This is a genomic window from Citrobacter sp. XY323 (assembly GCF_025106035.1).
Taxonomy (GTDB): domain Bacteria; phylum Pseudomonadota; class Gammaproteobacteria; order Enterobacterales; family Enterobacteriaceae; genus Citrobacter; species Citrobacter braakii.
The window spans coordinates 1-56,889 of sequence record NZ_JANYUK010000004.1 but is presented as its reverse complement, the minus strand read 5'-3'; the positions used below and the strand labels follow the sequence as shown (position 1 = coordinate 56,889).

At 50.2% G+C, this 56,889-nt stretch carries 59 protein-coding genes and 1 pseudogene (1 of these 60 only partly in view); 28 read left to right on the top strand and 32 right to left on the bottom strand.

Annotated elements, in window-relative coordinates; translation table 11 throughout:
- The 5 genes from N0B36_RS06665 to rnd form a co-directional block, all read left to right on the top strand.
- Nucleotides 1–250, top strand: the end of a protein-coding gene (locus tag N0B36_RS06665; RefSeq protein WP_047500616.1) for an ATP-dependent DNA helicase. The gene continues 1,661 nt to the left of window position 1, outside the view; the window shows 250 of its 1,911 coding nt (coding positions 1,662–1,911); the start codon falls outside the window, past its left edge; its stop codon occupies nt 248–250.
- 58 nt (nt 251–308) lie between these two features.
- A complete protein-coding gene (gene tsaB, locus N0B36_RS06660) occupies nt 309–1,004 on the top strand; it encodes a tRNA (adenosine(37)-N6)-threonylcarbamoyltransferase complex dimerization subunit type 1 TsaB (protein WP_259686217.1) in 696 nt (231 codons plus the stop codon).
- Nucleotides 1,005–1,098: 94 nt separating this feature from the next.
- Nucleotides 1,099–1,683, top strand: coding sequence for a Slp family lipoprotein (locus N0B36_RS06655; RefSeq protein WP_259686216.1), 585 nt, complete (start codon nt 1,099–1,101; stop codon nt 1,681–1,683).
- A 204-nt stretch (nt 1,684–1,887) separates the two neighbouring features.
- Nucleotides 1,888–3,573 carry a long-chain-fatty-acid--CoA ligase FadD gene (fadD, locus tag N0B36_RS06650; RefSeq protein ID WP_141875278.1) on the top strand — a complete coding sequence of 562 codons (1,686 nt, stop codon included), beginning with the start codon at nt 1,888–1,890 and terminating at the stop codon, nt 3,571–3,573.
- A gap of 84 nt (nt 3,574–3,657) precedes the next feature.
- On the top strand, nt 3,658–4,773 hold the full coding sequence (gene rnd, locus N0B36_RS06645; RefSeq protein ID WP_259687138.1) for a ribonuclease D: 1,116 nt from the start codon (nt 3,658–3,660) through the stop codon (nt 4,771–4,773).
- Between the two features lie 49 nt (nt 4,774–4,822).
- Here the strand turns inward: rnd and N0B36_RS06640 are convergent, their stop codons facing one another.
- The 4 genes from N0B36_RS06640 to N0B36_RS06625 form a co-directional block, all read right to left on the bottom strand.
- On the bottom strand, nt 4,823–5,788 hold the full coding sequence (locus N0B36_RS06640; protein ID WP_200047021.1) for a PDR/VanB family oxidoreductase: 966 nt from the start codon (nt 5,786–5,788) through the stop codon (nt 4,823–4,825).
- A 70-nt stretch (nt 5,789–5,858) separates the two neighbouring features.
- Complete coding sequence (yeaW, locus tag N0B36_RS06635; RefSeq protein ID WP_259686215.1) at nt 5,859–6,983, bottom strand: carnitine monooxygenase, oxygenase subunit YeaW; 1,125 nt, start codon at nt 6,981–6,983, stop codon at nt 5,859–5,861.
- Nucleotides 6,984–7,028: 45 nt separating this feature from the next.
- Nucleotides 7,029–8,630 (bottom strand): BCCT family transporter, encoded by a 1,602-nt coding sequence (locus N0B36_RS06630; RefSeq protein ID WP_016153380.1) that lies wholly within the window; start codon nt 8,628–8,630, stop codon nt 7,029–7,031.
- A 255-nt stretch (nt 8,631–8,885) separates the two neighbouring features.
- Nucleotides 8,886–9,968 (bottom strand): tartrate dehydrogenase, encoded by a 1,083-nt coding sequence (locus N0B36_RS06625; protein WP_065554710.1) that lies wholly within the window; start codon nt 9,966–9,968, stop codon nt 8,886–8,888.
- A 103-nt stretch (nt 9,969–10,071) separates the two neighbouring features.
- Here N0B36_RS06625 and N0B36_RS06620 point away from each other — a divergent pair, with 103 nt between their 5' ends.
- A complete protein-coding gene (locus N0B36_RS06620; RefSeq protein WP_049282150.1) occupies nt 10,072–10,989 on the top strand; it encodes a LysR family transcriptional regulator in 918 nt (305 codons plus the stop codon).
- 85 nt (nt 10,990–11,074) lie between these two features.
- On the opposite strand, the gene minE is transcribed toward N0B36_RS06620, so the two are convergent.
- Genes minE through minC form a run of 3 tightly spaced genes read right to left on the bottom strand, consistent with a single transcriptional unit; the run spans nt 11,075 to nt 12,888 of the window.
- On the bottom strand, nt 11,075–11,341 hold the full coding sequence (gene minE / locus N0B36_RS06615) for a cell division topological specificity factor MinE (protein WP_001185666.1): 267 nt from the start codon (nt 11,339–11,341) through the stop codon (nt 11,075–11,077).
- Nucleotides 11,342–11,344: 3 nt separating this feature from the next.
- Nucleotides 11,345–12,157, bottom strand: coding sequence for a septum site-determining protein MinD (gene minD, locus N0B36_RS06610; protein WP_003020956.1), 813 nt, complete (start codon nt 12,155–12,157; stop codon nt 11,345–11,347).
- A 23-nt stretch (nt 12,158–12,180) separates the two neighbouring features.
- Nucleotides 12,181–12,888, bottom strand: coding sequence for a septum site-determining protein MinC (minC, locus tag N0B36_RS06605; protein WP_259686209.1), 708 nt, complete (start codon nt 12,886–12,888; stop codon nt 12,181–12,183).
- 126 nt (nt 12,889–13,014) lie between these two features.
- Here minC and N0B36_RS06600 point away from each other — a divergent pair, with 126 nt between their 5' ends.
- From N0B36_RS06600 to N0B36_RS06590, 3 genes are all read left to right on the top strand, one after another.
- On the top strand, nt 13,015–13,308 hold the full coding sequence (locus N0B36_RS06600) for a YcgL domain-containing protein (RefSeq protein ID WP_016153375.1): 294 nt from the start codon (nt 13,015–13,017) through the stop codon (nt 13,306–13,308).
- Between the two features lie 69 nt (nt 13,309–13,377).
- Nucleotides 13,378–14,037 (top strand): fumarylacetoacetate hydrolase family protein, encoded by a 660-nt coding sequence (locus tag N0B36_RS06595; protein WP_016156786.1) that lies wholly within the window; start codon nt 13,378–13,380, stop codon nt 14,035–14,037.
- A gap of 92 nt (nt 14,038–14,129) precedes the next feature.
- Nucleotides 14,130–14,576, top strand: a complete 447-nt coding sequence (locus N0B36_RS06590; RefSeq protein WP_016153373.1) for a YcgN family cysteine cluster protein — start codon at nt 14,130–14,132, stop codon at nt 14,574–14,576.
- 26 nt (nt 14,577–14,602) lie between these two features.
- Here N0B36_RS06590 and N0B36_RS06585 read toward each other — a convergent pair.
- Nucleotides 14,603–15,043, bottom strand: a pseudogene (locus tag N0B36_RS06585) (site-specific integrase); the annotation flags it as partial.
- 24 nt (nt 15,044–15,067) lie between these two features.
- On the opposite strand from N0B36_RS06585, the gene N0B36_RS06580 reads away from it, so the two are divergent.
- From N0B36_RS06580 to N0B36_RS06550, 7 genes are all read left to right on the top strand, one after another.
- Nucleotides 15,068–15,643 (top strand): host specificity factor TipJ family phage tail protein, encoded by a 576-nt coding sequence (locus N0B36_RS06580; protein ID WP_259686208.1) that lies wholly within the window; start codon nt 15,068–15,070, stop codon nt 15,641–15,643.
- A gap of 57 nt (nt 15,644–15,700) precedes the next feature.
- Entirely contained in the window at nt 15,701–16,030 is a 330-nt protein-coding gene (locus tag N0B36_RS06575; RefSeq protein WP_235117145.1) for a hypothetical protein, read from the top strand.
- A gap of 129 nt (nt 16,031–16,159) precedes the next feature.
- Entirely contained in the window at nt 16,160–16,873 is a 714-nt protein-coding gene (locus N0B36_RS06570; RefSeq protein ID WP_235117146.1) for a hypothetical protein, read from the top strand.
- A gap of 17 nt (nt 16,874–16,890) precedes the next feature.
- Nucleotides 16,891–17,235, top strand: a complete 345-nt coding sequence (locus N0B36_RS06565; RefSeq protein WP_235117147.1) for a hypothetical protein — start codon at nt 16,891–16,893, stop codon at nt 17,233–17,235.
- A 15-nt stretch (nt 17,236–17,250) separates the two neighbouring features.
- On the top strand, nt 17,251–17,775 hold the full coding sequence (locus N0B36_RS06560; protein WP_235117148.1) for a hypothetical protein: 525 nt from the start codon (nt 17,251–17,253) through the stop codon (nt 17,773–17,775).
- A 33-nt stretch (nt 17,776–17,808) separates the two neighbouring features.
- Nucleotides 17,809–18,171 (top strand): hypothetical protein, encoded by a 363-nt coding sequence (locus N0B36_RS06555; protein ID WP_235117149.1) that lies wholly within the window; start codon nt 17,809–17,811, stop codon nt 18,169–18,171.
- Nucleotides 18,172–18,228: 57 nt separating this feature from the next.
- The gene (locus N0B36_RS06550) at nt 18,229–19,407 is read left to right on the top strand and encodes an SGNH/GDSL hydrolase family protein (protein WP_235117150.1); all 1,179 of its coding nucleotides are present in this window, start codon (nt 18,229–18,231) and stop codon (nt 19,405–19,407) included.
- 287 nt (nt 19,408–19,694) lie between these two features.
- On the opposite strand, the gene N0B36_RS06545 is transcribed toward N0B36_RS06550, so the two are convergent.
- The 6 genes from N0B36_RS06545 to nhaB form a co-directional block, all read right to left on the bottom strand.
- A complete protein-coding gene (locus tag N0B36_RS06545) occupies nt 19,695–21,206 on the bottom strand; it encodes a hypothetical protein (RefSeq protein WP_259686207.1) in 1,512 nt (503 codons plus the stop codon).
- A complete protein-coding gene (locus N0B36_RS06540; RefSeq protein ID WP_235117152.1) occupies nt 21,193–22,125 on the bottom strand; it encodes a glycosyltransferase family 2 protein in 933 nt (310 codons plus the stop codon). Before N0B36_RS06540 ends, N0B36_RS06545 begins: the two co-directional genes overlap by 14 nt.
- Complete coding sequence (locus N0B36_RS06535; RefSeq protein ID WP_235117184.1) at nt 22,122–22,484, bottom strand: GtrA family protein; 363 nt, start codon at nt 22,482–22,484, stop codon at nt 22,122–22,124. Before N0B36_RS06535 ends, N0B36_RS06540 begins: the two co-directional genes overlap by 4 nt.
- A gap of 397 nt (nt 22,485–22,881) precedes the next feature.
- Nucleotides 22,882–23,223: a DUF1971 domain-containing protein gene (locus N0B36_RS06530; protein WP_016153372.1), complete on the bottom strand. Its 342-nt coding sequence runs from the start codon at nt 23,221–23,223 to the stop codon at nt 22,882–22,884.
- A gap of 110 nt (nt 23,224–23,333) precedes the next feature.
- On the bottom strand, nt 23,334–23,864 hold the full coding sequence (gene dsbB / locus N0B36_RS06525) for a disulfide bond formation protein DsbB (RefSeq protein WP_259686206.1): 531 nt from the start codon (nt 23,862–23,864) through the stop codon (nt 23,334–23,336).
- A 141-nt stretch (nt 23,865–24,005) separates the two neighbouring features.
- Nucleotides 24,006–25,550 carry a Na(+)/H(+) antiporter NhaB gene (nhaB, locus tag N0B36_RS06520; protein WP_181221714.1) on the bottom strand — a complete coding sequence of 515 codons (1,545 nt, stop codon included), beginning with the start codon at nt 25,548–25,550 and terminating at the stop codon, nt 24,006–24,008.
- A gap of 236 nt (nt 25,551–25,786) precedes the next feature.
- Between nhaB and fadR the strand changes: the two genes are divergently transcribed.
- The gene (gene fadR, locus N0B36_RS06515; RefSeq protein WP_016153370.1) at nt 25,787–26,506 is read left to right on the top strand and encodes a fatty acid metabolism transcriptional regulator FadR; all 720 of its coding nucleotides are present in this window, start codon (nt 25,787–25,789) and stop codon (nt 26,504–26,506) included.
- 75 nt (nt 26,507–26,581) lie between these two features.
- Here fadR and N0B36_RS06510 read toward each other — a convergent pair whose 3' ends face one another.
- The gene (locus tag N0B36_RS06510; RefSeq protein WP_200107847.1) at nt 26,582–28,114 is read right to left on the bottom strand and encodes a SpoVR family protein; all 1,533 of its coding nucleotides are present in this window, start codon (nt 28,112–28,114) and stop codon (nt 26,582–26,584) included.
- Between the two features lie 322 nt (nt 28,115–28,436).
- On the opposite strand from N0B36_RS06510, the gene N0B36_RS06505 reads away from it, so the two are divergent.
- Nucleotides 28,437–29,735: a D-amino acid dehydrogenase gene (locus N0B36_RS06505; protein WP_016156783.1), complete on the top strand. Its 1,299-nt coding sequence runs from the start codon at nt 28,437–28,439 to the stop codon at nt 29,733–29,735.
- Between the two features lie 12 nt (nt 29,736–29,747).
- The gene (dadX, locus tag N0B36_RS06500) at nt 29,748–30,818 is read left to right on the top strand and encodes a catabolic alanine racemase DadX (protein WP_016156782.1); all 1,071 of its coding nucleotides are present in this window, start codon (nt 29,748–29,750) and stop codon (nt 30,816–30,818) included.
- 107 nt (nt 30,819–30,925) lie between these two features.
- Here dadX and N0B36_RS06495 read toward each other — a convergent pair whose 3' ends face one another.
- Both N0B36_RS06495 and ldcA read right to left on the bottom strand, forming a co-directional pair.
- Nucleotides 30,926–32,665, bottom strand: coding sequence for a potassium/proton antiporter (locus tag N0B36_RS06495; RefSeq protein WP_016153367.1), 1,740 nt, complete (start codon nt 32,663–32,665; stop codon nt 30,926–30,928).
- Nucleotides 32,666–32,762: 97 nt separating this feature from the next.
- On the bottom strand, nt 32,763–33,677 hold the full coding sequence (gene ldcA, locus N0B36_RS06490; RefSeq protein WP_019076960.1) for a muramoyltetrapeptide carboxypeptidase: 915 nt from the start codon (nt 33,675–33,677) through the stop codon (nt 32,763–32,765).
- Between the two features lie 98 nt (nt 33,678–33,775).
- Here ldcA and emtA point away from each other — a divergent pair, with 98 nt between their 5' ends.
- Entirely contained in the window at nt 33,776–34,387 is a 612-nt protein-coding gene (gene emtA, locus N0B36_RS06485; RefSeq protein WP_016153365.1) for a membrane-bound lytic murein transglycosylase EmtA, read from the top strand.
- Nucleotides 34,388–34,398: 11 nt separating this feature from the next.
- Here the strand turns inward: emtA and ycgR are convergent, their stop codons facing one another.
- Nucleotides 34,399–35,133: a flagellar brake protein YcgR gene (gene ycgR, locus N0B36_RS06480; RefSeq protein WP_216403228.1), complete on the bottom strand. Its 735-nt coding sequence runs from the start codon at nt 35,131–35,133 to the stop codon at nt 34,399–34,401.
- Between the two features lie 200 nt (nt 35,134–35,333).
- On the opposite strand from ycgR, the gene N0B36_RS06475 reads away from it, so the two are divergent.
- Nucleotides 35,334–35,588 carry a GlsB/YeaQ/YmgE family stress response membrane protein gene (locus N0B36_RS06475; protein WP_016153363.1) on the top strand — a complete coding sequence of 85 codons (255 nt, stop codon included), beginning with the start codon at nt 35,334–35,336 and terminating at the stop codon, nt 35,586–35,588.
- A 332-nt stretch (nt 35,589–35,920) separates the two neighbouring features.
- Here N0B36_RS06475 and N0B36_RS06470 read toward each other — a convergent pair whose 3' ends face one another.
- From N0B36_RS06470 to N0B36_RS06420, 11 genes are all read right to left on the bottom strand, one after another.
- On the bottom strand, nt 35,921–37,633 hold the full coding sequence (locus tag N0B36_RS06470) for an alpha,alpha-trehalase (RefSeq protein ID WP_259686205.1): 1,713 nt from the start codon (nt 37,631–37,633) through the stop codon (nt 35,921–35,923).
- A 171-nt stretch (nt 37,634–37,804) separates the two neighbouring features.
- Nucleotides 37,805–39,235, bottom strand: a complete 1,431-nt coding sequence (gene dhaM, locus N0B36_RS06465) for a dihydroxyacetone kinase phosphoryl donor subunit DhaM (protein WP_259686204.1) — start codon at nt 39,233–39,235, stop codon at nt 37,805–37,807.
- A gap of 10 nt (nt 39,236–39,245) precedes the next feature.
- Nucleotides 39,246–39,878: a dihydroxyacetone kinase subunit DhaL gene (gene dhaL / locus N0B36_RS06460; RefSeq protein ID WP_016153354.1), complete on the bottom strand. Its 633-nt coding sequence runs from the start codon at nt 39,876–39,878 to the stop codon at nt 39,246–39,248.
- A gap of 11 nt (nt 39,879–39,889) precedes the next feature.
- A complete protein-coding gene (dhaK, locus tag N0B36_RS06455; RefSeq protein ID WP_103766401.1) occupies nt 39,890–40,960 on the bottom strand; it encodes a dihydroxyacetone kinase subunit DhaK in 1,071 nt (356 codons plus the stop codon).
- Between the two features lie 325 nt (nt 40,961–41,285).
- Complete coding sequence (locus N0B36_RS06450; protein WP_016153352.1) at nt 41,286–42,560, bottom strand: Glu/Leu/Phe/Val dehydrogenase; 1,275 nt, start codon at nt 42,558–42,560, stop codon at nt 41,286–41,288.
- A 321-nt stretch (nt 42,561–42,881) separates the two neighbouring features.
- Complete coding sequence (locus N0B36_RS06445) at nt 42,882–43,850, bottom strand: spore coat protein U domain-containing protein (protein ID WP_216403234.1); 969 nt, start codon at nt 43,848–43,850, stop codon at nt 42,882–42,884.
- A gap of 13 nt (nt 43,851–43,863) precedes the next feature.
- Nucleotides 43,864–46,149 (bottom strand): fimbria/pilus outer membrane usher protein, encoded by a 2,286-nt coding sequence (locus N0B36_RS06440; protein ID WP_216403236.1) that lies wholly within the window; start codon nt 46,147–46,149, stop codon nt 43,864–43,866.
- 55 nt (nt 46,150–46,204) lie between these two features.
- Nucleotides 46,205–46,927 carry a molecular chaperone gene (locus N0B36_RS06435; RefSeq protein ID WP_016153349.1) on the bottom strand — a complete coding sequence of 241 codons (723 nt, stop codon included), beginning with the start codon at nt 46,925–46,927 and terminating at the stop codon, nt 46,205–46,207.
- A 14-nt stretch (nt 46,928–46,941) separates the two neighbouring features.
- A complete protein-coding gene (locus N0B36_RS06430) occupies nt 46,942–47,472 on the bottom strand; it encodes a spore coat protein U domain-containing protein (RefSeq protein WP_016153348.1) in 531 nt (176 codons plus the stop codon).
- Between the two features lie 320 nt (nt 47,473–47,792).
- Nucleotides 47,793–48,524, bottom strand: coding sequence for a MerR family transcriptional regulator (locus N0B36_RS06425; protein ID WP_032931597.1), 732 nt, complete (start codon nt 48,522–48,524; stop codon nt 47,793–47,795).
- A 221-nt stretch (nt 48,525–48,745) separates the two neighbouring features.
- Nucleotides 48,746–49,957 (bottom strand): diguanylate phosphodiesterase, encoded by a 1,212-nt coding sequence (locus N0B36_RS06420; protein ID WP_200080020.1) that lies wholly within the window; start codon nt 49,955–49,957, stop codon nt 48,746–48,748.
- Between the two features lie 320 nt (nt 49,958–50,277).
- Here N0B36_RS06420 and ycgZ point away from each other — a divergent pair, with 320 nt between their 5' ends.
- The 5 genes from ycgZ to N0B36_RS06395 all read left to right on the top strand — a co-directional run bounded on the left by ycgZ (nt 50,278) and on the right by N0B36_RS06395 (nt 52,055).
- Nucleotides 50,278–50,514 (top strand): regulatory protein YcgZ, encoded by a 237-nt coding sequence (gene ycgZ / locus N0B36_RS06415; protein WP_016153345.1) that lies wholly within the window; start codon nt 50,278–50,280, stop codon nt 50,512–50,514.
- Between the two features lie 42 nt (nt 50,515–50,556).
- Nucleotides 50,557–50,829, top strand: coding sequence for a hypothetical protein (locus N0B36_RS06410; protein ID WP_047502190.1), 273 nt, complete (start codon nt 50,557–50,559; stop codon nt 50,827–50,829).
- Nucleotides 50,830–50,863: 34 nt separating this feature from the next.
- On the top strand, nt 50,864–51,130 hold the full coding sequence (locus N0B36_RS06405) for a biofilm development regulator YmgB/AriR family protein (RefSeq protein WP_016153343.1): 267 nt from the start codon (nt 50,864–50,866) through the stop codon (nt 51,128–51,130).
- A 128-nt stretch (nt 51,131–51,258) separates the two neighbouring features.
- Nucleotides 51,259–51,504, top strand: coding sequence for a hypothetical protein (locus N0B36_RS06400; protein WP_016156767.1), 246 nt, complete (start codon nt 51,259–51,261; stop codon nt 51,502–51,504).
- The gene (locus N0B36_RS06395; protein WP_049282650.1) at nt 51,504–52,055 is read left to right on the top strand and encodes a LuxR C-terminal-related transcriptional regulator; all 552 of its coding nucleotides are present in this window, start codon (nt 51,504–51,506) and stop codon (nt 52,053–52,055) included. The genes N0B36_RS06400 and N0B36_RS06395 overlap by 1 nt, the downstream gene beginning before the upstream one ends.
- Before the next feature lie 142 nt (nt 52,056–52,197).
- Here N0B36_RS06395 and N0B36_RS06390 read toward each other — a convergent pair whose 3' ends face one another.
- Nucleotides 52,198–52,989 (bottom strand): SDR family oxidoreductase, encoded by a 792-nt coding sequence (locus N0B36_RS06390; RefSeq protein WP_047502194.1) that lies wholly within the window; start codon nt 52,987–52,989, stop codon nt 52,198–52,200.
- 148 nt (nt 52,990–53,137) lie between these two features.
- On the opposite strand from N0B36_RS06390, the gene N0B36_RS06385 reads away from it, so the two are divergent.
- The gene (locus tag N0B36_RS06385) at nt 53,138–54,031 is read left to right on the top strand and encodes a LysR family transcriptional regulator (protein ID WP_047502196.1); all 894 of its coding nucleotides are present in this window, start codon (nt 53,138–53,140) and stop codon (nt 54,029–54,031) included.
- Nucleotides 54,032–54,055: 24 nt separating this feature from the next.
- On the opposite strand, the gene N0B36_RS06380 is transcribed toward N0B36_RS06385, so the two are convergent.
- Nucleotides 54,056–55,045: an aldo/keto reductase gene (locus N0B36_RS06380; protein ID WP_259686203.1), complete on the bottom strand. Its 990-nt coding sequence runs from the start codon at nt 55,043–55,045 to the stop codon at nt 54,056–54,058.
- Between the two features lie 26 nt (nt 55,046–55,071).
- The gene (locus N0B36_RS06375; RefSeq protein WP_259686202.1) at nt 55,072–55,923 is read right to left on the bottom strand and encodes an aldo/keto reductase; all 852 of its coding nucleotides are present in this window, start codon (nt 55,921–55,923) and stop codon (nt 55,072–55,074) included.
- Between the two features lie 811 nt (nt 55,924–56,734).
- Here N0B36_RS06375 and N0B36_RS06370 point away from each other — a divergent pair.
- Nucleotides 56,735–56,889, top strand: a 155-nt coding sequence (locus N0B36_RS06370) for a branched-chain amino acid transport system II carrier protein (protein WP_259687137.1), incomplete at its 3' end; no start/stop codon positions are given.

The window sequence follows — 56,889 nt, the reverse complement described above, 5'->3', positions numbered from 1 at the left end:
GGAGGACTGCCGTTTGCGCGGCGGCGATCCGTTTGAAGACGTTCAGTTGCCGGATGCGGTAATCACCCTGAAACAGGGCGTGGGGCGTCTGATTCGTGACGCCGACGACCGCGGGGTGCTGGTGATTTGCGACAACCGTCTGGTGATGCGACCTTATGGTGCCACTTTCCTGGCAAGCCTTCCGCCTGCGCCGCGGACGCGTGATATTGCTCGCGCTGTTCGTTTTCTTGCCATACCAACGACTGAGTAATTTGTTACGGAGTGTGGTAAGATGCGCGCCAAATTTATTGACCTGATCACAAACACCCATGCGAATTCTGGCTATCGATACCGCCACAGAGGCGTGCTCTGTTGCCCTGTGGAATGACGGTACTACCAAGGCTCATTTCGAGCTTTGCCCACGAGAACACACCCAACGAATTTTACCAATGGTCGAGGAAATCCTGGCCGCTGGCGGTCTCACGTTAACCGATATCGACGCTCTGGCGTTTGGTCGCGGTCCTGGCAGTTTCACCGGTGTACGTATTGGGATTGGCATTGCTCAGGGGCTGGCGTTAGGCGCGAATTTACCGATGATCGGCATTTCCACCCTGGCAACAATGGCGCAGGGAGCCTGGCGTAAGTCGGGCGCGACCCGCGTACTGGCCGCGATCGACGCGCGAATGGGCGAAGTCTATTGGGCCGAATACCTGCGTGATGAGCACGGCAACTGGCACGGTGAAGAAACCGAAGCGGTGCTAACCCCCGAGCAGGTGCATGCGCGTTTACTGCAACTGTCTGGCGAGTGGGTAACGGTCGGAACAGGCTGGCCTGCCTGGCCTGAGCTCGGTAAAGACAGCGGTCTGACGCTGAGCGATGGCGACGTTTTGCTTCCGGCGGCTGAAGATATGCTGCCTGTTGCCACGCAAATGCTGGCTGCCGGTAAGACCGTGGCGGTTGAACATGCGGAACCGGTTTATTTACGTAACACCGTGGCATGGAAGAAACTTCCCGGTAAAGAATGAATCTTAGTAGTACATCCCTGGTCAATTCGCACAGCCGTCAGTGCGCAGCATGGTGAATTGGTCGGGGCAGAAGCTAAGAAAAGGGAGTCGCAATATGGCGGTGCAAAAGCAGTTATTGAAAGGTGTGTTGGCGGGCGCATTCGCGTTAATGCTTAGCGGTTGTGTCACCATCCCGGACGCGATTAAAGGTTCGAGCCCTACGCCGCAGCAGGATCTGGTCCGGGTGATGAATGCGCCACAGCTGTATGTCGGACAGGAAGCGCGTTTCGGCGGTAAAGTGGTGGATATTCAGAACCAGCAGGGGAAATCCCGTCTGGAAATTGCCACTGTTCTTCTTGATAGCGGGGCGCGACCGGTGCTGGGCGAAGCCTCCCGCGGGCGAATTTATGCTGATGTAAATGGTTTCCTCGACCCGGTGGACTTCCGCGGTCAACTGGTTACCGTCGTCGGTCCGATTACCGGTACTGTGGATGGAAAAATCGGTAATACACCGTATAAATTCATGCTGATGCAGGTAACTGGCTATAAACGCTGGCATATTACTCAGCAAATTGTTATGCCGCCTCAGCCGATCGACCCCTGGTTCTACGGTGCGCGTGGCTGGCCTTACGGTGGCTACGGCGGATGGGGATGGTACAATCCCGGCCCGGCACAGGTTCAGACCATAGTAACTGAGTAACTCTTTGTTTTATGAGTAAAAGAAACAGCGGCTCGTCCGCTGTTTCTGCATTAACGTGGATATAAGAAAAATAAATAGTGACGTGCTTCGCAACCTTGTCGTTGTGTAATAAACAAACTGGTACGCTGAGTTAATATTATGTTAACAGTTTGTTTATTGCCTGGGGTTGTGATGACGACGAATACGCATTTTAGAGGTGATGTATTGAAAAAGGTTTGGCTTAACCGTTATCCCGCTGGTGTTCCTGCGGAGATCAATCCTGACCGTTATCAATCCCTGGTGGAACTCTTTGAACACTCAGTAAGACGGTATGCCGATCAGCCCGCGTTTGTAAACATGGGGGAGGTGATGACCTTCCGCAAGCTTGAAGAGCGTAGCCGGGCATTTGCGGCCTATTTGCAACAGGGACTCGGGCTGAAGAAGGGCGATCGCGTCGCATTGATGATGCCGAACCTGCTGCAATATCCGGTCGCACTGTTTGGGATTTTACGTGCCGGCATGATCGTCGTGAACGTGAACCCGCTGTACACGCCTCGCGAGCTGGAACATCAGCTCAACGACAGCGGCGCGTCGGCGATTGTCATCGTGTCTAACTTTGCCCACACGCTGGAAAAAGTCGTCGACAAAACGTCGGTGCAACACGTGATCCTGACGCGTATGGGGGATCAGCTGTCGACCGCCAAAGGGACCTTGGTTAACTTTGTCGTCAAGTATATCAAGCGTCTGGTACCGAAATATCACCTGCCGGATGCCATCTCTTTTCGTAGCGCGCTGCAAAACGGTTATCGCATGCAATATGTGAAACCCGAAGTAGTATCGGAAGATCTGGCGTTCCTGCAATATACCGGGGGGACTACCGGTGTGGCTAAGGGCGCGATGCTTACGCACCGTAACATGCTGGCTAACCTTGAGCAGGTTAACGCCACGTATGGCCCGTTGCTGCATCCGGGTAAAGAACTGGTGGTGACGGCCCTACCGCTGTATCACATATTTGCGCTGACGATGAACTGTCTGCTGTTTATTGAGCTGGGCGGTCAAAACCTGCTGATTACCAACCCGCGTGATATTCCGGGACTGGTAAAAGAGCTGGCGAAGTATCCGTTCACCGCCATGACCGGCGTCAACACGCTGTTTAACGCGCTGCTGAATAACAAAGAGTTCCAACAACTGGACTTCTCGTCACTGCACCTTTCGGCTGGCGGCGGGATGCCGGTTCAACAGGCGGTAGCTGAACGTTGGGTAAAGCTGACCGGTCAGTATCTGCTGGAAGGCTATGGCCTGACGGAGTGTGCCCCTCTGGTGAGCGTCAACCCTCATGATATCGACTACCACAGCGGCAGTATCGGGTTACCGGTTCCTTCCACCGAGGTCAAACTGGTGGATGACGACGATAACGAAGTGCCGCCGGGAGAACCGGGCGAACTGTGCGTGAAAGGTCCGCAAGTGATGCTGGGCTACTGGCAGCGACCAGACGCCACCGACGAAATCGTTAAAGACGGCTGGCTGCACACCGGCGATATTGCGGTGATGGATGATGAAGGCTTCCTGCGTATTGTCGATCGTAAGAAAGATATGATCCTGGTGTCCGGCTTCAACGTCTATCCAAATGAAATTGAAGACGTGGTTATGCAACATCCTGGCGTACAGGAAGTGGCTGCGGTCGGCGTTCCGTCGGGCAGCAGCGGTGAAGCGGTGAAAATTTTCGTGGTGAAGAAAGATGCCTCGTTAACTGATGAGGTGCTTATCACTTTCTGCCGTCGTCACCTGACGGGCTATAAAGTACCGAAGCTGGTGGAGTTTCGCGACGAATTGCCGAAATCTAACGTCGGTAAAATTTTGCGACGAGAATTACGTGACGAAGCGCGCGCCAAAGTGGACAATAAAGGCTGAGCGTTAAGTCAGCCAGCAGAAAACGCCGGGTAAACCGGCGTTTTTTTTGGCGCAAACCTAAGAGAGCACGATTTGAATTATCAAATGATCACCACGGACGACGCGTTAGCCACGCTGTGCGAAGCCGTCCGTGAATTTCCGGCGATAGCCCTGGATACCGAATTTGTTCGCACACGTACCTATTATCCGCAGTTGGGGCTGATCCAACTCTTTGATGGCAAACACGTTGCTCTGATTGATCCACTAGGGATCACCGACTGGTCGCCCCTGCGCGATATTCTGCGTGATACCGCCATCACCAAATTCCTGCATGCGGGAAGTGAAGACCTTGAAGTGTTTCTCAACGCTTTTGGCGAACTTCCGCAGCCGTTAATTGACACACAAATCCTGGCTGCGTTTTGCGGTCGTCCGCTGTCGTGGGGCTTCGCCTCGATGGTGGAAGAGTTTACGGGGGTGGCGCTCGACAAAAGCGAATCGCGTACCGACTGGCTGGCCAGACCGCTGACCGAGCGTCAGTGCGAATACGCGGCGGCTGACGTCTGGTATCTGTTACCGATCACCACAAAACTGATGGCTGAAACCGAAGCCAGCGGCTGGCTGCCAGCCGCGCTGGACGAATGCCGGTTAATGCAACAGCGTCGCCAGGAGATTCTGGCGCCAGAAGACGCCTGGCGTGACATCACCAACGCATGGCAACTGCGCACCCGTCAGCTAGCCTGCCTGCAATTGCTTGTCGACTGGCGACTGCGTAAAGCACGCGAGCGCGATCTGGCGGTAAACTTCGTGGTGCGTGAAGAGCACCTGTGGGCGGTGGCGCGTTATATGCCGGGCAGCCTGGGTGAACTGGATAGCCTGGGTCTTTCCGGGAGCGAAATTCGTTTCCACGGTAAAACGCTGATCGCCCTGGTGGAAAAGGCACAGGCTTTACCGGAAGAGTCGCTGCCGCAGCCGCTGCTGAATTTGATGGATATGCCAGGGTATCGCAAGGCGTTCAAAGCCATCAAAGCGCTGGTTGCCGAGGTGAGTGCGGAACATAATCTCAGCGTCGAACTGCTTGCTTCGCGTCGCCAGATCAACCAGTTGCTCAACTGGCACTGGAAATTAAAGCCGCAGCAATCCCTGCCTGAGCTGGTTTCCGGCTGGCGTGGCGAATTGATGTCCGATCGCCTCAACGCGCTGCTGCAGGAATACCCGCAGTAAGTCACCAGGCTCGCCGGGTCGCGCGTTTGCTGACCCGGCCTGCGCAACGCTACAGATCGAGCACCAGGCGCTTACCTTTGGCGCGCGAGCAGCAGATGAGCATGCTTTGCTGGCTGGCTTTTTCGTCGTCGCTGAAATACTGATCGCGGTGATCCGCTTCCCCTTCCAGAATCGTCGTTTCGCAGGTGCCGCAAACACCTTCCCGGCACAGGCACTCAACCCGGGCGGCTTTGTTATTTTCGATAACCTGCAAAATGGTCATCTCTTCCGGGACCACAAACTCGCGCCCGGAACGCGCCAGCACCAGAGTGAAGGCGTCGCCGCCTTTCTCTTCCACGGCAAATTGTTCGAAATGTAGCGTATTGCTGTCCAGCCCAAGGCGGGAAGCCGCTTCTCTGACAGCATCGTTGAGCACCGCAGGGCCACAGGTATAGATATGCGTGCCGGGTTCAACATCTGCCAGCAGACGGGCTAAATCGAGGCGGGTGCCTGCGTTCGACAGGTGCAGATGAATGCGATCGGCGCTGGGGTGTTGCATGAGTTCGTCATGAAACGCGCAGGTCTCCTGGCTGGGAGAGCAATAGTGCAGTTGCCATTGCATCTGAGATTGTTCCAGCTCCGGGAGTTGCGATAAAAACGGTGTGATGCCGATACCTCCGGCAATCAACAGATGTTTTTGCGCCTGAGGGGCGAGGGCGAAGAGATTATTTGGTGTGGAGATCGTGAGCGTGTCGCCGGGCTTCACGTTTTGATGCAGGTATCGTGAGCCGCCTTTGGACGCTTCCTCCAGGCGTACGGCAATTTTATAGGCGCGCGTATCGCGTGGTGAACTCATCAGCGAGTACGCATTGCTGTACAGGTTCTCGCCATCGCGCATCTGCACGATAATATGGCTGCCACCCTGAAACGCAGGCAACGGCTGGCCTGAGGTCGCCGTTAAGGTGAAGCATTTTACCTGCGCGGTAATCGTCTCAATCCGGCTGACCCGGACTTCTTGCATTTGATAATCAGACATTGCGGCCTCCCTAAAAAATCTGTCCGACGCGCCTCAGCGACGCGCCGGAACCTGTCGTAAAAGCCCCGGGTTATTCCTGAAAAACCTGGGCGACCAGATTATGAAAATGGGCAATGCCATGCTCGGAGATGCCGCTGCCGCTGGTGTCCGCCATAATGCGTCCCTGGCCGCGATACCCGCGCGATTTCAGCCCTTTTTGTACGCTTTCAACCAGACGTAAATCTTCAGGACGAAAGACGTTGCGATACCATTCGATCAGTTGTTTCTGCTCTTCGGTCAGCTCTTCGTTGGTGAAGTAGATGTCATAGTTTTGCAGCGTGGTTTCCGCATCTACCGGGAATTCGTAGATAACGGTCATCATGCCTTTGATTGGCGTCACGTTGAGCATGGTGCACGGCCACAGCCAGAAACCGTGGAAGGCGGCATCAACCCCTTCTTCGAACTTAAATGACTGCTCTGAAGGTTTGGCGAAACCGTATTGCAGCGTCCAGTTGCCGTGCATGGTATGCCAGTAACGGTCAACCTGGACCGAGTCGGAAAAACCTGGATGGGCCGGACCGCAGTGGTAGCACTCCAGATAGTTATCGACGATATTCTTCCAGTTGGCTGGGGTACGGGTAGTAAAACGTGCAGCAAGTTTCAGGTCATGCACGTCTGGGCAGGCTTCGATAACTTTGTCTGCAAGACCAGGGAGTTGTTCTTCCACGCTGCCCGCGTTCGGATCCATGTTTATAAACACGAATCCGGCATATTCTTCCAGGTGTACCGGTGTAAGTTGCGCTTTTTCGCTGTCGAAGTTGGCGACGTTTTCGCAGTTACGCGCATGCGCCAGATTGCCGTCAAGTTTGAATGCCCATGCGTGGTAAGGGCAGGTAATCACATTTTTCGCTTTCCCCTCGCCGCTCAACAGCTGATGACCGCGATGCGGGCAGACGTTGTAGAATGCCCGCAGCACGTTATCGCGCCCACGTTCCAGCACGATATTCTCGCCAATCACTTCTCGGGTAACATAATCATTGGGTTTCGCCAGTTCGCTACTGTGGGCGACGCAAATCCAGCTTTTAGCGAACACCTTTTCTTGTTCGTGTTCGAAAGCCTGATGGTCGGTATAAAACCGGGCCGGGATAGTCCAGGCATCCTGCGGGTTGGCACAGAAATTTTGCGGCAGAATAAACTCAGGGCTCAGATTGCTCATTGGAATACCTTTAATTTGTGAGTAAGAGGATTTTTGTACTGGCGCTTAATTGTCGCCTTTGAGTAGTGTCCCGGCCGGTGGCGCGACCGGGACGTCAACTGGCGCTTCGGGAATATGACTTTCAATTTGATGCGCAGGAACGTGGGCATAGTCCTGCCGTACCCAGCGCAGAAAACCGCCAACCTTCACCAACAGGATGGCGAGGAATGGAAGAGCGGTCAGAACCACCGTGGTCTTCATGGTTTCCAGGGACGCGCCGGTGAACAAAATTGATAATGGGATCAGGGTGATAACCACGCACCAGAACAGACGAAGACTGCGCTGCGGATCTTCCCCTTCCTGCAGGTTGCGCGTGCTGGTAGCCGCCATGGTGTAGGCCACAGCATCCATGTGTGAGGCGAGGAATATAATCATGATCGCCAGATACGCCACCAGAAACAGTTTCCCGGCAGGCAACGACATCAACACTTGCTGTACGGCCGTCTCACCGCCCAGCGTCGCCATAACCTGCGGTACGTCGATCACGCCGTTCACAAACTGGTGAATGGAGTAGCTTTCCATCACGCCAAAGAAGAACCAGCAGCCAACAGTGCTACCGAGGATTAATGCCCAGATAACCTCTTTGATTTTGCGACCACGGGATACGCGAGTGACAAACATTGCCACGCCCGGCGTGTAGGAGATCCACCACAGCCAGTAGAACACTGTCCAGTTACGGGTGAACTCACCGTTGCCAAGCGGGTCGGTGAAGAGGCTCATTTGCAAAAAGTTTTGTGTCGTCAGGCCGATGGCGTTGATGATGTTATTGGTGATGAATTCGGTCGGGCCGACGATCAGCACCAGCAGCGGCAGTAAAAATGCCCCCCAGCCGACCATTTTGCTCAGACGTTGCAAACCGTTATTGATGCCAATCCAGGAGCTCAGGCAGAAAATGCCGCCAGAGAACAGGATCACAAACGCCTGCACCGTGAAGTTATCCGGTAACCCCGTCAGGGCAGACAAACCGCGGGTAAAGGTGGCTGCGGTGACGACCAGAGAGATAGTTAACGCGCCAACTGTCGCGATCAGGAACATCAGGTCAACCAGGCGACCCCAGACGCCCTGCGGATGCACGCCGGTAATGGCGGCGATAATCCCGGACAGGCTCAGTCCTTTGTTTTTACGCACATGGAAGTGGTAGGCCATGGTTAATGAGGCCAACGTGTAGGTCGCCCATGCGCTGATCCCCCAATGGAAAAAGGAGTAGGGCAGGCTGTATTCCAGCGCTTTTTGCGAGTGCGGCGCGATATTCAGACCCGGGGTCTGGTAATAATAGGCCCACTCAGCAACGCCCCAGTAGAGCGTGGAGGAGCCTAATCCAGCGCAAATAAACATAAACAGCCAGGAGAGCGTGCTGTATTCCGCTTTACCTTCTCCCAGACGGATGTTGCCGTATTTGCTGGTAGCCAGCCAGACGACCAGACCCATAGCCATCAGAACGAGGATCTGCACGGCGGAACCCAGCATCCGGGTAACGCCGTTAAAAAGGGTATTTGCGACTTGTGCAGACTGCTGAGGGAAGAGACTAAGTGTGGCGGCGATGAAAAGAATAGCCACCAGGCTGATGGCTATCAGCGGCATGTCTTTTTTCTTGACGTTGCTCAACATGGGATCTCCTGGGCACAGTTGCCCGCGTATGGCATTAGCCTGTCGTTGTTATCATGCTGTAGGGGTAGAATGAGTTACTTTATATTTAACAATTTTATTATTTGTTCTTTACATGAATTAAACAATTACCCGATGCGTGAAGCAATAAAACACGGAACGGAAATAATAAAAGGTGAATTAGCGCAGGTTATTGGCTCCACAAAACGCATAAAAAAGCCGCGTCAGTGACGCGGCTCATATTTCGTGGTTTGACCTCTAACGTAGTGCCTGACAGATGGCTTCTCCCACCTGTTGCGTGGTGGCGCAGCCTTTCATATCCGGCGTTTTCGGGCCACTGGCAATAACGTGCTCAATTGCCGCCAGAATACCGTCGTGGGCAGCCTTATAGTTGGCATCACCCTTGCCAAGGAAGTCCAGCATCATGGCGCCAGCCCAGATAGTGGCAATCGGGTTGGCGATGTTTTTTCCGTAAATATCGGGGGCCGAACCATGCACCGGCTCGAACAGGGACGGGAAGGTGCGTTCCGGGTTTAAGTTGGCAGAAGGCGCGATGCCAATCGTCCCGGTACAGGCCGGACCCAGATCGGAGAGGATGTCGCCGAACAGGTTGGAAGCAACCACAACGTCAAAGCGCTCCGGCTGCATCACAAAGCGGGCGCACAGTATATCGATATGCTGTTTATCCCAACGGATCTCAGGATAGTTAGCCGCCATTGCTTCAACACGCTCGTCCCAGTAAGGCATGCTGATGGCCAGACCATTGGATTTGGTCGCCGAGGTCAGGGTTTTGCGCGGGCGGTTTTGCGCCAGCTCGAAGGCGTAACGCAATATACGATCTACGCCGCGACGGGTGAAGACCGACTCCTGGATAACCACCTCGTGTTCCGTCCCTTCACTCACGCGTCCGCCGAGAGAAGAGTATTCTCCCTCGGTGTTCTCGCGTACGACGTAGAAATCAATGTCGCCTGGCTGCTTGCCCGCCAGTGGGCAAGGGACTCCCGGGAACAGGCGTACCGGACGCAGGTTGACGTACTGGTCGAATTCACGGCGAAACTTAAGCAGCGAGCCCCATAAAGAGATGTGGTCCGGTACGGTGTCCGGCCAGCCAACGGCGCCAAAATAGATAGCATCAAAGGATTGCAACTGCTCATGCCAGTCATCCGGCATCATTTTGCCGTGATGGGTGTAGTACTCGCAGCTGGCCCATTCCATTTGCTCAAAGCTGAGCGACAACCCCCAACGCTCGGCGGCTGCCTGTAACACATGAATGCCTTCAGGCAGCACTTCTTTACCAATGCCATCTCCGGGGATAGCGGCAATACGACAGGTTTTCTTCATAGCAGCTCTCACTTGTACGCCATCAAAATTGACTTTCCCCTTATCCTATAATTGACTGATTAAGAGTTAATCCCCCTAACTGGTGAAACATAAAACACAGATCATGAATAATCTGCCGCTGCTAAATGATTTACGCGTCTTTATGCTGGTTGCCCGTCGGGCAGGATTTGCCGCCGTTGCCGTGGAACTGGGTGTATCACCGGCTTTTATAAGTAAGCGAGTAGCCCTGCTGGAGCAGACGCTGAACGTGGTGCTGCTGCACCGGACAACGCGGCGTGTAACCATCACGGAAGAGGGGGAGCGGATCTACGAATGGGCGCAGCGGATCCTGCAGGATGTCGATCAGATGATGGACGAGTTGTCGGATGCCAGGCAGATCCCGCAGGGGATGCTACGTATTATTAGTAGCTTTGGCTTTGGCCGTCGGGTGGTGGCTCCGGCGCTGTCTGCGCTGGCAAAAGCGTACCCGCAGCTAGAACTGAGGTTCGATGTTGAAGACCGCCTGGTGGATATGGTGAATGAGGGCGTCGATCTTGATATTCGTATCGGGGATGATATCGCGCCGAACCTGATTGCCCGTAAGCTGGCGACTAACTACCGTATTCTGTGTGCCTCGCCGGAATTTGTGGCGCAGCACGGGACGCCGAAGCAACTCAACGATCTCTCCACTTTTCCTTGTCTGGTTATCAAAGAGCGCGACCATCCGTTTGGCATCTGGCAAATGCGTAATAAAGAGGGTGCTCACTCAATTAAAGTTACGGGGCCTCTGTCGTCTAATCATGGCGAAGTGGTACATCAGTGGTGTCTTGATGGGCAGGGAATTGCCCTGCGTTCGTGGTGGGACGTTTGCGACAACATTGCCGGTGGACATCTGGTACACGTATTGCCCGAGTATTATCAACCAGCAAATATATGGGCGGTTTATGTTTCTCGGCTGGCGACGTCGGCAAAAATCCGTATTACGGTTGAGTATTTGCGCCGCTATTTTGCCGAAAACTATCCAAAGTTTACTTTGGAATAAATCCGCAACAGCTGGCAAGAAACTGAAAATAAAAAAGGCAGAATAATCTGCCTTTTTTGCAACTATAACTCACTGAGCAAAGCCGTTATTTAGACTCTTCAGCTTCAGGTAATGTCACGTTAAGTTCGAGGATAGAAATATCGCCGTCTTTTTGTTCAAGCTGTACGGTGACCATTTCGGGATCAATTTGTACATACTTGCAGATAACCTCGAGAATATCTTTCCTCAGTTGCGGTAAATAATGTGGCTCGGCGTCACTACGACGACGTTCCGCAACAATAATCTGCAGTCGCTCTTTAGCGATGTTCGCTGTGCTCTTTTTCCGCGAGAGAAAAAAATCCAGTAATGCCATAACTTATCCTCCGAACAGGCGTTTGAGGAAACCTTTCTTCTCTTCTTCAATGAAGCGGAAAGGACGTTCTTCTCCCAACAGACGGTCTACGGTATCAGCATAGGCTTTACCGGCATCAGCATTGATGTCGAGAATAACCGGCTCACCCTGGTTAGACGCGCGCAGGACTGACTGATCTTCAGGAATCACGCCAACCAGCTTGATTCGCAGAATTTCCAGTACGTCTTCCATGCTCAGCATGTCACCTTTATTTACGCGGCCGGGGTTGTAGCGCGTCAGCAACAAATGCTCTTTAATCGGATCTTCACCGTTTTCCGCACGACGAGATTTCGACGCCAGAATACCCAGAATACGGTCAGAGTCACGTACAGAGGAGACTTCCGGGTTAGTGGTGATAATCGCTTCATCGGCAAAATACAGGGCCATCAGCGCGCCGGTTTCAATACCCGCTGGGGAGTCGCAGACGATGAAATCGAATTCCATCGTTTTCAGGTCGTCCAGAACTTTCGCGACGCCTTCACGCGTCAGCGCGTCTTTATCGCGAGTCTGTGAGGCCGGAAGAATAAAGAGATTTTCGGTACGCTTATCTTTGATTAACGCCTGATTTAACGACGCATCGCCCTGAATAACGTTGACGAAGTCGTAAACGACGCGGCGTTCACAACCCATAATCAGATCGAGGTTACGCAGGCCGATATCAAAATCAATAACGACAGTTTTCTTTCCCTTCTGGGCCAAACCTGTAGCGATGGCCGCGCTGGAGGTGGTTTTGCCAACGCCCCCTTTACCCGAAGTAACAACAATAATGCGTGCCATAGAAATTCCTTGTTAAAAAGGGATTAATTCAACGGTTGAACTGTCAAAGCGTTCTCTGCTAATTGCAGACGGGCCGCTTTGCCATAAAATTCTGCTGGGATTTTATCACTCAGCCAATAAACACCTGCGATAGACACCAGTTCTGCCGTCAGATGGGTACAAAAAATTTGCGCTTCACGATCGCCGCTTGCACCTGCCAGCGCACGGCCTCTCATCATTCCATAAACATGAATATTGCCATCAGCGATAAGCTCTGCGCCCGCACTGACGTGGCTTGTAACAATCAGATCACATTGTGGAGCATAAATGCGCTGACCGGAACGAACCGGCACATTTATTAATCGTGTTTTTGTGATGGGAGTAACGTTTTGCGGCAAAGCGACGGGAGCCGGGACCTCAACAGGCGCAGGACGAATAGTTTTTTCTTTACCTTCAGTCAGTAAAGGAAGACCCATTTCGTCGATTTCTGCCTTTAGTCTGGCGTCTTTGCATCCGCTAACGCCAATAATGCGCAATCCGGTAGACGCGACAACTTTCTGCAGCGCTGACCAGTTTACCGGGCTTTCAAGACCACTCACGTTAACCACCACGGGAGCATGTTTTAAAAAAGCCGGTGCCTGCGCGATTTTGTCTTCCAACGCCTGACGAATAACCTCGGGTTCTGCTTCATGTAAATGAACCACTGATAAGGTGAAGCTACTGCCTTTAAGCTCGATTGGCGTGTTTGACATCCTGGCCTTACTCAATTTGCTATTTATCATCCCCAGCGCGGGGTGATATTCCGAAGACTATAAGGCATGTTATAGTCAGTATTATATTGAGGCAAGCCACCATTCCGTGAATTCAGAGTAAAAGATATGTTTTGTGTGATCTACCGAAGCAGCAAACGTGACCAGACCTATTTATATGTCGAAAAAAAAGACGATTTCTCGCGCGTTCCTGAAGAACTGATGAGAGGATTTGGTCAGCCGACGCTGGCAATGATGTTACCGCTTGATGGGCGTAAAAAATTAGTTAATGCCGATCTTGAAAAAGTAAAACAGGCCCTGACCGAGCAGGGCTATTATTTACAAATACCCCCGCCGCCAGAAGATTTACTTAAACAGCATCTGGCAGCGGCAAAACAAAATACACCAGACGCTAAACGTTAAACTGCATCCGGCAGCAGCACGTTCCATCGATGCAGTACCTGAAATCTATGACTACGTTAGGGGAAAGTAATGTATCAACATCACAACTGGCATGGTGCTCTGCTGGATTATCCGGTGAGTAAGGTGGTTTGCGTAGGGAGTAACTATGCCAACCATATTAAAGAGATGGGTGGAACTACCCCGGAAGAACCGGTTCTGTTTATTAAACCGGAAACCGCGCTGTGCGATTTGCGCCAGCCGCTGGTGATCCCATCTGATATGGGGTCTGTCCACCATGAAGTTGAGCTGGCTGTGCTGATTGGCGCGACCCTGCGGCAAGCGACAGAAGATCATGTGCGTAAAGCCATCGCCGGTTATGGTGTCGCGCTGGATCTGACCCTGCGCGATATTCAGGGCAAAATGAAGAAGGCGGGGCAGCCATGGGAAAAAGCGAAGGGTTTTGATAACTCTTGCCCGCTGTCTGGATTTATTCCGGTGGCGGAATTTAACGGCGATCCGCAGGATACGATGCTTGGATTAACGGTCAACGGTGAAACTCGCCAGCACGGCTCCACGGCGGACATGATCCATCACATCGTTCCCTTGATTGCTTATATGAGCCGTTTCTTTACCCTCAAAGCGGGCGATGTGGTGCTAACGGGAACGCCAGCAGGCGTGGGACCTTTAAGCAGCGGCGACGAACTGGCCATCAGTTTTCACGGTCAAACGCTAACAACCCGCGTGCTGTAATCTCTGCTTGCCGCCTTTTCGGGCGGCAAAACTTGCATCAGCGTGCCAGACTGGTTATAAGGTGCAGCTTTATTGCAATAGCGGAAACCCTGATGAGCGACATACCTTTCTGGCAAAGTAAAACCCTTGATGAAATGACCGATGCCGAGTGGGAGTCATTATGTGACGGGTGCGGTCAATGCTGCCTGCATAAGCTGATGGATGAAGACACAGACGAAATCTACTTTACCAACGTCGCCTGTCGTCAGCTCAACATTAAAACCTGCCAGTGTCGTAATTACGAACGTCGATTCGAGTACGAGCCTGACTGCATCAAACTGACGCGTGATAATCTGCCGACTTTTGAATGGTTGCCGATGACCTGCGCCTATCGTCTGCTCGCAGAAGGAAAAGGGCTGCCGGAGTGGCACCCGTTGCTGACAGGATCAAAAGCGGCGATGCACGGTGAACGTATCTCAGTTCGTCATATTGCGGTGAAAGAGTCGGAAGTGCGTGACTGGCAGGATCATATCCTGAACAAACCTTCATGGGCTGATTAACGTCATGAGGTTAAAGGATTTTATGTCTACTTATTTTGAGCATGGGGCATCTGTGGGGCATTGCCTCCCAAATTAGCGTTCAATATTGCCAGTTGGTTGTCATTGTTGTCTGACATCCATTTACCGTAAACGCTGTAAACCATCTGTGCCGACGTATGACCCATTTGAGCTGCAATGAAGTTGGGGTTGGTTCCCGCGCTTAATGCCCAGCAAGCATATGTGTGTCGAGACTCATATGACTTGCGGTGAGGAATCCCGCTCCTTCTTAATATGTTGTTCCACGTTCCTGAGAATGACCCGGGCGAGTACCATTCATCTCCTTTACCATTCCTGGCTGTTAGCCTGGGAACAAAAAAAAATGTGCATTCATCCCGGCGAGTTCTGCCAAACTCTCTGAGGTGAACGTCTATCTGATGTTGTTTTCCCATTCTGGTATAAGCCATCTGGATTTTTAGTGCCTCGATAGCCCTGTCACCAACAAACAGGACTACGTGCGGTACCGGGTAGATGGAAACAGCCTTGTTGAAGGGCAGCCGACAAAGGCGAAGAAGTTCGAGTTGCTGTATATCAGGAACCGCTTCCAGGCCAATGAGCGCGCCTTGCGTGAGTGCCGCCGACTTATCTACTCCCGCATGACGATGTCTGTCACAGCGCTCGCTGACGGAGAATGGGTGAATAACGGGGATATGGTCCAGGTGCCAGATACATACGACACCAATCAGCAGGCTGGCTACATCGTGTCGCGTACCGGTAATGACTTTGAAACCAATGAGAGGATCACCTTCTCCGGATCGATGTTCGTTCAGATAACCGACTCGATGGGGGCGACTACGGCGCGCTATCCAGCATCACCACGCGCAGACACGCCATTCGGATTCACTGCTGAAATTCCCGCTATCACTCTCAACCTTTATGACGGCTTCGACGTTCAGTCACCTTCGCGATACGCAATTGCTACCTCAGAGGCGCTTGATTCCGGGCGATGGACTGTCACTGCTAAGCAACCAGATGGAAAGGGGAGTACCGCATTAACTCTCGCTGAGTACAGCGACAAGATCTACGAATAGAACACCAACTTTCACAGCACAACCCGGCCATAGCGCCGGGTTTTTTATGGAAATAATATGGCTACGGAACCAACTCAAGATGCAGTACCGAGTGAATCGCCTCGCAACCTGAAGTTCAACGCAGGGAAAATTGACGAGTTCGTTACCTCTCAAGGATGGACCTATACCGATCGCTTTGGCAATAAACATTACACGATTGAAGGTATCAATTACCTCGCTCAACAAGTTATGAACGCCTTTGGGTATGTCACGCTTTCTGGAGTGACATTTACCACGGGGGCCACGGTATCTACTCCAAACGAAGTTCTGTTCAATCCAGCTGATAACTCATATTACAAATGGACCGGTTCATTCGCTAGTGGGCCTAAAGTGGTGCCGGAAAATTAAACACCTGAGTCTACGGGTGGCATTGGACCAGGGGCGTGGATTAACGTCGGTGATACGGCATTGCGTTCTGATCTGCAGAATGGTGACGGATCTCTTGTGAATACACGGTATGGTACGCTAGCGGAGTACGTGGAAAATACTCCTAGTATTTTGGCTACTAAATACATGAGCGAAAATGAATTATTATCAGTTTTGAATCGTGACAGAAGTGTTTTCGTTGATCGGGCTGTTCAGTTGGCTGCTAATGAGGCAGCAGAAAAAGGGTGTGGTATATTTCTTCCTCGAGGGGATTACGTTTTTGATGAGAAAGTAAATCTGTGGACTGGAATTACATCATTCTGGGGGGATGGTGGGGCAACTATTGTAAGAAGCCAGAGATCATATTTTATGTCTGGTTCTACTACGGATATTGATCCTACTCAGGACCGTTCAAATTTGTTGCTGGTTGCCTCAGGAGCTAGCGGTAACATTTCTATTCATGGTTTACGGTTTGATGGAAATGCAAGGAATATGGAGGTTGGGGTCTCTGGATCAGGTACATCTATACCTGACCAAACACGATATATAGACGTATGTCCGACAAATGCAGAACCTTACGATAACACTCCTGATGGAGTTAAAACTCCAGTACCTAATGTCTCATGGTCAGATCACAGATACTCACTAGGTGGGGTTCTGATATTTGACTGCATTTTCTATGACTCTCCTGGCTCATGTGTTGGCGGTAATATGAGAAATATCCGCATTCAGGGCAACACAATGGACGGATGTATGATCATGCTGTGTATACCGCTGGGGCTACATTTACTTCTCCTAGTGTTGGTGCTCTTGTTGAAGAGATAGCGGTAATTGGCAACTCAATGAAAAACAGGGTTAACACAAGGGGTAACGGATGCATAAAAGGCCGTTGTGGTTTCACTCGTTTCTCAATAATAGGAAACAACTTAGACGTTTTAGATAACGCCGTCGTTCTGGATATGCCAGGTTCTAGTGGTAATATTCCATGGGGCCAAATTACTGTATCTGCAAACAACATTAAAACACAGGGTGTCGGTATCCACATTGTCCCAGGTACCTCTACTACTCCATGGATTGATACTGGATGGATGAGAGCACTGGTTGTTTCTGGAAATACAATCAGAGCATATGATCGAATACTTCTGATTGGAACAAACGGAACAGTTATTGAATCTACAACCATGTGATTCAGCAACAACGTGATGACAGCTCCGCTGTTTATGTATAACTATGCAGCAATGAGCAATTGCCAGTTCAAAGTTGAAGGTGGTCTGATATCAACAAGTAGCCCGGTATTCATGAACGCGAGCGATGATGCAGGATCGGTAAATAGCTCGATAACCTTCGCAGATGTTGAAATGAGGTCTGACTCTACTGCCTCAGTAGGCTTTGCATCACTTGGGAATTTCAACAGAATTCTATTAACTGGCTGTAATGTTAATAATATGCAGTTCTCAACTGCTGCTGCTGCTACCCAATTACAGATTAAAGATTGTAATGTATCATTTTTTTCTGGTTTTTCAGCAACAACTATACCATTTATAGATACTGTTACTTCAACTAACGTTGGGCTTATGAACCTAATAGAGATTGAAGGTAACAAATTTGATCGCGGCCCCTCTCTCATGCGACTGAAATGTTCATCTGCTTGTACAGTCTTGTTCACAAGAAATAGATTCCTAAACTGCTCTAACCGAGTTGTTAATTTTCACCCAATTGGTTATTAACCTAAAGTGCTCATTGTATCTAAAAATATCCAGATGGGTGGTTTTCTTTTCAATCAGTTGCAGACAGGCGTTTCCAAAGCAACCGGAACTAGTTACGCAGAGTTTACAGATAACTATGTGGCGTCAACAACACCGGGAACTGCTGGTAACGCAACAATCCTGATGGATGACGGAGCTACGCCATGGCTTTCGCAGTACGAAAATATCAGAGTGGCTGACAACATGTTCAAGGATGCAACAGACGCGATCAGATGCTCTGGTTCGGCAGTATCAGGTATTGTATCAACAAACAAGTTATGGTTTGGCGATAACTCCTCAACAAACTCAAGCGCGACTTGTCAATATCCAGCGGCAAATAAGGCAAATACTGACATGCCGCAAAACATCACCATATAACGTTTACATGCAGCCGGGCAGAACCTAAAATGCTGATTTTGCGCGGCGAATTGTACTATGGAAAGAAGAACCATTCTTAAAGCTATACTTTTAGCATCGGCTTCAGCATCAGTACCGAGAGTGCATGCTACGGTTAATTCTGAGAAAAGTAGGGTTTCTCCTGATTCGTTTGGACTTAACAGCCTAAAATCGACTCACATAAAGACCATGGGAATTTCTGCCGGCGACAAGACGATTTTCAACGTTGCTTTTATTGGTGATAGTTGGACTCAAGCACCGGACAGATACTCAGGCGTTCTTGCCGACTATCTTGTTGCGAAATATGGTGATGGTGGCTCAGGATGGATTGGTTTCGGATCACTGTACAGGCCAGGATATTTCACGATTAATGGCTGCGGAAGGTCAAAAAAATTTATTGTTAAATATGATAATCCAGAGTCATGGACCATCGGTGGATACGCAAACAGAAATACACCTGACCTAAGTGCTGCTGGCTCTAACAAAATTGGAGCAAAGATAACCGTGTTTGGGAGCGGCCCTGTAATTAAATATAAAATCTGCTATCAGAAATCAGATGGGATATTTAAATACAAAGTCAGCGGAAGCGAATGGGTAACAATTGACGCTAGTCAATCACAAACTGATATTTCATTTCATGAGTGCGATTGTAATTTTGATGGCGCATGGAATATAGAATTCGTTGTGGTTTCAGGTGAGTGCCTCATTGGTGGGATAACCACATACTCTGGAATCCCTGGAGTCATAGTAAACAAATTGGGGTCAACAGGATCAACAACTCGTGATTGGGTAGAAAAGGATAGGGATTCATGGGTGTCAGGGCTTAAAGAAATGACTCCAGACCTTGTTACTATTCTGTTCGGTACTAATGACCAAAGCATTCCTTTAACTGTGGGCCAGTATTCACGGAATATCCTGAATATTATAAGCCGTATTAGAGAGGCTAATGATGATTGCGATATCCTTCTGATCGCTCCTTGTGAAAACGCGAGAAAGGGGAACAAAATCCCTATGAAAAAATATGCCAACGCGCTATATGAGATAGCAAAGTTGAAGAAGATAGGATTTCTGAATCTTCAGCCAGTTTTTGGCGAAATACCACATCATTATGATGTGGATAGCAGACTTCCGTTAATAGGTTCAGATAAGATACATCCAATAGAAAATACTGGTGGACGTCTGATTGCTTATTCAATAAAAGAAGCGCTTGGCGTCTGATTTTAAAGCTCACTATTTAAAATTGCGGGTGTGGTTATTATGAATAATTACCCATCCGCTATGAATAACAAAGTTGTTCTCAATATTAAACACACATTTAGAGACATCATAAGCTAGCCAGATATGTTTGATTCAGTCTCCATATTTTTCAATATAATAAATAAGATATGGCTTTGACAAAATGAGACTTTTACTTGTAATTATCCTTCTTCTAATAAAGCTAATACAGATATAATTCAGACATCTAACATCTAAACTTAGCCCCATCAACGATGGGGCTGCATTAATCAATTAATAGTGTATTTTTTGAAGTAGACCATAACATTCCCATTGACTAACTTGACGTTTTCGCTGGTTATATCTTGGTCGCTTATTATAGTGGTATACCCTTTTGATTTGAAAAGGTTATAGTCAAAATTATTAGTCATTCCGTACTTTTCCTCTGAATTAAGGCAGGTTGCAATGTATCCCATTTTCCATGGTGTTTTTGCTATTATGACACTATGTTCAGGAATAATGGCGCAATCTTTTGCTCTATTTTTATTAATATAATCAACCTTTTCACCATTAAAATATAAATACGTAGATGATATCAATATAACTACTGATGCAATGATGGGTAATGCCTTTACTGATTTATAATTGTTATATATGCTGAATACTATATATCCGTAAAACAAACCAAACATAGGCAGTGATGGGTATATATATCTAGCAAGATTCTTATATGGGGATAATAATTGCACGATTATTACCCACATCATAACGGTTGATGCAAGAATAAACACAAAGTAATTAGTTTCACTCATTATGCTTTTATTCTTAACAATAAAAAACAATGACACCGCTATGACTGTTAGCGCGATTAACACCCCGATAGGAAAGAAGTCATTAATCATCGACAATGATTTTACTGAATTAACTAGGTTGTCGCTAAAACTACCAAGCTTATCTAATGCCTCTCCTTGCCTGTTCCCATCAACGAAAAAATATTTTGGATATACTGCGTAAGAAATAACCGAGGTTAATGCGATGTATTTTACTGCAAATGAGATGGCGTTTTTTAAATTATTTTTATACTTTATAATTAAATATGGAAATAAGAAAACAGAAATCATTGCAACATAAAATAGAGCAAAGTAGCCACTCAACATTGCAAGTGATGTTGAAATTGAATGGATAAACAATAAGCGTAATGATAATTTTTCTCTAATTAAAAGTAGGCTGGTAAGCGTATATATCGCTACAAGCGCTTCTTGCATTTGATATGGTCTAAGAAAAATGCTGTTTGATATAGATGCTGTATTAATGAATGAAACAAAAACTACTAATATTGCTATTTGTTTACTGTTGAATAACCTATTCGCGATGCCGTATATGGCAACAAAAGAAACAACAAAAAATAACTGGTTAAGTTTAAATGCCCAGTTTGTTATAAATGAAGTGTTGCCTTCAGGATTTATCCCAGTAAACCATACTCTTAATAATGAATAATACAGATTGCTATGAGGAGTGTCTCTGTTATCTTGCCACAAATGATATACATCGCGAAGCATTCCTTTTATAGAATCATCACTGAACCATATCAACTGCCTTACCTGGCTACCAGTTATCTCAGTTAGAGAACTAAAAACCTTTGTCCATCCATAATCTTTATAGGCGGATAGGATAAAAGACAGAGACTCATCGATATGTAGTCCCTGTCTGCTAGCAAACCAAAACTCCCTTATCAGTAACATAATAATAAGTACCGATATCAAAATATATGTTGAATAGTATTTTTTATTATTTAACATCATAATCACTCCCTTTCTTTAATAAATATCTCGGCCTTCCTTTGCTTTCGATGTAAATTCTTCCTATATACTCACCAAGAACGCCAATTCCTATTAGTTGCACACCGCCTAGAAATAGTATTGAAACTAGTAGCGATGGATACCCAGGAACGCTATTACCAAATAGTAATTTATCTGCTATCATCCATGCGCCATAAATGAATGAAAGACTTGCAACCAATAGTCCAATATATGTCCACATGCGTAGAGGGAAGGTTGAAAATGATGTTATACCCTCAAGAGCTAGATTCCACAGCTTCCATCCATTGAATTTAGAATCACCGGCAACTCTTTCCGCTCTGGCATATTCAACAACGTCAGTTCTGCCACCAACCCATGACAATATTCCTTTCATGAAAAGATTGCGCTCTGGCATCATTTTGATGTTTTCCACTACTTCTCGGGACATCAGTCGAAAATCGCCGACATTCTCCTCTATCTTTGGATTACTGATTTTGTTATGCAGCTTGTAGAACCATTCTGCAGACTTACGTTTTAATCGGCTATCAGTTGATCTGTCGGCACGCTTTGCCAGGACCATGTCCGCTCCATCTTGCCATTTTCTAACCAGATGAGGAATTACCTCAATAGGGTCTTGCAGGTCAACGTCTATTGGAATTACTGCATCTCCAGTTGCGTGCTCAAGCCCAGCAAATAGTGCCGGCTCTTTCCCGAAATTTCTGGTGAATGAAATGGACATAACAAGAGGATCAGATATGGCAAGTGCATCAATTATTGATTCTGTTGCGTCTTTGCTACCATCATTGATGAACACGATTTCCACATCGTATTTTTTTAACTCTTCATACTCTCGAACCGTTTTATAAAAAATCGAGATCGTAGCCTCTTCGTTGTATACCGGAACAACCAGAGAAATCCTCATTTTGCTTCCCTAAAGACAATGAACTTAGAGTAAATAAATCCGCAGACAAGGCTGATAGCGGAAAATGCAATCAGCGTTATTATAGGTGGCAGTGCACACAAGTCAGCACTCCAACCAACGACAGCACTCAGAGTGCCCATAAATCCAACATACAGCATGTAGCGCATGGTTGTTGTTGAGGCATTGAAAGTGAACTTAGCATTGGCAAAAAAACTAAACGACACAGCAATAACAAAGCCAGCAAAATTAGCCAGTGCCTGATTTGTGTGCAGTACATAGAAGCATATGGCAAACACAACCCAGTGTATGAGTGTGTTGATGATTCCGATCGATGTGTATTTGGCGAATAACTTTAACATTATGAGGATCAGTCAATTCGTAGAGGCACAAAGTCTATCATCATACATCTGGATGATCGACATAGCATGGAAGAGAAGCCCAATCAGGTTGGCTTTTTGATATGTAAGGTGAAGTGAGACAAAAGCGGGACACACAAAGCTTTGCATCGGTTTGCAAGGCTTTGCATGTTTTTCGAAGGTGGGATGCGTGATGGGGCATGGATGGGGCAAAAAATTAGCGCAAAACAACTCAAAACCTCGAGAGGTGGTGATTCGTCTTGCGCTAACACTCTGCTTTATGACTGCTTTATGACTGCTTTATGTTCACTTCGACGCACTATAAATTAATAGTGCCGCCTATCCTGAACAAACCTTCATGGGCGGACTGAGCCGCCCATCGATTAGCAGGCGTTAAGGGTTAAGACTTTTTCGCCTGATACATCTCATCGGAGTGGTTGTCATCTTCCACCCAGAAGTTAATGTTGAATTGCGCATCGTCGCTTAATTCAACGCGATGCCAGTACTGCGGTGGGCTGGTCGCGAACTGACCGGCATTAATCACCACTTTCACTTCAGGTTCTTTTGCGTCTTCATTGGCAAAGCCATAATACGTTACCGTACCTTCCATCACGCAGAGCTGTCCAAACACGCCTGCTGCGGTGTTATGGTGAGAAAGAAGTGCTGCCGGGACGTTGTCTTTGGTAAAGAAGGGAGTAGAGCGTTTTACTTTCCAGTTTGCCGGGATGCGTAAATGGGACATCAGACATCTCCTTGGTGTGGCATCTATAAGATGTATTTAATATACATCTTATAGATGCCAGCAGGCAATGAATTTAAGGCAAAAAAAACGCTCCCGAAGGAGCGTCTCTGTTAGCGACCGAAGAGGTCACGTTTTTTCGGTTTAAACGGCTGTGCTAGGACTACCAGCACGGCGACCACCAGGTAAGCGGCGAAGATCCCCAACAGCCACTGTGGCATTTCCAGGGTTAAAAAAGACCACTGGCGTTCAGCACAGTCACCGGATGCTAAAAACACCTGCGGCAGCCATTTGTCCAGCGGTAGCCAGCTCGGGAAGCGTGCGGCAAAATCACAGGTCATAAACGGTGATGGGTGCAACTGAATCATGGTGTGCTCATACGCTAACTGCAGTCCGCGCCAGGCACTGTAAATCCAGATAATCATCGCCACATAGCGCAGCGGCGTTTTTGGTGCGATAGCCCCCATCAGCCCCGCGCCCATCACGCCAAATAATGCGCTACGTTCGTAAATACACAACACGCAAGGTTTTAGCAGCATGACGTGCTGGAACCACAGCGCGACAAGCTCCAGCGCAAAGGCGGTTAACGCCAACAATAACCATGCACCACGACCTCGGGAGCACTGGTTTAAAAATCGCAACATAATAATTTCCCTGCAACATGCGTAGAGAGCGCAGTTTAAACCAATTCAATTTATGCGCCACTAGCAGGAATTGAAAATTTGAGTAATCGGATAATTATCATGCAAAAAGTCAAACCGGGCAGTGATTTGCCCGGTAAATTGTTATGAAAGTGTAGCTAACCAGCCCGCCTGGGTCATCCACTCAGTCACCGGTACAAGCGTGAACTCGACGCAAAGCAGACCAACCAGCGTCAGGACGAGAGTATAAGGCAGAGCCATCCACACCATGCGACCATAAGAGAGTCGAATCAATGGTGCCAGCGCGGAGGTCAGCAGGAACAGGAATGCCGCCTGGCCGTTTGGCGTAGCAACGGAAGGCAGGTTAGTCCCGGTATTGATCGCCACCGCTAACAGCTCAAATTGGTTAAGGCTGATGGTCCCATGTTCCAACGCGGCTTTGGCTTCGTTAATGTAGATGGTGCCGACAAACACGTTATCCGAGATAGAAGACAGCAGGCCGTTAAAGAGATAGAACAGCGTCAGTTGAGCATGTTCAGAGGACTGCAAAACAAACTGAATAATCGGTGAAAAGAGCTGTTGATCGATAATCACCGCAACGATAGAGAAGAACACGGTCAGCAGGGCGGTAAAAGGCAGCGACTCGGTAAACGCTTTACCAATCGCGTGTTCGTCAGTAACGCCGGTCAACGACGTGGCCAGGATAATGACGGACAGACCGATTAATCCGACTTCCGCCAGATGCAGGGCCAGGGCAACCACCAGCCAGATACCGATAATCGCCTGGACAATCAGTTTGATTTTTTCCTGACGAGTACGCTGCTGACGGCTTTGATCGTCAAACTGTTGCAGGACATCGCGGACGGTCTCCGGCAGCGTTTCGCCATAGCCAAACCAGCGCAATTTCTCAACCAGCATGCAGGTTAACAGGCCGCAAATCAGCACCGGGACGGTGACCGGCGACATGCGTAGGAAAAAGTCACCAAAATGCCAGCCAGCCGCTTTGGCGATAATCAGGTTTTGCGGTTCGCCGACCATAGTCATTACGCCGCCTAACGCTGTACCGACACCCGCATGCATCATCAGGCTGCGCAGAAAACCACGGAACTGCTCCAGTACGATCTTATTGTGCTGATCGATATGGCTATCATCGAGCATATTGTTGTCTTCCGTGCGGGAAGAGGCGAAGCGATGGTAGATACCATAAAAACCAACCGCTACGCTGATTACCACGGCAACGACGGTCAGCGCATCCAGGAATGCAGAAAGGAAGGCGGCGGCAACGCAAAATGCCAGCGACAGCAGCATCTTGGAGCGAATCGTAAGCAGTAGGCGGGTGAAAATAAACAGCAGCAACTGCTTCATAAAGTAGATGCCAGCCACCATAAACATCAGCAGCAATAGCACCTCAAGGTTAGCGGCAACCTCTTCACGCACATGTGTGGCGCTGGTCATGCCGATGATGACCGCCTCGATGGCTAGCAGCCCGCCTGGTAGCAGCGGGTAACATTTTAACGCCATCGCCAGCGTAAAAATGAACTCGGCCACCAACAGCCAGCCCGCAATAAAGGGATTGATGAAAAATATAACCGGGTTAACGACTAAGAATACGAGTAGTGCAAGTTTGTACCAGTCAGGTGATTGACCTAAAAAATTGCGCCACATAGCGCGGCCCCATGATAGCTCCATGGTGATTTCCCTACCTTTAAAAATGAAATCATGTTTTTATGTTTGACCGCAAAGCTTAGCGGGAGGAGGGAGTACAGGCAAGCTATTCACGCGACGGACAAGGCTGGCTGTGCTTCAGCGTAATCTGGAAAATGAAGCCTTGATCCACTTTTTCTTCATTGCGTCAGCTATCAGCCATGTAGCCCGTCTGGTATGATAACTGTAACTATGTTTTGCTGTGTAATGGAATTATCACTATGGTCATTAAGGCGCAAAGCCCGGCTGGGTTCGCGGAAGAGTACATCATTGAAAGTATCTGGAATAACCGCTTCCCACCTGGCACTATTTTGCCTGCTGAACGTGAACTCTCTGAACTGATTGGAGTGACACGTACCACGTTACGCGAGGTATTACAGCGTCTGGCGCGGGACGGCTGGTTGACCATTCAACACGGCAAGCCGACGAAGGTGAATAACTTCTGGGAAACCTCCGGGCTAAATATCCTTGAAACGCTGGCGCGTCTCGATCACGAGAGCGTACCGCAGCTTATTGATAATCTGCTGTCCGTGCGTACCAACATCTCGACGATCTTTGTTCGTACCGCGTTTCGCCAGCATCCTGATAAAGCGCAGGAGGTTCTGGCAACGGCAAATCAGGTGGCCGACCATGCTGATGCGTTCGCCGATCTGGACTATAACATTTTCCGCGGTCTGGCATTTGCCTCTGGCAATCCGATTTACGGTTTGATCCTCAATGGAATGAAGGGATTATATACCCGCATTGGCCGCCATTATTTCGCCAATCCGGAAGCCCGCGCACTGGCGCTGAGCTTTTACCGTAAGCTGTCAGAACTTTGTGATCAGGGTGCTCATGAGCAGGTATATGAAACGGTGCGTCGCTATGGTCACGACAGCGGCGAAATTTGGCATCGTATGCAGAAAAACCTGCCGGGCGATTTAGCTATTCAGGGGCGCTAATCGCAGCTTATCCGGCCTACGAAATGCATTGTAGGCCGGATAAGACGTTTTCGCGTCGCCATGCGGCAATAAGATTTACAGACCGTTCATCCTCGGCGGGCAACGCTCCAGCAGTTCCACACTGCCGTCTTCATTCTGCTGCTCCAGCATCACGTCAAAACCCCAGAGCCGGTGCACATGCTTGAGCACCTCTTTGCGTCCTTTATCCAGCGGAGCGCGGTTATGAGGAATATAGCGCAAGGTGAGCGAGCGGTCGCCGCGCAGATCGACATTCCAGATTTGAATATTCGGCTCAAGGTTGCTCAGGTTATATTGCGACGACAGCCTGTTGCGGATCTCACGATATCCTTCCTCGTTGTGAATCGCGGAAATCTCCAGAAAATTATGACGATCGTCATCCAGCACGGTGAACAGGCGGAAATCACGCATAACCTTCGGTGACAGAAACTGGCTGATGAAGCTCTCATCTTTGAAATCGCGCATCGCGAAATGCAGGGTTTCCAGCCAGTCAGAACCCGCTATATCCGGGAACCAGTATTTGTCCTCTTCGGTAGGCGACTGACAAATTCGTTTAATATCCTGGAACATGGCAAAACCCAGGGCATAGGGGTTTATGCCGCTATACCACGGGCTGTTGTACGGCGGCTGGAATACCACGTTGGTATGGCTATGTAAAAACTCCAGCATAAACCGTTCGGTGACTTTACCTTCGTCATAAAGGTGATTAAGGATGGTGTAATGCCAGAAAGTGGCCCACCCTTCGTTCATCACCTGCGTCTGTTTCTGCGGATAAAAATACTGGCTGACCTTGCGCACAATGCGCAGCACTTCGCGTTGCCAGGATTCCAGCAGCGGGGCGTTCTTCTCCATGAAGTACAGAAGGTTCTCCTGCGGTTCAGAAGGATAACGTCGGGCTTCCGCAACGGTTTTCTCTTCCTCTTTCTTCGGCAGCGTACGCCACAACATATTTACCTGGCTTTGCAGATACTCTTCACGGCTTTTCTGTCGGGCTTTCTCTTCCTGTAGGGAGATTTTTTGCGGGCGTTTGTAACGATCCACGCCGTAGTTCATCAGCGCGTGACAGGAGTCGAGGAGCTTTTCGACTTCATCCACGCCGTAACGCTCTTCACACTGGGTAATATAGTTTCGCGCGAAGATCAGGTAATCGACGATGGAGCTGGCATCCGTCCAGCTACGGAACAAATAGTTGTTTTTAAAGAAGGAGTTATGTCCGTAGCAGGCATGCGCCATCACCAACGCCTGCATGGTGATGGTGTTCTCCTCCATCAGATACGCGATACACGGATTGGAGTTGATAACAATCTCATAGGCCAGCCCCTGCTGACCATGCTTATACAAACGCTCGGTTTCAATAAATTTTTTACCAAACGACCAGTGCGGATAGTTGATTGGCATCCCGACGCTGGAGTAAGCGTCCATCATTTGTTCGGAGGTGATCACCTCGATTTGGTGCGGGTAGGTATCCAGTCTGTAGAGTTTCGCCACGCGGTCTATTTCCGCCAGATAGACATCCAGCAGATCAAACGTCCAGTCGGGTCCATCGCTTAACCGTGTGCTGTCCTTGTTCATGGAATCAATCGTAGCCATTCGCGCACCCTCATTGTTGGCGGCACTCTCTGTCTGGAGTACCTCATTTCAAGCATAGATCATGGTGTTAAAAAACGTGCTGCGGCTGAAATTTTTTCTTTGCGATTTCTTGTTAGCGAGGCGTCGAAAAACGGTATGGCCGCAAAATTTTATGCTGGATAAAAATAACGCACAGCAGGAGATACCAAAGCAGGGAGTTCCCCGCCATCACCGCCATATGTGAGATAAGTCACCATAAAAAAGCCATATGTTGAATAATATTTTCAACTGAGTTATCAAGATGTAATTAGATGATTGTTCTTTTACTGTTAACGGAGTGGCTATGCGAGTTGTCATACTGGGAAGTGGTGTCGTTGGCGTGACCAGCGCCTGGTACTTAAGTCAGGCTGGACACGAAGTCACCGTCATTGATCGTGAGCCCGGTCCGGCACTGGAAACCAGTGCGGCGAACGCGGGGCAAATCTCTCCAGGTTATGCAGCACCCTGGGCGGCGCCAGGCGTCCCGCTTAAAGCAATTAAATGGATGTTTCAGCGCCATGCGCCGCTGGCCGTTCGCCTCGACGGGACGCAGTTCCAGTTGAAATGGATGTGGCAGATGCTACGCAACTGCGACACCAGCCATTACATGGAAAACAAGGGCCGGATGGTGCGACTGGCGGAATACAGCCGTGATTGCCTGAAAGCGCTACGCGCCTCTACCGGTATCGAGTACGAAGGACGCCAGGGCGGAACGTTGCAACTGTTCCGTACCGCTCAACAGTATGAGAACGCGACCCGCGACATCGCCGTCCTCGAAGACGCCGGCGTGCCGTATCAGCTCCTGGAAGCAAGCCGTCTGGCGGAAGTTGAACCGGCGCTGGCGGAAGTGGCACACAAGCTGACCGGCGGTCTGCGTTTACCGAATGACGAAACCGGTGACTGCCAGCTGTTTACCCAGCGTCTGGCGCTGATGGCGGAGCAGGCGGGTGTGAAATTTCGCTTTAATACTCCGGTCGATAAGCTGCTGAGCGATGGTGAGCAGATTTATGGCGTTCAGTGTGGCGAGGAGATAGTCAAAGCCGATGCCTATGTGATGGCATTCGGCTCGTACTCTACGGCGATGCTAAAAGGGATCGTTGATATTCCGGTCTATCCGCTCAAAGGCTATTCATTGACCATTCCTGTGGCGCAAGATGACGGCGCACCGGTTTCAACGATCCTTGATGAAACCTACAAAATCGCCATTACCCGCTTTGATAACCGTATTCGCGTTGGCGGCATGGCGGAGATTGTCGGCTTCAATACGGAATTGCTGCAACCCCGTCGTGAGACGCTGGAGATGGTCGTCCGCGATCTTTTTCCGCGCGGTGGGCATGTGGAGCAGGCAACCTTCTGGACCGGGCTGCGTCCGATGACGCCGGACGGTACGCCAGTGATCGGGCGAACGCGCTTTAAGAATCTACTGCTTAATACCGGCCACGGCACGCTGGGCTGGACCATGGCCTGCGGTTCGGGTCAGTTGCTGAGCGACATTCTGTCTGGCCGCACACCAGCCATTCCTTACGACGATCTGAGCGTGGCGCGTTACAGCCCGGGGTTTACCCCATCTCGTCCACGGCATTTACATGGCGCACATAACTGATAAGGACGTGAGATGACTCGCCCGATACTGGCCAGCATTGACCTGCAGGCGTTGAAACAAAACCTGACCATTACTCGCCAGGCCGCGCCGGACGCCCGCGTCTGGTCGGTGGTGAAAGCCAATGCCTACGGACACGGCATTGAACGTGTCTGGAATGCGCTGGGTACAACCGACGGTTTTGCCATGCTCAATCTTGAAGAAGCGATAACCCTGCGTGAGCGCGGGTGGAAAGGCCCGATACTCATGCTGGAGGGATTTTTCCACGCTGAAGACCTGATGGTGTATGACAAATATCGTCTGACCACCTGTGTACACAGTAACTGGCAATTAAAAGCGCTGCAGAATGCGCGCCTCAACGCGCCGCTGGATGTTTACCTGAAGGTGAACAGCGGCATGAACCGACTGGGTTTCTTACCGGAAAGAGTATCAACGGTCTGGCAACAGCTGCGGGCAATGCCCAACGTCGGTGAAATGACGCTGATGTCCCACTTTGCAGATGCGGAGCACCCGGAAGGTATTCAGGAAGCTATGGCGCGGATTGCACAGGCGACAGAAGGGCTGGAGTGCAGACGGTCGCTGTCCAATTCGGCCGCCACACTGTGGCACCCTGAAGCACATTATGACTGGGTGCGCCCGGGCATTATTTTGTATGGCGCATCACCTTCGGGACAGTGGCGGGACATCGCCAATACCGGCCTGAAACCGGTCATGACCCTGAGCAGCGAGATAATCGGCATACAGACGCTGAAAGCTGGAGATCGGGTGGGCTACGGGGGACGCTATACCGCCAGCGGCGAGCAGCGCATTGGCATTGTGGCGACCGGGTATGCAGACGGTTACCCGCGCCATGCGCCAAGCGGAACGCCGGTGTTGGTGGACGGCGTACGCACGACAACGGTGGGGACGGTCTCAATGGATATGCTGGCGGTAGATCTGACACCGTGTCCGCAAGCGGGGATCGGGACGCCGGTAGAGCTGTGGGGCAAAGAGATTAAAATTGACGATGTGGCCAGCGCCGCGGGTACGGTGGGCTACGAGTTGATGTGTTCTCTGGCGCTGCGCGTGCCGGTTGTGACGGTGTAACGTATCTGAAGCCGGATGTCGACGCTGATGCGTTTCATCCGGCTACACCGTTTATGCGACGCAGAAAGCAGACCGGGCAAGGCGCTGCCGCCGCCCGGCAAAAAGCATCAACGCGCCTCATCCTCATCTTCAGCAACGCGAACACCGACCTTCAGCACCGCATTATCTTCTTTCTCAGCAACCGTCCAGATCATGCCAGCAAATTCAACCTGGTCACCGACGACCGGCGCGGCGCCAAGCAGATGCTGGACAATTTCACCCAGCGTTTGCTGTTTATCACGATACTCTGTGCCATCTTCCAGGCCATAAATCAGTGCCACATCGGCGTATTTTGCGCTGGCCTCGAGAATAAAATCACCGAAGAAGCGCTGGTCTAACGACACCGGCGGCGACTGGCTGAACAGCTTGCCGAGAGCAGGGAGATCGCGCTCGCGGCCAATGACGCACAGAACATCGCCTTCACGCAGCCGTGTACTGCCGGATGGGTGAAACAGCACGTTGTCACGAAACAGGGCGGCAATTCGCGTCTCTTCCGGCATATGCAGGTCGCGCAGTGCGGCTCCTACACACCACTTATCCGCGCTGAGCTGATAAACAAACTGCTCCCAGGGGTTTTCCGGATGAATATCCAGACCAATGCGCGAAACGGGCCAGCCGACGGGAGGAACCACCACTTTGGCTTTTTTGGCGGCCCAGGAAAGCGACGTTCCCTGAAACAGCAGCGAGATCAGAACCACGAAGAACGCGACGTTAAAGAACAGGCGCGCATTCTCCAGACCCGCCATCATTGGGAACACGGCGAGGATGATGGGGACTGCACCGCGCAGGCCCACCCAACTGATGAAAATGCGCTCGCGCAGATTGAAGCCACGAAACGGCAACAGTCCGGCGAAGACCGAAAGCGGACGGGCAATGAATATCATCCATGCAGACAAAATCAGCGCAGGGATCGCGATAGGCAGCAGGTCGGACGGCGTAACCAGCAGTCCCAGCACCAGGAACATGGCGATTTGCGCCAGCCAGGCCAGACCGTCGAAGTTTTGCAGAATGCCAAATCGGTTGCGGATGGGGCGATTACCCAGCAGGAAACCACACAGATAGACCGCCAGAATACCGCTGCCTTCCAGTGCAGTGGTCAGGGCAAAAATCAGGATCCCACCGCTTAAGGCCAGTAGCGGATAAAGCCCTGCAGGCAGTGAAATGCGGTTAATCATTTGCTGAAGCAGGTAGCCCCCACCGAGGCCTAGTATGATTCCTAAGCCGAACTGCTGGATAATATGCACCGCAAACATCCAGCTTAAACCGGTCTCGTGATTTTGAATCATGGCGATAAGCGTGATGGTTAAAAACACCGCCATCGGGTCATTACTCCCGGATTCAATTTCCAGCGTAGAGCCAACACGTTCGTTAAGCCCCTTGCCGCCGAGCAGGGAAAAAACCGCCGCGGCATCGGTTGAACCGACAATCGCGCCAATCAGGAGTCCTTCGATAAGATCCAGATGAAACAGCCACGCGGCCATCATGCCGGTGAGTCCGGAGGTAATCAGCACCCCGACGGTCGCCAGCGACAGCGCCGGGCCTAACGCGACACGAAATGAGCTGGCCTGGGTGCGCATCCCGCCGTCGAGCAGGATAACCGCCAGCGCCAGGTTACTCACCATATAGGCGAAAGGGTAGTTATCGAAAGGAATACCGCCCACGCCGTCGACTCCCGCTAACATACCGATAGCGAGAAATATCACCAGAATAGGGATACCAAGACGTGATGAGAATGAACTGAGTAAGATACTGCAGGTGACGAGTACGGAACCCAAAATAAAAAGGCTAATTATTGCTGCGGCATCCAACGTTCGGTTACTCCTGAATTACGCTGTTTCGTATTTATAAACCCTAACATAATAACGACAGAAACAGCGTTTTACTTAGCCCTGTTAACCGCTTTTTTTACGATTTAAGTACCGGATGCCCACTTAAGGTGAGCTGAGCGCCGTTTTTATCATTTTTCAGTACCGCTCTTGCCCCCAACGGCAAGGTGACGGTGCGTTGTTCATGACCAAAATCGAGGCCGTCGATCACCGGAACCGATAACCTGGCGCGTAGAAAATCACAAACTGAGTCAAGACTGTAACCCGCGTCGTAATCATTAGGTGCGCTGCCGCTAAAACTGCCGAGGATAATGGCGTTTTGTCGGGCCAGTATTCCTGCGTGATACAGTTGCAGCAGCATGCGTTCAATGCGAAAAGGATGCTCGTTAATGTCTTCCAGCACCAAAATGCCGTTTTCGATAGCGGGCATCCACGGCGTGCCCATCAGAGAAATGAGCATCGCCAGATTTCCGCCCCATAGCGTACCTTCGGTCGCACATGCCGGACCGTTACCTTGCCACTCGAGGGTAAATTGGGCATTGCGAACAGCCTGCCAGAAATGGTGCTCGGTAAATGCGTTCATCTCCTCGGCACCAAAGTTAGCCGCCAGCATCGGGCCGCTGAAGCTAATCACATTCCCCTGTGCCAGCAGACCACACTGGATTGCGGTAAAATCGCTGTGTCCGCACAGCAGCAGTGGGTTGTGTTGCTGACGGTTCGCCAGCGCCTGCCAGTCAATATCTGCCAGTAAACGGCTCGCGCCATAGCCGCCGCGTACTGCCATCACAATGGTATCGGGCGTGTTCAGATTTACGAGCGCGTTCACATCAGCAAGCCGTTCTGCTTCTGTACCCGCAAAACGTTGGCAGCGGCGCGCAATGACCGCAGAATTGTCGACCTGATGACCGGCCTCAGTAAGACGCGCCAGCCCGCGTAAGGCAGCCTGCTGGTTGATACAGTAGCCCGACGGGGCAATTAAGTGAAACCGGGACATGGCATTTCCTTGCTACAACTAAAACCAAATGTATATCATGCCGCGTAGGTATGTCGTTGTCACCTCAGCGACAGGTTCCGGCTATAAGGATAGATGACGTGAAATTGAGATGGTTTGCTTTTTTGGTTGTATTACTTGCGGGCTGTAGTTCAAAACAGGATTACAAAAATCCGCCGTGGAATGCTGAAGTTCCGGTTAAACGCGCAATGCAATGGATGCCGATCAGCGAAAAAGCCGGTGCGGCCTGGGGTGTCAGTCCACAATTGATTACCGCTATCATCGCTATTGAATCAGGTGGAAACCCGAATGCGGTCAGTAAGTCTAATGCGATTGGCCTGATGCAGTTAAAAGCCTCGACGTCAGGGCGTGATGTTTATCGTCGCATGGGGTGGAGTGGCGAGCCGTCGACCAGCGAGCTGAAAAATCCTGAGCGCAATATCTCGATGGGGGCCGCATACCTGAGCATTCTTGAGACCGGGCCGCTGGCCGGGATCGAAGATCCGCAGGTGATGCAATATGCGCTGGTGGTATCGTACGCCAACGGTGCGGGCGCGCTGCTGCGAACGTTCTCCTCCGACAGGAAAAAAGCCATTAATAAGATAAACGATCTCAGCCCGGATGAATTTATTGAACATGTTGCTGATAATCATCCGGCGCCGCAGGCTCCGCGCTATATCTGGAAGCTTCAACAAGCGCTGGATGTGATGTAATTCAGGTGATGCTAATCGCGCACCTTATTCGACTTTTCCCGGGCCTCGCGCTCGAGGGAAAAAATAATCCGCTGTAGGTTACGCTCCACCGCCGGGCCGACGTTGAGAAAACGAAAGCTCAGGCGGGGAGTGGTAATTGTTTCGTTTTTCCCGTCGATAACTTTGCGTTCGCTAATGGAAATTAGCTGGGCGTCCACCTGATACACTCCCCATTGCTCCATGTTCAGTTCAACCTGTGAAAAGCGCATGCCTTCTACCAGTCCCTCTGGTTTTGCCGTTTCTAACAGCCCGCCCATACCGCCAAGAGACAAATCGAATAAGCGAAAACACAGCGTGCTGTTATCCGGCATTTTTACCGTGCAGCGATAGGGGGGATGCAGCGGAGCACCGATACGGAAATATTCCCGACGCTGGACGAACCACAGAGAGGGCGGCAATGATGAGATAAATGCGGGTAGCCGCTGGTATTCGCCTTTTTTCAGCTGTGGCAGGGTGAACTCCACTTTAGCTCCCTGCGTTTCGGCGATAATCGTTATCTGACTGGCCCGCTGCACGGCCTGGTTTTCATATTCCTGACTACCAAAATCCACGATCAGTTCGTCCGGGCTGACCGCCAGTATTTTGCTGATGAACTGGCCACCAGACCAGGAGATACGCAGCGGAACCTGCTGCGAATTTAAGTCCCGGAGTACGCCTAACACCGCTAACGGATTTTGCTTCAGGAACTGCTCATTGTAGTTACTCACACCTAATGACTCCTGGATGCCTGGTTTATCGTTGGATTATCGGCATCAATCAACGGAACTTAATACAAATGGATGAAATTTTTTACCAAACCCAATGAATTAAGTCTGAGGGAAAAAGCACGTAGCGATGGCTTGCCTATACTTAACGTGCTGGCGCAAGAATGTCTTGCGCGTGCGTTCACTGGAAAGAGGGCCTGGAAATGGGAATTATTACCTGGATTATTTTTGGTCTGATTGCGGGGGTTATCGCCAAACTGATTATGCCGGGGCGCGATGGCGGTGGATTTATCCTGACCTGCATTCTCGGTATTATCGGTGCTGTGGTCGGTGGATGGCTGGCTACGATGTTCGGTATCGGCGGCGATATCAGCGGGTTTAATCTCCACAGCTTCCTGGTGGCCGTGGTCGGCGCGATTGTTGTGCTGGGTGTCTTTCGGCTTGTACGACGAGATTAATCGAACGGCCCCTGACGGGGTAATGCTTGTCAGTTAATGATGAGTGGCCGTAGCGACAACGGAGAGTGGCACATTCGGAGGTAACGAATCTGTTGCCTCCGGCGTATTGCTACGTTCACCTTATGTTTGTCACTTCTCTGAGGCAATACGACCTGTGAACGTGTTAAGGGTACTATCACCGTACCCTTGCGAATCAATTTCTCACGGATGAAAACCCGGAATACCCCATAAGGGCTAGATGACATAGAGACATCAGGAATGGCGAAATATAAGCCAGAAAAAATCCGCGACGCAGCGCGGATTCGGGGAGTAAAACGCTTCAGGTAACGGCATTAAGATGTCGGCTGAGCCTGTTTTTTAGGCTCGACTGGCGTGGTACTTGCCGGGGCCGGGCGCGATGCGGGCACGCTGTCACAGGGCTTTTCTTTGGCGCAGATCAGGTCGAGCATTTTTAGCGTTACGCCGTTGGTCCAGCCAAAACCATCCTGCAACGGATATTCGCCGCCGCCTCCGCCAGTGCCTGTGCTACTCACGTCATACTTTTCAACCAGCTTTTTCTCACGATCGTAGGTGTGCTGCACGTTGGTGAGGAATCGCCAGGTCACGTCCATGGCGACGTTATCCTGACCGTAATTCTGTAATCCCGATGCGGCGACCCACTGGAGCGGGGCCCAGCCGTTGGGAGCATCCCACTGCTGGCCGCTTTTCACCGACGTGGTGGCCAGGCCGCCGGGTTGCAGCAAATGCGCCTGGGTTGCCGCGGCCACTTTGCTGGCGCGATCTTTTGCTGCTGCATTGACATACAACGGGAACAAGGCGGCGGCCGTGAGTTGGTTACGTACTTTGTGGCTCTTCAGATCGTAATCGGCATACCAGCCTTCTTTGTCGTTCCACAGGTGCTTTTCGATCCCTTTTTGTCGGGCATTAGCGAAGCCTTCATATTGTGCAGCTTTGGCATTATCCCCGGCGGCCTTGCTGGCGAGGGCGATCATCTTTTCCATTTTGTACATCAACGCATTGAGATCGACCGGAACGATGCTGGTGGTGCGTAGGGTGCCTAGTTGATTGGGGTTATCCATCCAGCGGGAACTAAAGTCCCAACCCGACGCGGCGGCAGAACGCAGGTCGCGGTAGATTTCTGTGGCCGGTCGGTTCGGATTGCTTTTCGCTGTGGCGATATCCTCCACCCAGGACTCTGGCCGCGGCGTATCGCGGTCATCCCAGTAGCGGTTCAAAACGGTGCCGTCATCCAGTTTAACCACGCGCTTATTCTGCTGACCGGGCTGGAGCGTTTCGACGCCTTCCATCCAGTAGGTGTATTCTTTGAGCATCTGCGGGAGGTATTTTTTCAGCGCGTCATCCCCGTTATGCTGCGCCAGCAGTTCCACCATAAAGGCAAAGAATGGCGGTTGAGAACGGCTCAGATAGTAGGTGCGGTTGCCGTTAGGAATGTGCCCCCAGGAATCAATCTCGTAAGCGAAGTTTGCCACCATGTCGGAGACCTTATCCCAGTGATTGCTCTCGGCAAGCCCCAGCATGGTGAAATAGCTGTCCCAATAATATATTTCGCGAAAACGCCCGCCAGGCACGACATACGGCTCCGGGAGCGGCAGCAGAGAGTCCCATTTTTCAGCGTCGGTTGTCGAACGGGTGAGTACCGGCCACAGTCCGTCAATATGCTCGCGCAGCGATTGCCCGGCTGGGGGGACGTATTTCTCGCCAGCTTTCGGCAAGGTGAAATTCACTTCCACAAAATGACGTAAGTCGAATCCGGACTGGTTTTTCTGCATCCGGTAATCGGCAAGGATCATTAATGGATCGCTGTTAGGAACGGCATCAGCAAAGGTTTTCTGGTCAGGAAACAGTTTGGCCGTTTGTACATCGTTAAACAGAGGGCCAAGCAAAATATCAGGCGGCTGAGGCGTTGCGGTTGGCGCGTCCTCGGCGTTGACGGCAAAAGAGGAAAGGGCAAAAAAGGTGCTTGCGAGCGTCAGTTTTATTGCAACAGAGAGCAGGCCTGGATGGCGAGTTGCAGGCGTTATCATCGGTTAATCTCCTTAGGGTGTGCCGAAGCAGCGGCATTTACCATGAGAAAACCTTAGTTCAGGATCGACCGTTGTGCGTGATCGACGCCCCATTTTGCGAATAAACAGACATTTCCCGACGCGAATCGAAAAGATGCACACCCTTTGTCGGGAAAGGGCGTGCAACCGACATCAGCCCGCGCGGGTTATCCGCTGGGCCACGCAGTCAAGGGTCAGGGTATCACCCATCGTGATACTCTCGATGGCCTCGCCTTGCTGACATAACCAACATAACCCCATTGCACGGGCGATAATCGCCGGGTGGGACGCTTCGCTCCCGTCCCGCAGGCAGATGCCTTTGATGGTCTTCGGATCGAGTTGCAGCACCGTAGAAGGATAGATGACCTCCGCGACCAAAATAGTGGGGCGGATGAATGCGGGAATTTGTGCAGTCTCTCCCGTCAAATACTGCAGTGAACGAGACAACAAATCTTCAATATCGATGTATCGCGCCTGCAGGTAAGGATCGTCGAGCTGTAAATACTGCTGGCTGAGATCGCTCAGCACCTGATGCCAGGCCCAGGCCGCGCTGCACTGCGTTTCACGCATTAGATCACAAGCCATATCGAACAGATCCGGATCGTCCAACAGCGTGTGGTGACCGGAGAAAATAGCGGCGATATCTGCGGAATATCTCTCTTCTGCAAGCGCGGTTAGCCCGCTTAAGTCGTTCAGCGTGCTTTGGATAGCGACCCGTAACCGTTGCTGCTCAATCTGGAGTGAGGCTACAGGCTGCTGGCTTACCTGTGGTGAGAACGGTGTGTAACAGAATGCTGTCCCCGTGACCTGTGAGGGAACCTTCGTCACCACGGTATCAGCATGCGCGGGCTCGAGTGATTCACCAAAATTCTCAGCTGCCAGCTGTTTGAATGCGGCCAGCGCATCCTCTGCCTGTTCGCCCTTGGCAATCAGGCGCAGCGTGTCGTTACAGCGTACCTGCAGCAGGGCAATCTGATTCAGGCTATCAGGGACGACGCACTTGCCATTTTTCTCCAGCCACATATCGGCGTTAAAGCCAGACAGCGCGGAAACCAGCCGTGAAGCCGGACGCACATGAATGCCGTTTGGGTTTTTCACCACAATGGCCACTGAATGAGCATCTGCATCAGGCGCGAATTCGGCAGATGTCGGCTTTGCTGCAGATGGCGAAGGTAAACCCAGTTGCTCACATTTGGCGTCGAGGGCGTTCATGGCATCACAGATGACCCGCTCGATGTCAGCACCTGCGGCAGCGCTAACCGTTGCGGCGAGCGTGCCTTCGACCAGCGGCGCGGCGCACAGACGTACTTTGGCGGCAATGGCCGGATCGAGCAGTTCCAGCGCGGTTTCCGCACTCAGTAGCGCACTACCGATATCCATCATCACCAGCACGTGATCCGTATCGGCCACGGACTCAATGGCTTCCATCACCTTGATAGGATCGGTGCCAATCGGATTCTCAGGATCGTCAATGCCTGCGGCAATAGCGATTTTGCAACCATCACCCATTAACATCTGCCGGGCTAGCGCGCCGACGCCTTCGCCCAACTGGGCGCTGTGAGAAACAATAACCAGGTTTACCATCGCTTTATCCTTACTCTCTGGACGCCTGAGCCAGCATTTGCATCATAAACATTACGGACGTTGCGCCGGGATCCTGATGCCCAATGCTGCGCTCACCGAGATAGCTGGCGCGGCCTTTGCGGGCCTGCATGGTGATGGTGCTTTGCGCTGCTGCTTCCGCTTGTTGGCTTGCCGCTTCCAGCGCCGCCTGTACGCTCAGCTTTTGCTCGCAGGATTGGCGTAAAGATTCCACTACCGGCAGCCAGACATCGCACATGGTTTTGTCGCCAGGTTCAGCTTTACCGCGGCTAATCACACCTTCTGCGCCATCACGAATCATTTGATACAACTCCTCAAGCGTCAGGCTTTGATGAGCCTGGGTCACCTGGGCGGCGCGGATAAAAAAGGTACCAAACAGTGGACCGCTGGCCCCCCCGACGCTTGAGAGCAGCACCATGCCGGTGTTTTTCAAAATAAAACCAATGTCTTTATCGGCGATGGACGGCAGCTTTTCGACGACTTTGCTAAAGCCGCGGTGCATGTTCAGACCGTGGTCGGCATCACCAATTTCCCGATCAAGACCGGTGAGAAAATCACTTTCGGTGGTGAAGATCTCACCGCAGCGATAGAGCCAGTTAACAATTTGTGTTCTGTTGAGGGACATCATGTATCTCCTTATTTACCCCAGTTGAGAGCAGGGGTGTGAACCGGTGCATCCCATAAGCTCAGCGTGTCGTCATCCACCTGTAACAGGGTGATTGAGAAGCCAGTCATATCCAGAGAGGTACAGTAAGAACCGATCAGGTTGCGCTCAATGACGATGCCGGCGTCCTGGCAACGGCTTTCGAGGCGGTTATACACGCCGTAGAGTTCTGACAGCGGCGTCGCACCGAGATTATTGACCAGCGCAATGACGCGATCGCCGCTTTGCAACGCGCGCTTGCTTTCTTTGCCTTCCTGCCACGCGCCCTGAACGTTGTCCCAGTGGCGGAGCGTACGGCTGTAGTTGCCGTTTTCCAGCAGGGTATCGAACATTTCATCAACGGTCTGATCGAGGGAAGTGAAGGTGCGGCGGTCAATGCCCGGTTCCCCGTGGATACCCACGCCAAACTCCATTTCGTTATCCTGCAACGTGAACGACGGTTGTCCGGCGGCCGGAACGGTACAGGCGCCAATGGCTATCCCAATGGAGTGGCCCTGATTATTCAGTTTACGACCCAGCGCTGCACAAACTTCCAGTGAGTCACCGCGTTCAGCGGCAGCGCCGACCAGTTTTTCGATCAATACGGTATTCGCCACACCACGACGACCGGCGGTATACAGACTGTCTTTCACCGCCACGTCGTCATCCACTACCATGGTGGTGACTTTGACGCCGCTTTCATGCAACAGCTCGGTGGCGGTTTCGAAATTAAGAATATCGCCGGTGTAATTTTTGATGATCAGCAGTACGCCTTCGCCGCCATCAATTTGCATGGCGCATTCGAACATTTTATCCGGCGTGGGTGAGGTAAAAATTTCACCCGGGCAGGCACCAGAGAGCATGCCCTGACCAATGTAACCGCAGTGCATAGGCTCGTGTCCGCTGCCGCCGCCGGAAAGCAGCGCCACTTTGCCCATTACCGGCGCATCTGCGCGGGTGACATATACCGGATCCTGATGCAGTGCCAGGGAAGGATACGCTTTCGCCAGTCCGGCGAGTTGTTCAGTCAGTACGTCTTCAACACGGTTAATCAATTTTTTCATTATTTATGCTCCGCAGACAGTCCTGGATGGCTGCCAGATTCGGGCAGGCATCTGATGTAGGGTATCGGGTTATACAACGCCACGGCGACTGCTCGCTGCCGATAAGGTAATTTTGCACACGGGTTGGCAAAAGAAAATTGCTGTAATGGGCGTTTCAATACGAAACGTAGCAACATAATAATGTTCCGTATTGGAACGTCATGGTGCATAAAACAGCGAAAATGAGAGGTTGGGCCGTATTTGGCCGGGAAGCTGATTCACGGGTGTTTATGGAAAACAAACCACCTGCAGAGCAGGTGGTTTGTAGGCATGGTCGATTTCGGCGTTAGCCCGGATAAATTCCGCGATCTTTACGTGCCAGCAGAATGCGTTCGCAGGCAACAATGTAGGCTGCCGTACGCAGTGAGCAGGATTTCTCTGCCGCTTTTTCCCACACGTGAACCATCGCATCGGTCATGATTTTGTCCATGCGATTGTTAATCTCTTCTTCGCTCCAGAAGAAGCTAGCCATGTCCTGAACCCATTCGAAGTAGCTGACGGTTACGCCGCCGGCGTTACAAACAACGTCTGGGACAACCACGATACCGCGGCTTGCCAGAACGTCGTCGGCGTCCGGATAGGTTGGGCCGTTAGCGCCTTCGAGTACCAGTTTACAGGTCAGCGTTTCCGCGCGGTGACGGGTGATCTGGCCTTCGAGCGCGGCCGGGATCAGAATATCCATCTCCAGGCTCCAGAAGGCTTCGCTGGCAATGGTTTCAGCGCCCGGGAAACCGGCAATCTGTTTGTGCTCCAGCTGCCAGGCAGACAACGCGGCCATGTCGATACCCGTTGAGTTAAACAGCGTTGCGGTGTGATCCTGAATCGCGACCACGCGTGCTCCTGCTGCCGCGAACAGGCGGGCGGCTTCGCTGCCGACGTTACCAAAACCTTGCACCGCTACGCGAGCGCCTTCAACGTCGATGTTGGCACGACGCGCCACTTCCAGACCGCTGACGAAAACACCACGACCGGTGGCTTTATCACGACCTAACGAGCCGCCGAGGTGAATAGGTTTACCGGTGACCACGCTGGTCACGGTGGTGCCGTGGTTCATGGAGTAGGTATCCATCATCCAGGCCATTACTTTTCCGTTAGTCCCCACATCCGGCGCAGGAATATCTTTCTGCGGCCCGATGATAATGCCGATTTCGCTGGTATAACGGCGGGTTAAACGCTCCAGTTCACCTTCGGAAAGCGAGAACGGATCGACGCGCACGCCACCTTTCGCACCGCCGTACGGCAGGTTCAACGCTGCGCATTTGATGGTCATCCATGCGGACAGGGCCATCACTTCATTAAGATCGACATCAGGATGATAACGCACACCGCCTTTGCCCGGCCCGCGGGAGAGGTTATGTTGCACGCGATACCCTTCAAAATGACGGATAGTACCGTCATCCATCTGCACCGGGATATCGACAATCAGCGCGCGTTTTGGGTGGCGCAGGGTATCCACCCAATGGGAAAGTTCGCCCAGGTAAGGGGCCACACGCTCGATTTGTTGCAGGTAGGTATTCCAGGCAGATGTGCTGCTATCTGAAGCGTAAGATAACTTATCCATGATAAACCTTAGTTATAAAAGTAATATGTTCTTAATTTGGCCGTGGTATACAGTGAATCACACCATATGAACCTAAATTTAACATTTATTTCATGGAATGGCCTGTCCGGCTAACACGGTTTATCGGCATGAAGCGTGTGGGTTTTAGCTGAGAAGTGAATAGTTATTCTTTGATTGTGCAGATATTTCGGTTATTTTGCTGACTGGATAATTTAATATGCATGATTTATAAAAATCGCAATTTGTCAGATTTATGACGCACCTCTAAAAGTAAATAATATGATAATAAAATGTATTTGCTTTATTGCGATTAAGCTGAGGTCAGTAGGTCACGGCGATGGTAACGGTATCAGCATAGTTGTCAGGCGTGTAGTTCGCGCTGGGAACGGTGGCGTAAACCGGGTAGGTGGTGGTGGTTCCCGTACCGTTGCCCGCGACAGTATTGAGCGATGAATTGCCCCAAACCGTACCGGACGGCCCCGGCGTCGAGCTAAGCTGGTAGGGGACCTTGTCCGTATTTGACCCCGTGCCGGACATCACGCCGCTGCCTGCCGTATTGCCGTTAGAGGGCTGAAGTCCGATGGTGTAAGGCGTGTTATTGGAACATGCTACGCCCACGGTATTTGAAGCCGTTAGGTTACGCCCGGTCGCCCCGGCTGGCGCAAAGCTAATATTGGTTGCAGAGGTGATATTGCACTGTTTGCTGACCGTCGCCGATACGGTGAAGGGAAGCCTGGCGGCAACGGTATCGCCACAGGTGGTCGGCGGGAAAAGCAATCCAGGATTGAGGGTGACAAGGGCTGTCGCCGCCGTATAGCTATCCTGATAGCTTCCGGGGACGGCTGAAGTTTGTGGCGTGACAATCTGCGCTGATACCGTGAGTGAGCCCGTCACTGGCGTCAGGTTCAGCAGGTTAAGCTGTACCATTGGAAAAGTTGTTCCCGACTGATACTGACTCCCCCAGACTTTGGTGTGTCCGGCATCCTGGTAAAGCTGGTATGCCAGCGTTCTGGCAGGTGTTCCGTTTAATGACATATTTCGAGGTGTCACCTGGCCACTGACGGCTGAGGAGCCAATATTAAAACAGAGGTTGATCCCTGCCAGCACGTCGCCAAGCTCTTTGGTGCAGGTGTAGTTGAACGTCATTGATGACGTTGTGCCTGTCGCAGACAGCGGATTGACTGAGCCCAAATTTATGGGTTGCACATTGCTCACCGAACAGGTTACGGCATGGCTAATCGCCGGACAAAAGAGTACGGCTGCGATGAGTAACAGATGCCTTAACCTCATGAGCGCACTCCTGTTAGTGTGGCCGGCAAACCAGTGGACCTATTTGCACAATCCCCTTTGCGGAAGTGGGATAGTCAAATTGCACGCGACAACTGCCGGCGTCTGTCTCAACGCGTAGCGCGTTGTGCTGTTCCAGCATGTCGAACCAGGTCATCCCATCAAAACCAACGACAGACGATTGTCCTGCTCCGCTGATGGCGTATGCCATGCTGCCTTCGGGAATGGGTTTACCCTGATTGTCGACGAGGATGACCTGCGCAGCGCGTACCGGGGTAATGCCAAAGCTAACCAGTGTACCGGAACGATCGGCAGGCGTTGCATTCGCCTCAACGCGCGCGATCCGCATATTGGCGGGGAGATCCATTGGGTCAATACTGATCAGGTTTTTTTGATAACTGTTCAGTGGCGTGACCAGCAATAGCCCCTGGTCGTCGCTGCGACCAATCAGGTTATTTTGTAATTTAATCGGGACGTCAGGAACGCCGTCAGTGGATACGACGGCAAAGCCATTGTTGATTTCACGTGCTGCAAACAGGCCGCCTCCCATGGTAACAAGCGATCCGGTGGCGCCTGCGTAGCCGTAGTGGTTATCCGGTAAACGGCTGAATCCCGCGTACGCTTTACCATAACGCCCCAGATATCCCACTTCTCCCTGACCGCTTTGCCGGGAAGCCTGCTGACTGGCGGCCAGATTCCAGCCCCAGCCGCCGTCGGCAGGAGGCGTCAGGCTGGCGTTGAGCTGGTAGCCGGTTTCATCATTGGTGCGTTGTAGGGTGCTGCTGGCACTGAGATTGTTATCAGTGGTCATTGTCACCATCAGATAGAGACTGCGATCGCGGTTATCGTCGATGTTTTGGTTGAATCCGGCATTCAGTGAAATGTTGTCGGTAATCGATTTGAACCAGCTGGCGTTGGCGTAGCGCACCGCATTTTCGTGCGGATAACGAAACTGCAGGTAACTCAGGCTGACATTACCGGCAGCTTCCAGCGAATAGCCAATGACCGTATTGCTGTTAAGCGTCGGTGGCGGCTCGCCATAATGGGTGGCGACATCGCGATAATCGCCGGAAGTGGCTGTCGTACTGGTACTGAAATTAAACCGTTCGCCGGACCAACGATAACCAAAACTGTACAGAAAACCGTTCTTTCCTGCGTCGGTACTTGCGGCAATTGAGGTCGAAAACGTGCCGCTGCGGGTGCCTGGGATCCAGTCGTTACTGAAGCCTGCGTTAATCAGTCCATCGCTGGTTTCAGCGTGAGTCCCGGCGGTGAACGTATTGCTAAACCCACGACGCCATGTACCGCTCAGTACCAGTGCGCTGGCATAATCAAAAGAGGAGTAACCATAGTTTTCGCGTACCGTACCCAGTTCTGCAGACCAGGCAGTTAATCCTTCCCGCAGGAGTTGCTGATCGTTGTAGAACGAAAAATTTTGTATGCTCGTTCTGCCCAGCGCATCCGTCATCATTACCTGACCCGTTCCCGCGCCGCTGATGTTCGGCATTGTGTTGATCTGAAAGCTACCCGCGGGGACTTCTCCGTTGTAGTACCTGACGCCGTCGACGTACAGCTCAACGTTTGACGGCAACGTCGCGGAGCCAAGATATGCAGGGAGCGGGGTGGTTGGCATATAGGGCCGCAAACCAAAATCGGTTCCTATCTGAATGCCGCCGATACGCGTCGGCCGGGACCAGATAAGTGAACTGGTCAGGGTATCGCCAACGGTTACCGCCAGCATCGTTTCGGGAAATGACGTACGCCAGCTGGTATCGAGTCGCTCAACGCTGTTATCCGCATTTTCCTCGGTGGAATACTGCGTCAACTGGGTGGTGCTGAGCACGCCTGCAGCATTGAAAGCGCGGAGTTCGCTGAAGGTATTTATTGCGCTTTCATCCCCCTGTTGGGTATAGATATCGTAATTGAGCAGCGCTCCGCGTGATGTTGTCGCCGTCGGCGCGGTCTCCACGGGGGAGTTAAGCTGCGTGGTCGCAAGATCGAGTGAACTGAGTGGCGCAGTAAGCGAAAGCGTTTGCAACTGAACGTTATAGTCAATGGTTAGCTCGGGGATATCGTTCAGGCAGACGGCGTGAGTGGCGTCAGGCGCAAAGTGAAAGCCCATTTTTCGCAGGGTATCTGCCCCTGCATAGAGCTTTCCATTATCGTAACCCAAATGCACCAGCCCAACGGGATTCCCATTTAAGGTGACGTCGAGATACAAATTGACCCCCACGAGCTGCGCTGCGCCATTAATAACACCATCTTCGTTCTGGTTATTATTCAGCGTTTGTGCGCAAACCATTCCCGATATTAATACTCCATTGAGAAAGCAATATTTCACCAGAAGCCAGGATCTGTTACAGATCTTGTACTGTTTTTTGGCCATTGATTGTGACTTCAACTTTCCCGCCATCATGAGTATTACTGGCCGACGGAGAGACTATCCAGCGCATCGTTGAGCCGGGTAAAACGTAGCCTAACAGTCCGGGCGTAATAACTTTTTTAGCACCGTCAGGGCTTATAAATGTTGCAGCAGATAATTGTGCATGCCCATTTCCCTGGTTACTCACTTCAATAAATTTTTTGCCATCAAGCTGTTGTAATTTCCATTGCAATTTAGCCTGCGTTTGCGCCGCTGATGTTGGTTGAATGAAAACGGGGACGGAATAATGCAGCACAAACTGAAGCTTATTTTTTTCTACTTTTGCAGGCGGTAACTCATCTATCGATAACCGATAAGCGTCTTCAGCATGTGCCGAAGGTGGGCCGGTCCGAATAACGCGAATCAACTGACGTTCTCCGGGGGCTAATGCCAGCATCGGCGGGCTAATGACCAGCCCCTGAGAGGGGGAAAGTTTGTCGCCGTAAGCGCTCTGGCTCCAGCGAAAAACCCGAACCTGGGCATTGAGCACATTTTCACCCGCATTACTAAGCCAGATACCATCGGCATTTTGCGTCGCGAGCAAAGTTAATGTGACCGGGGCGATTTGCAGTCCGCTGGCGGCAGCAGGGTTGAGGCTCGCAACCATCCCTAACAGGCATGCGCAGGCACACTGCTGAACAGGCAGTTTTACTCTCATGTGGCTTCCTGAAGTTAGTAGTTAACGTTAACCGTTACCGTGTCGGCATAGTCGTCAGGAGTGAAGTTGGCGCTCGGTGCGGTGGCATAAACAGTAAACGTTTGCACCAGCCCGGTCCCCGTCGCCGCTACGCCGTTTCCAGGCGCGGTGTCGGTGGCGGTGTTCCCCCACACTGGACCTGTTGCTGATGTTCGATTTAGCTGGTAGGGCACTTTATCGGTATTAGTGGCAGCGTTAGCCACGGAGGACATGGCGCCTGAGCCCGTCGTCGTCCCCCCATTGGCGGCCGACGGCGCCAGGCCGATAAAATAGGGCGTGGTTTTTGAGCAATTAATCGAAATCGTGTTGCTTGCATTGGTATTTGTTGCCGTGGTATTCACCGGTCCAAGCGTGATATTTGAAGCCGAACCGGCAGTCACGGTACAGGCCTTTTGAATCGTCATCAGTACCTGAAATGTTCCGTTAACGGTTGCTGCATTTGCCACGGGAATAATGGAAAAGGCGCAGCAACAAAGAATTAAGCGTTTGTCTAAGACTAGAGCCATATCCTTTACCTTTTTCAAATAACCACATTTATTACTTTAGAAAAACAATAATGTGGTACAGGAAGACATGGTTTAACCCTAGAATAAGTATTAGGCGTGCGCCAGTTGATCTAATAAATTTTACTTAGGAAAAAGGTGATGTCGTTTGCAAAAAAATAATACCCACGGGTGAGTATATTGTTTTGTTTTTATGCTACTGCGGGTATTAAGTCAGGCGGGTAGGGAACACAGATTCATTGGATGGCATTCAAAATAACCACCCAAAAAATGAGAATTAGTAAGATTTATCTTACTCAGCTCATTACTGCGATACATGTTGGTTACGGGCTGTGAAAAATGACTTTATAACCTTGTTCGTTCCAGTGTTGTAGAAGTTCATTTTGTCTGCGGGTTGGCGTGATACCAGTCCAGACAAAAAGCGTTTGCCCGGGGAAGAGTTCAGGTCTTGGCGATTCAATGGGTTCAGCAAGCACGGCAATATGCCAGCCCGATTGCGATAAACGCCAGGCTTCGAGCCATAAACGGGTTCGGTCTTCAACATCCCAGGCCATCAGGATGGCATCTTTCCCTGATTTGCGGCGCGTTTCAGACAGCAGGGTGGCTACATATTCAATCAATGCGCCATCAAGCATACTGTTCATGATGCGGGATGTATTATGGTCAAGTATCAACCGCTGACGCACGGGAAGATAAACGCGATCAATCAACGCATCTACGGGGTAGGCGCGACCGAGTGCGATAATTTTGGCTCGCAGCTTCGGGGGATACGCCATACGAAGAATGCCCATCATCTCTTCTTGCAATTGATTCCAGTCGTCGTCAGTTTCACGGGTACTGGTTTCCAGCAATGCTTTAACTTTGCCAACGGGTGTGCCACTGCTAATCCAACGTTTTATTTCTTCAATACGTTGAATATCCTCTTCATCAAAGAGTCGGTGGCCACCTTCGCTGCGTTGAGGTTTGAGTAAACCGTAACGTCGTTGCCATGCCCGAAGGGTGACAGGATTTATCCCGCAACGTTCTGCGACATCCCCAATGCTGTAATAAGCCATAATTCCCCCAGACACTCCTGATTCTCCGTCACCGATATGCGGTTCCTGCTACTTTGTACAACATGCATCAAATTGTACAAAACATACATAGGATTCTAGCAAAATTAAGATTTACTTTACTATCACGTAGGGAGTAAATGCTGAATTTTTATGTTCAGCATAAAAGAGGTGGCGGGATTATTGTGTAATAACAATAGGTTAATTATTATAACGTTGAGAAATCATTTTTTCTCTGGCCACGCGACAGACGGAGTACCATTCAGACAGGCTTTTGCAAAAAGGTTACCCTGGAAGATCTCAATACCCGCGGATTCAAGCCACATCCACTCTTCAGGTTTTTCGACGCCGACCGCAGAAATCATTATCTCCAGTGAAGCGCAGCATTTGATTATGGCCTGAATGATGGCCTGCCGTGGTCCACTTTTATGCACATCAGTGATGAGTTCGCGGCTTATCTTAATTCGGTCCGGTTGAAAGCGAGACAAAAGCTGAAGCCCGGCAAAACCTGCCCCGAAATGATCTATCGCCACACATATACCCGCTGCCTTGAGTGATTTCACGGCCTGCGCGAACGTATCAAAACGCGAAATAACTTCACTTTCGGTAAACTCTACAATGATTTGTTCAGGCACCAGTCCATGCGCCGCGATTTCGTTTATAAGAAAGCTGACTGCATCGGGTCTGTTTACCAGGGTCATGGGTAACAGATTAACCGACAGCATTTTGTGATTAAGACCCAGTGCGCTTGCCATTGCAAATGCAGTCTTTTTGCTCTGCAGATCAGCGGTATACACATCTTCAGGTTTGAATTTGTCAAAATATGTTGCGGGCGTTTCACCGTCTTTACCGCGAATAAGGGCTTCCAGCGCAATGACGCGCTGTGACATAGGATCGATAATTGGTTGAAAAGCAAAGCTGAAATCTGTATCTGACGGGAGTGTGCTTTCATCCAGGATGGTACAGGTATTGTCGGTTATAAAACTCCAGTAATCAGGCGCAGGTATTTCAAAATAGCTCGATTTTTCCGTGGCGAGGACAAATGTGCGGAAAAACTGTAATGCTCTGTCATCATACGTGAGCTGAAATTTGGACGTACCCTTATTGAGTACAGCTTGCAGGACGTCATTCCGTTCATGTTTTTGTAAATCAAATAACTCCATCCCTACATTTCCGAATCTTCTCGCAGGTGCGTAATCACACATCAGTTCAACGATATTGTGGTGCCGGGGGTCGTTACAAATACAACGATAGATCTCTTTTACCTGCTCCTCTGGGCCTTCAAGCAGTTGGAAAAAGTGATGGCCGTTAAAGAGTAAGATCCCCGTAACATCTGATCGCCTGTTTTTGATATTTGCGGCTGTCACCATATCCTCAAGCGCTTTGAGAGGGGCGTCTTCACGTAGATGGCTACGGTAAATAATGGTCGTGAGCATGGACAGTCCGGGATCAAGGAAGGAGAAGAGGTCTGGTCAGTATCAGACAAACCAGGTTACGCCCTGATTTTAATACATAATTCTAACTTTGTCTTTACAAGTAATCGGGGCTAATACAGATCAATTATCATTGATAATACAAAGTGATTTGTACAAAGAAATTGAATTTCATGGAGAACTTAACCATCGTAACAGCATGATTTAATTAGTTTAGCATTTTTTGCTAAAAATTAGCGTGCTATGTTGTACACATTTTCGGTACAGCTTTGCTACTGTTATAAAACTTAATATTCACCAGCATTTTGTTACAGGAGCACTCCATGCAGCAGCATACTGTTCGCACTGATTCTGCAAGCGCGATTTCTCGTTACTTTGCTAAAGCGCATCTGCCAACCCAACAGGAAACGTTGGGCGAAATCGTGACTGAGATACTAAAAGATGGGCGCAATCTCAGTCGCAAATCACTGTGTACCAAACTTCTGCACCGTCTTGAAAATGCATCAGGTGAGAATGAACAGAAACATTACAATGCGTTAATCGGCCTGCTTTTCGAATAAAATAAAGCCCTACTATGATAATGGGTAAGTAGTGAAGGAGTTATGAAGAAACCTGACAGTGAACGCTTGAAACATGAAATTACAGGTTTGGCTGTGCTAGAAATTTTGCGAATGCATACAGACGTTTCGTTAGCTGCACTGATTAAGCAATTGCGGCTTATGCATGCCAGTGAAATGGATGGTACACGTAAACAATTAATTGACAGCGTTATCAATGATTTCACAAATGTTAATCCGGGGAAGATAAGCAGAAAACCGGAAAAAACGAGAGATGAGAGTGCTTTCAGTGCCAGCAAAAACCCTAAATTACATTAAAGATAATTCTCCAGACTATACAAGCGAGGTTACCATGCTTCATGAAATTAATGTCCACAGTGTAATGACGGATAAAGCTTTATCAAGTTACTTCCATAATGCAGGTGAACTATTAGCAGATGAGTCAGTGGTATTGGGGCAGGCGGTAACAAATGTAATTCTGGCAGGTGATAATGTTAATAATAAAAATATCATTTTAAGCCTGATTAGTTCGCTGGAGTCAACAACTGACGTTGTCAAGGCAGACATTATCAGAAAAACCCTGGAAATAGTGTTACGTTATACGGCTGATGACGTCTAATGAGATAACACATTAATATAAATACACAGCACAATTATTGTATGATGTAAGTTCTGTCGCTTCGCTGTTTGGATTAAGACTATACATAGCATCCTCTTATTTTTATGACTGCATATTATGGAGTTGATATGGCTAATTCAATTCCGGAAGATTTTATTTTCCGCTGCGCTTTGTATAAGGATATAGAGCGTAATGTCATGTTAAAACAGGGTTGTATCAGTAATGATGTTCTTATTCAGGCATTCAGCACGCAGTTGAAGAATGAGAAGAATGTGATACTGACCGATCTCTATTCACAGATTCTGGCACATCTTCAACTCGATAAAACTTCGCAGCCCGGTGAGGTCAATGGTGATTTTTCGTTGAGGTCATAATGATGAACATCGTGCAGGAACATGCTGGAAACGCAGTTTTATGGATTGATGATATCTATATCAGGCAAGGGTTAAAGAATATCCTTGCAGATATCGTTTTTGAAGATGACAAGGCGCGACTTGTTTTCTTCACCGCTAATCACTTTGACGCGGTAAAAAAGCAAAATTACGATCTGAGTACGTATCGTCTGGTGCTGCTGATTGATGGTCATCTGTATCAGTATCTCAATGATATCTCACTTTACAGACTGCCAGTAGATAGCGATGTTGCCTCAATCAAGCAATTTATTATTGATATTACTCGTGCTGGTGGTAAGCACGAGCATCAATCGGAACTCAATATCTCCTTGACTGCGCGAGATAAATATATTTTAACGCAGCTAGGGGAGGGGCGAACTGTTTTTGAGATATCTGCCATGTTAAATCTACACTTAAAAACCATTTACCAGGCCAGGCAGAATCTGATCAAGAAACTTGGTTGCTCAGGGCTGATTGATTTTCAGGGAATACTGCAAGCGCAAATATTCCGGAACTGGCTGAAGCATGCCTGATCATCGATACGCTAAACTTACCTTCAGCGATTTGTGTACGTTTAAATCAATCGCTCGGGTTATCTCATCGATGATGTCTTCTGTTCTGAACATAAATTAACGCTCATTATAAGAGGGCGATGATATAGCCTTGTCGAGATGCTTAAGATTTATTTATAGATTTCAGCAACCCCGTGCGGTTCAGCTCGTTAATAATGCACTCAGGTTCTTCACACAGAGGCATATTGTCTATATCTAAAACGCCATCATTTTTTTGTGGATCATCAGCCTGCAGGTCTGCAAACAGTGGAGTAAGATCCGGCTGTGCTTCGCCTCGTTCGGCCACCAGCTCAAACGTTTTATTTTTTGCCGCCTCGTTAGTCAGGGCACTGACCAGAACCTGGGCGATTTGCTGCCTTGATATCACACCATCTTCTGGTGTTCCTGCATGGCGACGATCCCCCTGAAGCAAAACGATTCTGTGTTCATCATCATTGTTGTAATCAAACCAGCCGGGTCTGACGATGGTATACGGGTGACCACTCGCTCTGACCAGACGTTCGGCACGTCTTTTCCAGTCATGAACCTCAGTGCGTTGATTCCAGGTGCTGAGTCGTTCAGTCACGCCAATCGTGGTCATTAAACCGATGCGTACAGGTGTATCCCTGAAGAGTCGTAAAGTGTTACGCACACCGCCGTAATCTATCGCTCTGGCGCCAATACGCCCCTGGCCATCGGAACCGAGCGTGAAGATGATGGCATCAATATCTTTCGGCAAATCGGTAAGTGTTTCAGGCATTGAAACATCGCCGTAAAAAACATCCGTTCCACGCGGAAGTAATTTTACTTTCCGTTTATTTCTGACCAGCGCCACGGGCTGATGACCCATTTCGATAGCGGTATTCACGACATGAAGACCAATACTTCCGGTCGCGCCTGCAATGAGTATTTTCATGATAAACCTTATGATAATTCAGACTTATTTTCTCTACAGCCAGAATATCAATTATCATTATTGTCAGTAATAGGGCTAAAATGATTGTGTCTATGAACACCCTTCATGAGTGCGCGATGAAGGGAATGCCACCATAAGGAAATCGCCGATGCTTAAAGAAAACTTCAACGAACTGCAAATCTTTCTGGTGGTGGCAAGGGAGCGAAGTTTTACCAAAGCAGCGGGCAAACTGGGTGTTTCTCAGTCTGCACTCAGCCATGCGATGAAGGCGCTGGAGGAAAGGCTCAATATCCGCCTTCTGACCCGTACGACCCGAAGCGTTGCCCCTACGGAAGCCGGTGAGAGAATTATTGCCTGCCTTGAACCGCGTATTGCCGATCTTGAACAGGAGCTGGAATCGCTGGTTCAACTGAACGGCACTGCCTCCGGCAATATCCGCTTATCTGCTGGGGAGCATGCCGCGCGAAGTCTGGTATGGCCAAAGTTAAAACCTTTCCTCAAAGAATATCCGGAAATTAATCTCGAACTGGTGGTTGATAACGGCTTTGTCGATATTGTTGAGGGCCGTTTTGATGCCGGGATCCGCCTGGGCGAAAGCGTGGATAAGGATATGGTTGCTGTAAGAATTGGCCCGGACATGCGCATGGCCGTGGTGGGAGCACCGTCTTACTTCGCGGCAAACCCTGCACCTGAAACGCCGCACGAGCTACAAAATCATCGGTGCATCAATATGCGCCTGCCGACTGCCGGTGGGCTTTATCACTGGGAGTTTGAGAAGGAAGGGAAACCGTTACGGGTCAGAGTGGAAGGGCAGGTAACGTTTAATCAGCAGGCAGAAAGGATTGATGCTGCTTTATCCGGTTTTGGCATTGCCTGTATGCCTGAAGACAGGGTGCAGGATTATATAAAGTCAGGAGAGCTTATTCAGGTTCTGCAGGACTGGTGCCCATCTTTTCCCGGCTATTATCTCTACTACCCGAGCCGTAAGCAGCACCCGCCCGCATTTGCGCTGATGATCGATGCACTTCGCTACGCCCAATAACGGGTCCGTAGACCCGTTCGGATATTAACGGCCTACGCGGGCCTGGTGCTCAGGAGAGTAACGTTCACCGACGATGTTAATCGTTTCCAGCGCCTGGGTTATCTGCTGCGTATCCTTCGGTGAAAGAATGATGTCGGCAGCCCCCAGGTTTTCCTCCAGCCGGTGTAGTTTGGTGGTACCAGGGATAGGAACAATCCACGGCTTTTGTGCCAGCAGCCATGCCAGCGCGATTTGTGCAGACGTCACACCTTTCTCTGCCGCCAGTTCACCCAGCAAGGTGACCAGCTTTTCATTGGCTTCAATCGCCTGCTCGGCGAAACGCGGCACTTGGCTTCTGTAATCATCCTTGCCAAAAGTGGTTCCTGGCTTAATCGATCCCGTCAGGAAGCCTTTGCCTAATGGGCTGAAGGGAACGAAACCAATACCCAGTTCCTCCAGTAACGGCAGGATTTCCTGCTCAGGTTCGCGCCACCACAGAGAGTATTCGCTTTGCAGCGCAGTGACCGGTTGTACGGCATGTGCACGACGAATGGTTTGTGCGCCCGCTTCGGACAGACCGAAATGTTTGACTTTGCCTTCCGCTATCAGGTCTTTCACGGTTCCCGCAACATCTTCAATAGGGACATCCGGGTCGACACGGTGTTGGTACAGCAGATCAATGACATCAGTCTTAAGGCGGCGTAATGATCCTTCCACAGCTTCACGGATATGTTCAGGACGGCTGTTTAAAATCTGCTGCTTGTTGTCCGCACCGAAGGTAAAACCAAACTTGGTGGCAATAACCACACGGTCACGAAACGGTTTTAAGGCTTCGCCTACAACCTCTTCATTAAGAAAGGGGCCATACACTTCAGCGGTATCGAAGAAGGTGACGCCACGTTCAACCGCAGCGCGAATGAGCTCGATAGCCTGACGGGTATCGGTCGCCGGACCGTAGCCATGGCTTAAGCCCATGCAGCCGAGCCCAAGCGCGGATACTTCGAGTCGGGATTTACCCAGATAACGTTTTTGCATTGAATGAATACCTCTTTTATCGCGACTTAAACATCAAGTTTGCGGCCGGTCAGCCATTCCACCATCGCCGGATCGCGGTGAGAGAAGAAGGCGCTGGTTGCAGTGTCGAGCGTGGCAATCAGCAACATATCCTCAGGACTAAGTTCAAAATCGAGAATGTTAATGTTCTCTGCCATGCGTTCTTTGCGCACCGATTTCGCCAGTGAAATGATGCCTCGCTGGAAGATCCAACGCAGAACAACCTGGCCCACGCTTTTGCCGTACTTCTGACCAATTGCCGTTAACACGGGATGCTGGAACAGACCATTTTTCCCTTCAGCAAACGGAGCCCAGGCTTCCGGCTGAATGCCACGGCTTTGATTCCAAGGAACGGCATGCAGCTGCTGGTTGAAGGGGTTAACTTCAATCTGGTTTACCGCAGGGGCAACGTTGTTGAAGGCGATAAGGTCGGCCAGTCTGTCAGGATGGAAGTTGCTGACGCCAATGGCGCGAATTTTTCCTTCCTGTTGTAATTCTTCCATGGCACGCCATGCCCCATGAACATCACCGTAAGGCTGGTGAATCAGATACAGGTCAACATAATCAAGTTGCAGACGATTCAGGGAGCGTTCGAACTGGGCTTTAGCGCCTTCGTAATGAGTATCCTGAAGCCACAGCTTGGTCGTTACAAAGAGTTCGTTACGGTCGATACCGCTTTGTTTCAGAGCGTTCCCGACCTGGGTTTCATTCTGGTAAGACGCGGCGGTATCGATCAGGCGGTATCCCGTATCGATGGCATCAATCACGGCTCTTTCGCATTCAGCGGCATCAGACATTTGAAACACACCAAAGCCCAGCAGGGGCATTTCAATACCGTTGTTCAGTTTTACAGTTTGCATGACGTTATCCTTTGGCTGTTGTCGAGGAAAAGCATAACGCAAAGTTATTTATTCGATTAGATGGGGTAATTAGCTAGGGTTTATTAGATGTGTTCATTAATTTTGAGGAGGGCTGACGGTCAACTTTTTGTCAGAAGCGGCTGTTGCTAACTCCCCACGATAATAATCGTTGGGGTTCTTCTCAAGCACAGAGCGTTGAACTTTTTTGTTAATGCCTGAGCGATAGTGCTTTTCCCACTTCCTGGCATGAAGCTGAGGATGATTAGCATAGTTTGGCTGTGAAATGATGAAATCCAAAAGTATTAAAACACACTACACTCTGACTTGGGGATTTTGCGGCTCTATTACTACAAGCGATATGACAAGCGTCGAAAAGTGTTACTGCCAGCGTTACTCGTGGCGATCTCTGGGTCTGCCCGCTTAGCCGTTCCATGCCAAAATCGGATGTAGTTGGTATTGTTAATAAGTTAACAAGTTATTAATTCATCAAAAAATATACATTACCGTAACAAGGAATATATTTTTAACTGCTCAACACTCCCCTATAAATATTAAACACATGCTTGTTTGCATCTACCTTTGGTTGAAAGTCATGTTGTCGTATGTTTATTTAACTCGTTACCGCTGGAGTTAGGAATATTGATTAGAAGAAAATACTGGAGGTGATAGCAAAACGGTTAGTAATTGTTCTGTGAAAAGTATAAATCAGTGATAAAAATCACAAAATAATCTTAAATTCGGCTAATTGTCCTGTAATCTATATTATCTCCACTAAATGAATCGCACAAAACCTGAGCGTTTTTTAAAAAATATGACAAAGAATTGTAAACTGCCTCTATCCGAGACTATAGCTCTTGGGGGGATGACGCTGGCTCTTTTTCTTGGTGCTGGCAATATTATATTCCCGCCGCTGGTCGGCATGCAGGCGGGCGCAAACGCCTTTAATGCAGGCTTTGGCTTTATCAT

Excerpts from the sequence above, each read along its gene's own strand:
- minE (WP_001185666.1), bottom strand. The coding sequence starts at position 11,341 with ATGGCATTACTGGATTTTTTTCTCTCGCGGAAAAAGAGCACAGCGAAC.
- N0B36_RS06475 (WP_016153363.1), top strand. The coding sequence starts at position 35,334 with ATGGGAATTATTACCTGGATTATTTTTGGTCTGATTGCGGGGGTTATC.
- N0B36_RS06565 (WP_235117147.1), top strand. The coding sequence starts at position 16,891 with ATGAAAAACAGGGTTAACACAAGGGGTAACGGATGCATAAAAGGCCGT.
- N0B36_RS06575 (WP_235117145.1), top strand. The coding sequence starts at position 15,701 with ATGGCTACGGAACCAACTCAAGATGCAGTACCGAGTGAATCGCCTCGC.
- N0B36_RS06620 (WP_049282150.1), top strand. The coding sequence starts at position 10,072 with ATGAATAATCTGCCGCTGCTAAATGATTTACGCGTCTTTATGCTGGTT.
- N0B36_RS06390 (WP_047502194.1), bottom strand. The coding sequence starts at position 52,989 with ATGAAAATACTCATTGCAGGCGCGACCGGAAGTATTGGTCTTCATGTC.
- N0B36_RS06470 (WP_259686205.1), bottom strand. The coding sequence starts at position 37,633 with ATGATAACGCCTGCAACTCGCCATCCAGGCCTGCTCTCTGTTGCAATA.
- tsaB (WP_259686217.1), top strand. The coding sequence starts at position 309 with ATGCGAATTCTGGCTATCGATACCGCCACAGAGGCGTGCTCTGTTGCC.
- N0B36_RS06590 (WP_016153373.1), top strand. The coding sequence starts at position 14,130 with ATGAGCGACATACCTTTCTGGCAAAGTAAAACCCTTGATGAAATGACC.
- N0B36_RS06595 (WP_016156786.1), top strand. The coding sequence starts at position 13,378 with ATGTATCAACATCACAACTGGCATGGTGCTCTGCTGGATTATCCGGTG.
- N0B36_RS06600 (WP_016153375.1), top strand. The coding sequence starts at position 13,015 with ATGTTTTGTGTGATCTACCGAAGCAGCAAACGTGACCAGACCTATTTA.
- N0B36_RS06555 (WP_235117149.1), top strand. The coding sequence starts at position 17,809 with ATGGGTGGTTTTCTTTTCAATCAGTTGCAGACAGGCGTTTCCAAAGCA.
- N0B36_RS06560 (WP_235117148.1), top strand. The coding sequence starts at position 17,251 with ATGACAGCTCCGCTGTTTATGTATAACTATGCAGCAATGAGCAATTGC.
- fadR (WP_016153370.1), top strand. The coding sequence starts at position 25,787 with ATGGTCATTAAGGCGCAAAGCCCGGCTGGGTTCGCGGAAGAGTACATC.
- N0B36_RS06420 (WP_200080020.1), bottom strand. The coding sequence starts at position 49,957 with ATGCTCACGACCATTATTTACCGTAGCCATCTACGTGAAGACGCCCCT.
- N0B36_RS06625 (WP_065554710.1), bottom strand. The coding sequence starts at position 9,968 with ATGAAGAAAACCTGTCGTATTGCCGCTATCCCCGGAGATGGCATTGGT.
- N0B36_RS06440 (WP_216403236.1), bottom strand. The coding sequence starts at position 46,149 with ATGGTTTGCGCACAAACGCTGAATAATAACCAGAACGAAGATGGTGTT.
- N0B36_RS06545 (WP_259686207.1), bottom strand. The coding sequence starts at position 21,206 with ATGATGTTAAATAATAAAAAATACTATTCAACATATATTTTGATATCG.
- ldcA (WP_019076960.1), bottom strand. The coding sequence starts at position 33,677 with ATGTCCCGGTTTCACTTAATTGCCCCGTCGGGCTACTGTATCAACCAG.
- N0B36_RS06375 (WP_259686202.1), bottom strand. The coding sequence starts at position 55,923 with ATGCAAACTGTAAAACTGAACAACGGTATTGAAATGCCCCTGCTGGGC.
- N0B36_RS06540 (WP_235117152.1), bottom strand. The coding sequence starts at position 22,125 with ATGAGGATTTCTCTGGTTGTTCCGGTATACAACGAAGAGGCTACGATC.
- N0B36_RS06410 (WP_047502190.1), top strand. The coding sequence starts at position 50,557 with ATGAAGAAACCTGACAGTGAACGCTTGAAACATGAAATTACAGGTTTG.
- N0B36_RS06425 (WP_032931597.1), bottom strand. The coding sequence starts at position 48,524 with ATGGCTTATTACAGCATTGGGGATGTCGCAGAACGTTGCGGGATAAAT.
- N0B36_RS06430 (WP_016153348.1), bottom strand. The coding sequence starts at position 47,472 with ATGGCTCTAGTCTTAGACAAACGCTTAATTCTTTGTTGCTGCGCCTTT.
- N0B36_RS06400 (WP_016156767.1), top strand. The coding sequence starts at position 51,259 with ATGGCTAATTCAATTCCGGAAGATTTTATTTTCCGCTGCGCTTTGTAT.
- N0B36_RS06505 (WP_016156783.1), top strand. The coding sequence starts at position 28,437 with ATGCGAGTTGTCATACTGGGAAGTGGTGTCGTTGGCGTGACCAGCGCC.
- dsbB (WP_259686206.1), bottom strand. The coding sequence starts at position 23,864 with ATGTTGCGATTTTTAAACCAGTGCTCCCGAGGTCGTGGTGCATGGTTA.
- N0B36_RS06655 (WP_259686216.1), top strand. The coding sequence starts at position 1,099 with ATGGCGGTGCAAAAGCAGTTATTGAAAGGTGTGTTGGCGGGCGCATTC.
- dhaM (WP_259686204.1), bottom strand. The coding sequence starts at position 39,235 with ATGGTAAACCTGGTTATTGTTTCTCACAGCGCCCAGTTGGGCGAAGGC.
- minD (WP_003020956.1), bottom strand. The coding sequence starts at position 12,157 with ATGGCACGCATTATTGTTGTTACTTCGGGTAAAGGGGGCGTTGGCAAA.
- N0B36_RS06450 (WP_016153352.1), bottom strand. The coding sequence starts at position 42,560 with ATGGATAAGTTATCTTACGCTTCAGATAGCAGCACATCTGCCTGGAAT.
- N0B36_RS06435 (WP_016153349.1), bottom strand. The coding sequence starts at position 46,927 with ATGAGAGTAAAACTGCCTGTTCAGCAGTGTGCCTGCGCATGCCTGTTA.
- N0B36_RS06510 (WP_200107847.1), bottom strand. The coding sequence starts at position 28,114 with ATGGCTACGATTGATTCCATGAACAAGGACAGCACACGGTTAAGCGAT.
- N0B36_RS06630 (WP_016153380.1), bottom strand. The coding sequence starts at position 8,630 with ATGTTGAGCAACGTCAAGAAAAAAGACATGCCGCTGATAGCCATCAGC.
- dadX (WP_016156782.1), top strand. The coding sequence starts at position 29,748 with ATGACTCGCCCGATACTGGCCAGCATTGACCTGCAGGCGTTGAAACAA.
- N0B36_RS06380 (WP_259686203.1), bottom strand. The coding sequence starts at position 55,045 with ATGCAAAAACGTTATCTGGGTAAATCCCGACTCGAAGTATCCGCGCTT.
- N0B36_RS06530 (WP_016153372.1), bottom strand. The coding sequence starts at position 23,223 with ATGTCCCATTTACGCATCCCGGCAAACTGGAAAGTAAAACGCTCTACT.
- yeaW (WP_259686215.1), bottom strand. The coding sequence starts at position 6,983 with ATGAGCAATCTGAGCCCTGAGTTTATTCTGCCGCAAAATTTCTGTGCC.
- N0B36_RS06445 (WP_216403234.1), bottom strand. The coding sequence starts at position 43,850 with ATGAGGTTAAGGCATCTGTTACTCATCGCAGCCGTACTCTTTTGTCCG.
- N0B36_RS06550 (WP_235117150.1), top strand. The coding sequence starts at position 18,229 with ATGGAAAGAAGAACCATTCTTAAAGCTATACTTTTAGCATCGGCTTCA.
- dhaK (WP_103766401.1), bottom strand. The coding sequence starts at position 40,960 with ATGAAAAAATTGATTAACCGTGTTGAAGACGTACTGACTGAACAACTC.
- N0B36_RS06405 (WP_016153343.1), top strand. The coding sequence starts at position 50,864 with ATGCTTCATGAAATTAATGTCCACAGTGTAATGACGGATAAAGCTTTA.
- ycgZ (WP_016153345.1), top strand. The coding sequence starts at position 50,278 with ATGCAGCAGCATACTGTTCGCACTGATTCTGCAAGCGCGATTTCTCGT.
- N0B36_RS06640 (WP_200047021.1), bottom strand. The coding sequence starts at position 5,788 with ATGTCTGATTATCAAATGCAAGAAGTCCGGGTCAGCCGGATTGAGACG.
- N0B36_RS06535 (WP_235117184.1), bottom strand. The coding sequence starts at position 22,484 with ATGTTAAAGTTATTCGCCAAATACACATCGATCGGAATCATCAACACA.
- dhaL (WP_016153354.1), bottom strand. The coding sequence starts at position 39,878 with ATGTCCCTCAACAGAACACAAATTGTTAACTGGCTCTATCGCTGCGGT.
- minC (WP_259686209.1), bottom strand. The coding sequence starts at position 12,888 with ATGTCAAACACGCCAATCGAGCTTAAAGGCAGTAGCTTCACCTTATCA.
- nhaB (WP_181221714.1), bottom strand. The coding sequence starts at position 25,550 with ATGGAGCTATCATGGGGCCGCGCTATGTGGCGCAATTTTTTAGGTCAA.
- N0B36_RS06385 (WP_047502196.1), top strand. The coding sequence starts at position 53,138 with ATGCTTAAAGAAAACTTCAACGAACTGCAAATCTTTCTGGTGGTGGCA.
- N0B36_RS06395 (WP_049282650.1), top strand. The coding sequence starts at position 51,504 with ATGATGAACATCGTGCAGGAACATGCTGGAAACGCAGTTTTATGGATT.
- rnd (WP_259687138.1), top strand. The coding sequence starts at position 3,658 with ATGATCACCACGGACGACGCGTTAGCCACGCTGTGCGAAGCCGTCCGT.